50 protein-coding genes and 1 pseudogene (1 of these 51 only partly in view) are annotated in these 53,690 nt (G+C 71.7%); 27 read left to right on the top strand and 24 right to left on the bottom strand.

All coding sequences use genetic code 11. The features are described from left to right. Positions 1 to 393: 393 nt before the first annotated feature. From IEY93_RS14695 to IEY93_RS14685, 3 genes are read left to right on the top strand one after another with little or no spacing between them, the layout of a single operon-like run. A complete protein-coding gene (locus tag IEY93_RS14695; protein WP_189163598.1) occupies positions 394 to 786 on the top strand; it encodes a GntR family transcriptional regulator in 393 nt (130 codons plus the stop codon). After that, entirely contained in the window at positions 783 to 1,628 is an 846-nt protein-coding gene (locus IEY93_RS14690; protein WP_189163597.1) for an ABC transporter ATP-binding protein, read from the top strand. Before IEY93_RS14695 ends, IEY93_RS14690 begins: the two co-directional genes overlap by 4 nt. After that, positions 1,625 to 2,587: an ABC transporter permease gene (locus IEY93_RS14685; RefSeq protein ID WP_189163596.1), complete on the top strand. Its 963-nt coding sequence runs from the start codon at positions 1,625 to 1,627 to the stop codon at positions 2,585 to 2,587. The genes IEY93_RS14690 and IEY93_RS14685 overlap by 4 nt, the downstream gene beginning before the upstream one ends. Before the next feature lie 27 nt (positions 2,588 to 2,614). On the opposite strand, the gene IEY93_RS14680 is transcribed toward IEY93_RS14685, so the two are convergent. After that, positions 2,615 to 3,271 (bottom strand): HAD-IA family hydrolase, encoded by a 657-nt coding sequence (locus IEY93_RS14680; RefSeq protein ID WP_189163595.1) that lies wholly within the window; start codon positions 3,269 to 3,271, stop codon positions 2,615 to 2,617. Further along, the gene (locus IEY93_RS14675) at positions 3,268 to 3,537 is read right to left on the bottom strand and encodes a SemiSWEET family sugar transporter (protein ID WP_189163594.1); all 270 of its coding nucleotides are present in this window, start codon (positions 3,535 to 3,537) and stop codon (positions 3,268 to 3,270) included. Before IEY93_RS14675 ends, IEY93_RS14680 begins: the two co-directional genes overlap by 4 nt. A gap of 66 nt (positions 3,538 to 3,603) precedes the next feature. Between IEY93_RS14675 and IEY93_RS14670 the strand changes: the two genes are divergently transcribed. Next, positions 3,604 to 4,809, top strand: coding sequence for an ROK family transcriptional regulator (locus IEY93_RS14670; protein WP_189163593.1), 1,206 nt, complete (start codon positions 3,604 to 3,606; stop codon positions 4,807 to 4,809). A 107-nt stretch (positions 4,810 to 4,916) separates the two neighbouring features. Further along, positions 4,917 to 5,135 (top strand): annotated as a pseudogene (locus IEY93_RS39745) (DUF4062 domain-containing protein); the annotation flags it as partial. Between the two features lie 10 nt (positions 5,136 to 5,145). Here the strand turns inward: IEY93_RS39745 and IEY93_RS38130 are convergent. Further along, the gene (locus tag IEY93_RS38130) at positions 5,146 to 5,535 is read right to left on the bottom strand and encodes a hypothetical protein (RefSeq protein ID WP_229691131.1); all 390 of its coding nucleotides are present in this window, start codon (positions 5,533 to 5,535) and stop codon (positions 5,146 to 5,148) included. 142 nt (positions 5,536 to 5,677) lie between these two features. Next, positions 5,678 to 6,286, bottom strand: a complete 609-nt coding sequence (locus tag IEY93_RS14660) for a RipA family octameric membrane protein (RefSeq protein WP_203968377.1) — start codon at positions 6,284 to 6,286, stop codon at positions 5,678 to 5,680. Positions 6,287 to 6,674: 388 nt separating this feature from the next. Here IEY93_RS14660 and nhaA point away from each other — a divergent pair, with 388 nt between their 5' ends. After that, the gene (gene nhaA / locus IEY93_RS14655; protein WP_203968376.1) at positions 6,675 to 8,570 is read left to right on the top strand and encodes a Na+/H+ antiporter NhaA; all 1,896 of its coding nucleotides are present in this window, start codon (positions 6,675 to 6,677) and stop codon (positions 8,568 to 8,570) included. Between the two features lie 42 nt (positions 8,571 to 8,612). On the opposite strand, the gene IEY93_RS14650 is transcribed toward nhaA, so the two are convergent. From IEY93_RS14650 to IEY93_RS14620, 7 genes are all read right to left on the bottom strand, one after another. Next, on the bottom strand, positions 8,613 to 10,922 hold the full coding sequence (locus IEY93_RS14650; RefSeq protein ID WP_189163590.1) for a hypothetical protein: 2,310 nt from the start codon (positions 10,920 to 10,922) through the stop codon (positions 8,613 to 8,615). Further along, the gene (locus IEY93_RS14645; protein WP_189163589.1) at positions 10,919 to 12,649 is read right to left on the bottom strand and encodes a hypothetical protein; all 1,731 of its coding nucleotides are present in this window, start codon (positions 12,647 to 12,649) and stop codon (positions 10,919 to 10,921) included. The genes IEY93_RS14650 and IEY93_RS14645 overlap by 4 nt, the downstream gene beginning before the upstream one ends. Next, complete coding sequence (locus IEY93_RS14640) at positions 12,646 to 13,974, bottom strand: hypothetical protein (RefSeq protein ID WP_189163588.1); 1,329 nt, start codon at positions 13,972 to 13,974, stop codon at positions 12,646 to 12,648. Before IEY93_RS14640 ends, IEY93_RS14645 begins: the two co-directional genes overlap by 4 nt. After that, positions 13,964 to 14,608, bottom strand: a complete 645-nt coding sequence (locus IEY93_RS14635; RefSeq protein WP_189163587.1) for an ATP-binding cassette domain-containing protein — start codon at positions 14,606 to 14,608, stop codon at positions 13,964 to 13,966. The genes IEY93_RS14640 and IEY93_RS14635 overlap by 11 nt, the downstream gene beginning before the upstream one ends. A gap of 396 nt (positions 14,609 to 15,004) precedes the next feature. Then, on the bottom strand, positions 15,005 to 15,238 hold the full coding sequence (locus IEY93_RS14630; protein ID WP_189163616.1) for a DUF397 domain-containing protein: 234 nt from the start codon (positions 15,236 to 15,238) through the stop codon (positions 15,005 to 15,007). A gap of 17 nt (positions 15,239 to 15,255) precedes the next feature. Next, on the bottom strand, positions 15,256 to 15,474 hold the full coding sequence (locus IEY93_RS14625; RefSeq protein WP_189163586.1) for a DUF397 domain-containing protein: 219 nt from the start codon (positions 15,472 to 15,474) through the stop codon (positions 15,256 to 15,258). Positions 15,475 to 15,493: 19 nt separating this feature from the next. Continuing rightward, a complete protein-coding gene (locus tag IEY93_RS14620) occupies positions 15,494 to 16,345 on the bottom strand; it encodes a helix-turn-helix domain-containing protein (RefSeq protein WP_229691130.1) in 852 nt (283 codons plus the stop codon). A 198-nt stretch (positions 16,346 to 16,543) separates the two neighbouring features. Here IEY93_RS14620 and IEY93_RS14615 point away from each other — a divergent pair, with 198 nt between their 5' ends. The 5 genes from IEY93_RS14615 to IEY93_RS14595 all read left to right on the top strand — a co-directional run bounded on the left by IEY93_RS14615 (position 16,544) and on the right by IEY93_RS14595 (position 20,565). Further along, a complete protein-coding gene (locus IEY93_RS14615) occupies positions 16,544 to 16,861 on the top strand; it encodes a hypothetical protein (RefSeq protein WP_189163585.1) in 318 nt (105 codons plus the stop codon). Between the two features lie 51 nt (positions 16,862 to 16,912). Further along, positions 16,913 to 17,443 carry an ATP-binding protein gene (locus tag IEY93_RS14610; RefSeq protein ID WP_189163584.1) on the top strand — a complete coding sequence of 177 codons (531 nt, stop codon included), beginning with the start codon at positions 16,913 to 16,915 and terminating at the stop codon, positions 17,441 to 17,443. 292 nt (positions 17,444 to 17,735) lie between these two features. Continuing rightward, positions 17,736 to 18,806, top strand: a complete 1,071-nt coding sequence (locus IEY93_RS14605) for a type III polyketide synthase (RefSeq protein WP_189163583.1) — start codon at positions 17,736 to 17,738, stop codon at positions 18,804 to 18,806. Between the two features lie 50 nt (positions 18,807 to 18,856). After that, on the top strand, positions 18,857 to 19,549 hold the full coding sequence (locus tag IEY93_RS14600; RefSeq protein WP_203968374.1) for an isoprenylcysteine carboxyl methyltransferase family protein: 693 nt from the start codon (positions 18,857 to 18,859) through the stop codon (positions 19,547 to 19,549). Then, a complete protein-coding gene (locus IEY93_RS14595) occupies positions 19,546 to 20,565 on the top strand; it encodes an NAD(P)/FAD-dependent oxidoreductase (protein ID WP_189163582.1) in 1,020 nt (339 codons plus the stop codon). The genes IEY93_RS14600 and IEY93_RS14595 overlap by 4 nt, the downstream gene beginning before the upstream one ends. A 247-nt stretch (positions 20,566 to 20,812) precedes the next feature. Here the strand turns inward: IEY93_RS14595 and IEY93_RS14590 are convergent, their stop codons facing one another. Then, a complete protein-coding gene (locus IEY93_RS14590) occupies positions 20,813 to 22,498 on the bottom strand; it encodes a DEAD/DEAH box helicase (protein ID WP_189163581.1) in 1,686 nt (561 codons plus the stop codon). A gap of 666 nt (positions 22,499 to 23,164) precedes the next feature. On the opposite strand from IEY93_RS14590, the gene IEY93_RS14585 reads away from it, so the two are divergent. After that, complete coding sequence (locus IEY93_RS14585; protein ID WP_189163580.1) at positions 23,165 to 23,716, top strand: hypothetical protein; 552 nt, start codon at positions 23,165 to 23,167, stop codon at positions 23,714 to 23,716. Continuing rightward, positions 23,713 to 26,022 (top strand): M48 family metalloprotease, encoded by a 2,310-nt coding sequence (locus IEY93_RS14580; RefSeq protein WP_189163579.1) that lies wholly within the window; start codon positions 23,713 to 23,715, stop codon positions 26,020 to 26,022. The genes IEY93_RS14585 and IEY93_RS14580 overlap by 4 nt, the downstream gene beginning before the upstream one ends. A 121-nt stretch (positions 26,023 to 26,143) precedes the next feature. On the opposite strand, the gene IEY93_RS14575 is transcribed toward IEY93_RS14580, so the two are convergent. Further along, positions 26,144 to 26,488 carry a hypothetical protein gene (locus IEY93_RS14575; protein WP_189163578.1) on the bottom strand — a complete coding sequence of 115 codons (345 nt, stop codon included), beginning with the start codon at positions 26,486 to 26,488 and terminating at the stop codon, positions 26,144 to 26,146. Between the two features lie 253 nt (positions 26,489 to 26,741). Between IEY93_RS14575 and IEY93_RS14570 the strand changes: the two genes are divergently transcribed. The 6 genes from IEY93_RS14570 to mug all read left to right on the top strand — a co-directional run bounded on the left by IEY93_RS14570 (position 26,742) and on the right by mug (position 30,859). Beyond that, positions 26,742 to 27,596 carry a helix-turn-helix domain-containing protein gene (locus tag IEY93_RS14570; RefSeq protein ID WP_189163577.1) on the top strand — a complete coding sequence of 285 codons (855 nt, stop codon included), beginning with the start codon at positions 26,742 to 26,744 and terminating at the stop codon, positions 27,594 to 27,596. Positions 27,597 to 27,601: 5 nt separating this feature from the next. Beyond that, the gene (locus IEY93_RS14565) at positions 27,602 to 27,844 is read left to right on the top strand and encodes a DUF397 domain-containing protein (protein ID WP_189163613.1); all 243 of its coding nucleotides are present in this window, start codon (positions 27,602 to 27,604) and stop codon (positions 27,842 to 27,844) included. Between the two features lie 147 nt (positions 27,845 to 27,991). Further along, positions 27,992 to 28,366 carry a hypothetical protein gene (locus tag IEY93_RS14560; protein WP_189163576.1) on the top strand — a complete coding sequence of 125 codons (375 nt, stop codon included), beginning with the start codon at positions 27,992 to 27,994 and terminating at the stop codon, positions 28,364 to 28,366. Between the two features lie 121 nt (positions 28,367 to 28,487). Then, positions 28,488 to 29,591 (top strand): hypothetical protein, encoded by a 1,104-nt coding sequence (locus tag IEY93_RS14555; RefSeq protein WP_189163575.1) that lies wholly within the window; start codon positions 28,488 to 28,490, stop codon positions 29,589 to 29,591. 219 nt (positions 29,592 to 29,810) lie between these two features. Next, on the top strand, positions 29,811 to 30,281 hold the full coding sequence (locus IEY93_RS14550) for a TspO/MBR family protein (protein ID WP_189163574.1): 471 nt from the start codon (positions 29,811 to 29,813) through the stop codon (positions 30,279 to 30,281). A gap of 11 nt (positions 30,282 to 30,292) precedes the next feature. Further along, a complete protein-coding gene (gene mug, locus IEY93_RS14545; protein ID WP_189163573.1) occupies positions 30,293 to 30,859 on the top strand; it encodes a G/U mismatch-specific DNA glycosylase in 567 nt (188 codons plus the stop codon). A gap of 256 nt (positions 30,860 to 31,115) precedes the next feature. Here mug and IEY93_RS14540 read toward each other — a convergent pair whose 3' ends face one another. Continuing rightward, a complete protein-coding gene (locus IEY93_RS14540) occupies positions 31,116 to 32,105 on the bottom strand; it encodes an aldo/keto reductase (RefSeq protein ID WP_189163572.1) in 990 nt (329 codons plus the stop codon). Between the two features lie 256 nt (positions 32,106 to 32,361). Continuing rightward, complete coding sequence (locus IEY93_RS14535) at positions 32,362 to 33,636, bottom strand: M14 family metallopeptidase (protein WP_189163571.1); 1,275 nt, start codon at positions 33,634 to 33,636, stop codon at positions 32,362 to 32,364. 251 nt (positions 33,637 to 33,887) lie between these two features. Between IEY93_RS14535 and mihF the strand changes: the two genes are divergently transcribed. Both mihF and IEY93_RS14525 read left to right on the top strand, forming a co-directional pair. Further along, positions 33,888 to 34,196 carry an integration host factor, actinobacterial type gene (gene mihF, locus IEY93_RS14530; protein WP_189163570.1) on the top strand — a complete coding sequence of 103 codons (309 nt, stop codon included), beginning with the start codon at positions 33,888 to 33,890 and terminating at the stop codon, positions 34,194 to 34,196. Positions 34,197 to 34,364: 168 nt separating this feature from the next. Next, a complete protein-coding gene (locus IEY93_RS14525; protein ID WP_189163569.1) occupies positions 34,365 to 34,661 on the top strand; it encodes a hypothetical protein in 297 nt (98 codons plus the stop codon). An 87-nt stretch (positions 34,662 to 34,748) separates the two neighbouring features. Here the strand turns inward: IEY93_RS14525 and IEY93_RS14520 are convergent, their stop codons facing one another. Both IEY93_RS14520 and IEY93_RS14515 read right to left on the bottom strand, forming a co-directional pair. Beyond that, a complete protein-coding gene (locus IEY93_RS14520) occupies positions 34,749 to 35,588 on the bottom strand; it encodes a hypothetical protein (protein WP_189163568.1) in 840 nt (279 codons plus the stop codon). Positions 35,589 to 35,806: 218 nt separating this feature from the next. Beyond that, complete coding sequence (locus tag IEY93_RS14515) at positions 35,807 to 37,669, bottom strand: AMP-dependent synthetase/ligase (RefSeq protein ID WP_189163567.1); 1,863 nt, start codon at positions 37,667 to 37,669, stop codon at positions 35,807 to 35,809. A gap of 258 nt (positions 37,670 to 37,927) precedes the next feature. Between IEY93_RS14515 and IEY93_RS14510 the strand changes: the two genes are divergently transcribed. Continuing rightward, positions 37,928 to 39,412 carry a peptide MFS transporter gene (locus IEY93_RS14510; protein ID WP_189163566.1) on the top strand — a complete coding sequence of 495 codons (1,485 nt, stop codon included), beginning with the start codon at positions 37,928 to 37,930 and terminating at the stop codon, positions 39,410 to 39,412. Between the two features lie 18 nt (positions 39,413 to 39,430). On the opposite strand, the gene yczR is transcribed toward IEY93_RS14510, so the two are convergent. Next, on the bottom strand, positions 39,431 to 40,888 hold the full coding sequence (gene yczR, locus IEY93_RS14505; RefSeq protein WP_189163565.1) for a MocR-like transcription factor YczR: 1,458 nt from the start codon (positions 40,886 to 40,888) through the stop codon (positions 39,431 to 39,433). Between the two features lie 61 nt (positions 40,889 to 40,949). Here yczR and yczE point away from each other — a divergent pair, with 61 nt between their 5' ends. Continuing rightward, complete coding sequence (gene yczE, locus IEY93_RS14500) at positions 40,950 to 41,555, top strand: membrane protein YczE (protein WP_189163564.1); 606 nt, start codon at positions 40,950 to 40,952, stop codon at positions 41,553 to 41,555. Positions 41,556 to 41,646: 91 nt separating this feature from the next. Beyond that, positions 41,647 to 43,488, top strand: a complete 1,842-nt coding sequence (locus IEY93_RS14495) for a glycoside hydrolase family 15 protein (protein WP_189163563.1) — start codon at positions 41,647 to 41,649, stop codon at positions 43,486 to 43,488. Between the two features lie 18 nt (positions 43,489 to 43,506). Here IEY93_RS14495 and IEY93_RS14490 read toward each other — a convergent pair whose 3' ends face one another. Next, positions 43,507 to 44,412, bottom strand: a complete 906-nt coding sequence (locus IEY93_RS14490) for a hypothetical protein (RefSeq protein ID WP_229691128.1) — start codon at positions 44,410 to 44,412, stop codon at positions 43,507 to 43,509. A 38-nt stretch (positions 44,413 to 44,450) separates the two neighbouring features. Then, a complete protein-coding gene (locus IEY93_RS14485) occupies positions 44,451 to 45,377 on the bottom strand; it encodes a S66 peptidase family protein (protein ID WP_189163562.1) in 927 nt (308 codons plus the stop codon). 169 nt (positions 45,378 to 45,546) lie between these two features. On the opposite strand from IEY93_RS14485, the gene IEY93_RS14480 reads away from it, so the two are divergent. Further along, complete coding sequence (locus IEY93_RS14480; RefSeq protein ID WP_189163561.1) at positions 45,547 to 46,431, top strand: sulfotransferase family protein; 885 nt, start codon at positions 45,547 to 45,549, stop codon at positions 46,429 to 46,431. Positions 46,432 to 46,477: 46 nt separating this feature from the next. Here the strand turns inward: IEY93_RS14480 and IEY93_RS14475 are convergent, their stop codons facing one another. From IEY93_RS14475 to IEY93_RS14460, 4 genes are all read right to left on the bottom strand, one after another. After that, the gene (locus IEY93_RS14475) at positions 46,478 to 48,352 is read right to left on the bottom strand and encodes an ABC transporter ATP-binding protein (protein ID WP_189163560.1); all 1,875 of its coding nucleotides are present in this window, start codon (positions 48,350 to 48,352) and stop codon (positions 46,478 to 46,480) included. A 161-nt stretch (positions 48,353 to 48,513) separates the two neighbouring features. Next, complete coding sequence (locus IEY93_RS14470; RefSeq protein ID WP_229691127.1) at positions 48,514 to 49,326, bottom strand: enoyl-CoA hydratase/isomerase family protein; 813 nt, start codon at positions 49,324 to 49,326, stop codon at positions 48,514 to 48,516. Positions 49,327 to 49,573: 247 nt separating this feature from the next. After that, on the bottom strand, positions 49,574 to 49,789 hold the full coding sequence (locus IEY93_RS14465; protein WP_093173121.1) for a helix-turn-helix domain-containing protein: 216 nt from the start codon (positions 49,787 to 49,789) through the stop codon (positions 49,574 to 49,576). 114 nt (positions 49,790 to 49,903) lie between these two features. Continuing rightward, the gene (locus IEY93_RS14460) at positions 49,904 to 51,502 is read right to left on the bottom strand and encodes an ABC-F family ATP-binding cassette domain-containing protein (protein WP_189163558.1); all 1,599 of its coding nucleotides are present in this window, start codon (positions 51,500 to 51,502) and stop codon (positions 49,904 to 49,906) included. A 389-nt stretch (positions 51,503 to 51,891) separates the two neighbouring features. Between IEY93_RS14460 and IEY93_RS14455 the strand changes: the two genes are divergently transcribed. Together IEY93_RS14455 and IEY93_RS14450 are read left to right on the top strand one after the other, a co-directional pair. Beyond that, positions 51,892 to 52,614 (top strand): acVLRF1 family peptidyl-tRNA hydrolase, encoded by a 723-nt coding sequence (locus tag IEY93_RS14455; RefSeq protein WP_189163557.1) that lies wholly within the window; start codon positions 51,892 to 51,894, stop codon positions 52,612 to 52,614. A gap of 239 nt (positions 52,615 to 52,853) precedes the next feature. Then, positions 52,854 to 53,690, top strand: partial view of an EAL domain-containing protein gene (locus tag IEY93_RS14450; protein WP_229691126.1) — the 5' portion only. Its footprint extends 624 nt past the window's final position; 837 of the gene's 1,461 nt are visible here — the first part of the coding sequence; its start codon is at positions 52,854 to 52,856; its stop codon lies beyond the right edge, outside the window.

Raw genomic sequence — 53,690 nt, 5'->3', positions numbered from 1 at the left:
AAAGCGGTTCCGGTCATTTTCTCGGTCCTTTTCTTCAGGGCTTCTTGTTTCGTCCTTGCACTCACAACTTTCCGGCAAGACAAGCCCTCGGAACAGAGAAAACGACGGCAGCAAGCTGCACACCCGTGACCGCTTCCTGCCACGGCGGGCGGACAACCGGCACGGACCGCCGCCGGCCCGCATCACCGCAGGTCAGCGACCTGCTGGCAGATGGAAGCGGGACCGTTCTCATCAGACCGCCCGCGTGCGGCCCCCATGTCGCGGAGGACCGCCGCACGGCATCCTGCGCGAGACCGCCGAGCCTGTCCCCCGGCTCGCGTGCGGCCACGGGTTGACAGCGGACGGCCGGACCCAACACCCTTTCACTAGTCGAATAGTGAAAGGAGGGTTCTGTTGATCGAGTTCGACCTGGACCGCCGCTCTGGCGTCTCGACGTACCTGCAGCTCGTACACCAGGTCAAACAGGCGCTCCGGCTCGGCACGCTACGGCCCGGTGACCAGTTGCCGACCGCGCGCGAGGTGGTCGAGAGCCTGGCCATCAACCCCAACACCGTGCTCAAGGCGTACCGGGAACTGGAGCGCGACGGGCTGGTCGAGGGACGGCCGGGGATGGGCACGTTCGTCCGGCACGGCATCGCGGGTGCGACACTCGCCGAGCACACGCGGCTGCGGCGCGGTCTGGAGACGTGGGTACGCGACGCGTTCGCGGCCGGACTCGACCAGGAGGACCTGCGGGCGCTGTTCACCGTGGTCCTGGCCGACGCCGCGAAGAAGGGCGTGGCATGACTCCCGCGCTGGAGGTGACCGGGCTGGCGGTCCGCTATCGCCGCACATGGGTGCTGCGCGACTGCTCGCTGTCGGTGCCCACGGGACGCGTGGCGGCGCTCGTCGGGCCCAACGGCGCGGGCAAGACCACGCTCATGCACGCGACCGTCGGCCTGCTACGGCCCGCGCGGGGACGTGTCCGCGTGGCCGGCGAGGTGGCGTTCGTGGCCCAGGACAAGCCCCTGTACGACGACTTCTCCGTCGCCGAGACGCTCACCTTCGGCCGCCGGATGAACCGGCGCTGGGACGGCGCCGCGGCCGCCGACCGGCTCGCGGAACTCGGCATCCCGCTCAAGCGGAAGGTGGGCGGTCTGTCGGGCGGGCAGCGGGCGCAGGTGGCGGTCACGCTGGCGCTGGCCCGCCGGCCCGACCTGCTCGTGCTGGACGAGCCGCTCGCCAACCTCGATCCCCTCGCTCGCCACGACGTGATGCGTTCGATCATGGCGGAGGTGGCAGGAGGAGAGCTGACCGTGCTGCTGTCCTCGCACGTCGTCTCCGACCTGGAGGAGACCTGCGACTGGCTGGTCGTGCTGAACGAGGGCCGGCCGCAGGTCAGTGGCGACATCGAGGAGTTGCTCGACGGGCATCTCGTGCTCACCGGGCCCGGCGAGGCGTCGGCGGCGACGGCGCAGGTGGTGAGCGCGAGCCGTACCGGCAGGCAGGTCGGCATGCTGGTCAGGGGCGCACCCCCGCTCGATCCGCGGTGGCGGGCGCGGCGCCCCGGGCTGGAGGAGCTCGTCATGGCCTACCTGCGCAGCCCCGAGTCGGCGGCGCTGCCGAGACCGGTGGAGGCGAGCGCGTGATCTGGGTGACGTGGCGCCGGCACCGGGCGCAGATCGTCGTGACGGCGGGGCTTCTGGCGCTGCTGGGGGCGCTGCTGCTGGGGTCGGCCGTGGAGGCGGGCCGGTACGTCGCCGAGCACGCCGCGCCCGGCTGTCCGGGGCCTGGCGTGACGTGCGGAGACCTGGCGGTGGCGCTCGAGCGGCGCTACGACGCCGTGTACTCGGTGTTCGGCTGGATGCCCCTGGTGGCGCCCGCGTTGATCGGGGCGTTCTGGGGCGCGCCGCTGCTCGGCCGCGAGTACGAGCGCGGTACCCACCGCCTGGCCTGGACCCAGTCGGTGTCCGTGCGGCGGTGGCTGCTGGTCGAACTGTCGGTCCTCGGCGGAGCGGTCGTGGCCGGCGGGCTGCTGCTGTCGCTCATGGTGAGCCTGTGGCGGCCGGTGTTCAGGGCCGGGGTCGACTCCACGTTCGGCAACATCGGCGTGTTCAACATGGTCGGGGTGGCCCCGGCGGTGTGGTGGCTGTACGCGTTCGCGCTGGGCACCGCGGCCGGCGCCCTGTTCCGGCGTACGCTACCGGCGATGGCGCTGGTCGTGGCCGGGGTGACGGTGACGATGTTCACGATGTTCCAGCTGAGCGACCACTATGCCGAGCCGGCGCGTGCCGAGTTGTCCGGCACCGTGGTGCTGGACGATCCCGACGCCCGTCTGGTGGGCGGCGCCTGGGTGGAACCGTCCGGGAGGGAGGTCGCCGAGCCGTCGGGCAGTGGCTGCCCGCGCCAGGTGGACGCGGGACGGAGCGAGAAGAACGCCAGGACGTGGGAGGAATGCCTGTTCGGCAAGGGGTACCGGTACGCGGTCTACTACCATCCGCCGTCCAGGTTCTGGCGCTTCCAGTGGACCGAGGCGGGGATCCTGACGCTCGCGTCGGTGGTGCTCGGCGGCCTGGCCGCGCGCCGCGTCCTGCGCCGCCCCGGCTGACAGCACGGCTCGTCAGCCGGGGCGGGCTCAGGCGGCGGCGTGGAGCAGCGCGGCCAGGTCGGCCAGATCGCTGATCGGAAGCTCGCCGGGCAGGCCCCGCAGCGTGGCGACGCGCATGCCGGCGGCCACCCCCGCCGCGAAGCCGGGCGGGGAGTCCTCGACCACCAGGCAGCCGTCGGGCGGCACCCCGAGCGCCGCGGCGGCCTTGAGATAGCCCTCCGGGTCGGGCTTGCCGCGGGCGACGTCGTCATGGGTGACCAGCAGCGGCGGGTCGATGCCGGCGGCGGCGAGCCGCGACACCGCCAGCCGCCGGCCGGAGCCGGTGACGACGGCCCACGGCAGCCGGCGCCCGGCCAGCACGCCGAAGAGGTCAGCGGCGCCCGCGGCAGGCGCCACACCGTCGAGGTCGGCGCATTCCAGGTCGAGCAGTGCCTGGGCCGCGCGCGCCTGCTCCGGCTCGGTCAGGTGCGGCAGCAGGCGGCGGACGCCGTACGGGCCCGGGTGGCCGCGCAGGTCGTCCGTGAGCGCCTCGGCGGGGATGCCGTGCATCGCCGCCCAGGCGCCCCAGGCCCGATCAACCGCGGCGTCGGAGTCGACCAGCGTGCCGTCCATGTCGAGCAGTACGGCGCGGACATCGCGCAGCGCGGCCACGCGATCGTCCTGCCGGGCGCCGAGGCGGGTCATCGCGCCTCGCCCGGCGCGTGGTGGTGCACGACCTTGAGCACCATGAGCGTCGTCAGCGCCGCGAGCGTCAGGGCGTTGGCGGCGAGCACGGCGACGTCGGCCACCGCGACGCCGTAGGTGAGCCACAGGCCGACGCCGACGCTGAGCATCACCAGGTAGGTCCAGGAGAGATCGCCGGTGGAGCGGGTGCGCCAGGAGCGGCGCAGTTGCGGCAGCCACGACGCGGTGGTCAGGACCCCCGCGACCAGGCCGAGAACGGTTATCACGGCTTCCCTCCGATTTTGTTCGCGTAACGAGCATAATCGGCGCGGAGATCCGGCACAATGCCCCCTATGGAGGTCGGAGAGGTCGGACGGGCACGTGCCATCCAGGTGCAGGGGATGCTCGCGGTGCTGCGGCACGTCCACGCGCACCCGGCGACCACCCGGGCCCGGCTCGCCCGCGACCTCGGCCTCAGCCGCGGCTCGGCCGCCGAGATCATCGCGCGGTTGCACGCGCTGCGCCTGGTCGCCGAGAGCGGCGCCGAGCCCACCGGGGCGCGCGGCCGGCCCACCCGGGTGGTGCACCGCCACGACCGCGGGCCGGTCGTCGCGGTCGCCGAGCTCTCCCATGAGTCCTGGGGGGTGGCGATCGCCCATCTGGGCGGCGAGCTGTGCCCGGTGCGCCGTGAGCGCCACGATCGGCCGGGCGCGCCCGAGGACGTCCTGGCCCGGATGGGCGCGGCCCTGCGCGAGGTCCAGGCCGCCTACGGGACCCGGCTGCGGGCCGTCGGGATCGCCCTGCCGGGCACGGTCAGCGACGGGCGGCTGGTGGCCGCGGCCACGCTGGGCTGGCGGGACGTCGACATCGCCCGAGGACTCGGCATCCCGTTCTCCATGCCGGTCATCACCGGCAACGACGCCACGATGGCCGGCGTCGCCGAGGCGCGCCGGGGCAGCGCGGCCGACGCCGGCGTGGCCCTCTTCCTGACCGTCGAGGTCGGCATCGGAGGGGTGCTGCTGGAGCGCGGGCGCGCCGCGACCGGCGCCACCGGGGCCGGCGGAGAGTTCGGGCACATGCCGTTCGGCGACCCGGCCCTGCCCTGCCCCTGCGGGGCGCACGGCTGCTGGGATCTGGAGGTCGACGGGCGGGCCCTCGCCCGCTACCTGGAGGAGCCGCCCCCCGCCGCGCCGCGCACCGCGGCCGGCGCCGTCCTGCACAGGGCCCGTACCGGGGACGCCGCCGCCCGCGCGGCCCTCGACCGGGTGGCCGGCAACCTCGGGCGCGGCGTCGCCGGCCTGGTCAACGCGCTGGATCCGCAGGTGGTGACGCTCTCCGGGCTGGCGGTGGTGATCGCGGACCTCGCCGGGCCGGCCGTGCGCGCCGCCTACCTGGCGGGTCTGATGGGCTTCCGCCGCCGCACCCCTCCCCCGCTGGTGCCCGCCCGGTTCCCCGATGACGGCAGCATGCGCGGCGCGGCCGAGCTCGCCTTCGACGCCGTCCTGTCCGAGGCGGGCCTGGACGAGTGGCGCCGCGACGCCCGCGACGCCGCCGGCTGAGCGCGTCCCACCGGCCCGCACCCGGTGGCCGAGTGTGGCGAGACGGTGACGGGTGCGGGGTAATCGGGGTTAGATGCCGGTATGACGGGCGGATCCGCGGGTGCGGCATGACGCGGGTCTACGTGTCATCGACGTACCCCGACCTACGCGAGTGCCGCGGGCAGGTGCTCGGGGCACTGCGCAGACTCGGCATCGAGGACGTCGCGATGGAGCACTACGTCACCGACTCCGAGCCCGCGGTGGACCGGTGCCTGCGCGACGTCGCCGAGTGCGACGTCTACATCGGCATCCTCGCCTGGCGGTACGGCCCGCCGCCGCCGGGCCACGACCGGTCGGTCACCGAACTGGAGTACCGCGAGGCGGTGCGGCTGGGCAAGCACCGGCTGCAGGCCGGAAGTAGCCGCCCCCGGCGAAGATCGGGGCTCCGTCGATGCCGGTATAGGTCTCGAGGTACTCCCGGAACACCCGCAGCAGCAGGCGGGGGATCTCGACGCTGTCCCCCAGTGTCCGCAGGGCGTCCAGCACGTCGTCGGCGGTCTCGTCCGGAGTGTCGACGCGTAACGCCGACAGCTCGGTGGACGGGAAGGTGAAGCACAGCAGTTGCTCGGCGTCCGAGAGTGAGTTGGACCCGTCGCGCCCGCCCCACACCCACTGCCCGTCACGGAAGGAGACCCGCGCGGCGGCCTCCCACACGTCGAGGAGCTGCTGGCGCGGCTGCAGTTTCATGCGGTGACCATTCTCCCCTCGAGTCTCCTCGAAAGAACGCCGTGATGGCAGTGTTCCCCATTGGTGGCCCGACGCCAACCTGTTCGCGCCGCCACGCGCGGACGGGCGGCCCGCGCCGGCGACGGGAGGGCGGGGCCGGCGATCAGCGCGGCAACGTTCCGGTGAGCAGCAGCGCGTGAAGCAGGGCGAACATCCAGGGCAGCAGCCGCTCGGCGGTGCCCAGCTCGGCGTACCTGCCGCGCCGTCCGGCGGTGGGGCGGGGCGCGAGCAGAGCCCACTCGTCGGTGTACGGCCGGACCGGCAGCCGCCGCTCGATCTCGTTGATCACCTGGAACTTCGCTCCGTTGAGCAGGCGGTAGCTGCGCAGTTGCAGCCACCAGGCGGCAGAGAGCAGTATTCCGGCGACCGCCACGGCCACCGAGACCACCCAGGGGGACCTGGCCAGGTCCGGGACGGTGAGCCCGACGACGGCGACGAAGGTGGTCTGCGCGGTCAGGAAGAAGGCGTTGGCCGTGCCGCGGCGGGCCGAGACCCGGTCGGCCATCTCGACGGCCGTCTTGTACAGCTCCAGCACGGCGGGGTCGAGCCCGGCCGGCACCGAGGCGATCGGCCCCGGCGGCTCTGGCACAGGAGCGACCGGAGCTGAGGCGACCGGCTCGGACGAGGCGGGCAGGGGCCGCACCTGCGCGGACTCGGCGGATGCGAGCTCGGCGGGCGGCGAGGACGGCTCGGGCTCGGCGGGCGGGAGCACGAAGGCGACCCTACACCGGCCCGGAGCCCGGGAGAAGGCGGCGCCGGCCCCGGCAGCCCGGCCGTGCCGAGCGGAGCAGCGCGGCGCTTCAGCCTGGCCGGGCGGAGTGGCGCAGGGCGGCCCTGTACCCGGCCGGGCAGTGCGGGAGGGCGACGGCACTGACCGGGAGGGAAGCCTGTCTCACCCTGCGGCGACGGGACGGGGCGACGGCTCTGACCGGGGGCACGGGCTGGACCGGCGAGGGCTCTGTTCTCGTCCTGCGATGACGGGGTATCGCCCTCGCGAGCCCAGCCGGCAGGAGGCGACGGAAGAGGAGTTTTGTCGTTTTCGTCATCAGGTTGTCATCGCTCGCGGGAATGTCTCGGGAGCGCTGGGTGTCGCATTTGACGTGACCGTACCCAGACAGGCGCCGTTCCTCGGCGAGACCACATGGGCGCGGCGGTTCGAGACCCCGCTGCGCCAGTTCCTGCGCACGGAGACCGGCAGCGCCGCGTTCCTGCTGGCCGCGACGCTGGCCGCCCTCGTATGGGCGAACGCGCACCTGCCGTCCTACCAGGCGCTGTGGGGGACGGAGCTGTCCGTCCGGCTCGGCGGCACCGGCGTCTCCCAGGATCTGCGGCACTGGGTGAACACCGGGCTGATGACGCTGTTCTTCTTCGTCGTGGGTCTTGAGGCGCGGCGCGAGTTCGACATGGGCGAGCTGCGCGACCGGCGGCGGCTGGTGCTGCCCGTCGTGGCGGGCGTGGGCGGCATGCTCGTGCCGATCGCGGTGTACCTGCTGGTCAACGGGGGCGGGCCGGCGGCGCACGGCTGGGGTGCGGCGATGTCGACGGACACGGCGTTCGCCATGGGCATGCTCGCCCTGGTGGCCTCCCGCTTCCCGGCCCGCGCCCGCACCTACCTGCTGACCGTCACCGTCGTCGACGACCTGGTGGCGCTGCTGGTCATCGCGGTCTTCTACAGCGAGCAGGTGCGGGTGGCGCCGCTGCTGACCGCGATCGCGATCTTCGCGGCCATGCTGGTGGTGAAGTACGTCTTCGGAGTGCGCAACGGCATGCTGGTCGCGGCCTTCGGCGTGGCGGCCTGGGCGGCTCTGCTGGCGTCCGGGGTCGAGCCGGTGGTCATCGGCCTGGCCATGGGCCTGCTGACCTACGCCTCGCCGGCCACCCGCGACGACCTGGAGCGGGCGAGCGACCTGTTCCGGCTGTTCCGCGAGCAGCCGACCGCCGCGCTGGCCCGGTCGGCCAGCGTGGGGGTGGCCAAGGCCATCTCGCCCAACCACCGGCTGCAGCAGCTCTACCACCCGTGGACGAGCTACCTGATCGTCCCGCTGTTCGCGCTGGCCAACGCGGGCATCGTGATCGACGGGGAGTTCGTGGCCCGGGCGCTGACCTCGCCGGTCACCCTCGGCATCGTCGCCGCCTACGTGCTCGGCAAGCCGGTCGGCATCGTCGGCGCGACGTGGCTGGTCACCCGGCTGAGCCGGGGACGGGTGCGCCCGCCGGTCGGCTGGGCGGCGGTGACCGGCGGCGGGACGATCGCCGGCATCGGCTTCACCGTGTCGCTGCTGATCGCCACCCTCGCCTTCGAGGGCCCCCGGCTGGAGGAGGCCAAGTTCGGCATCCTGACCGCCGCCCTGGGCGCGTCGGTGGTGACCTGGATCATCTCCCGAGTGACGGTCCGGCTGCCGTCCGGGACCCGGGCGCGGGCGCTGCTCGGCACCGCGGAGAGCATCATCGACCTCGCCTCCCCCGTCGACCCCGAGCGCGACCATGTACGCGGCCCGATGGGCGCGCCGGTGACCGTCGTCGAGTACGGCGACTTCGAGTGCCCGTTCTGCGGGCTGGCCGAGCCCGTCGTGCGCGAGCTGCTCGCCGGGGAAGGCGACGTCCGGTACGTCTGGCGCCACCTGCCGCTGCACGACGTGCACCCCTCGGCACAGCTCGCCGCCGAGGCCAGTGAGGCCGCCGCGGTGCAGGACGCCTTCTGGGAGATGCACGACGTGCTGCTGGAGCACCAGGGCGAACTGCTGCCGCCGCACCTGCTGGACTACGCCGAGCAGATCGGGCTGGACGTGGAGCGGTTCCGCCGTGACCTGGAGGAGCACGCCGGCGCCGCGCGCATCGCCGAGGACGTCGACTCCGCCGACCTGAGCGGGGTGTCCGGCACCCCGACGTTCTTCGTCAACGGCCGGCGCCACCACGGCGCGTACGACATCGTCACGCTGAAGGCCGCCGTCCGCGCGGCGCGCGCCCGCGAGTCTCTGCTCGCCCAGACCGGCTGACGCGAGGCGGCCGTGGCGCCCGTCGCCCGCGGGCATGGGCGGTCAGCTCTCCTCCGCCGGGGCGGGTTTCATCAGGCGGCGGCGGATCTCGGCGATCTGGAGGGGCTCGGCGATGCCGTCCCAGGGGGCGAGCGCGGCCAGGCCCTTGTCGCGGTGGGCGCGGGCGTTGCGCGGCTCGGCCTCCGCCAGGCGCAGCCGGGCCAGCGCGGTGCTCACCCCGGTCGGGGGAAGCTTGGCCAGCGCCGAACGCAGCAGCCGCGCGGCCTCTCCGCGGCGCTCGGCGGTGAGCGCCGCCGCCTGCTGCACCTGACAGCGGGCCTCGCCGACGCCGTCACCGGCCGCCCGGTGCAGCCGGACGGCCTCCTCCCAGCCCTCCCCGGCCTCACGAGCCCTGCCCAGGTACCAGTGGACGACAGCCAGCAGCTCACGGGCGTGCGCCTCGGCGGAGAGGTCCGCGGCCTCGCGGGCGACGGCGAGCGCCCGCACCAGCATGCCCTGGGCGTCCACGTAGAGGCGGTCGGCCTCGGGGCCGCGGTGCTCGGCGGCGCACACCTGCCCCCGCCGCATGCGCAGCACGGCCATGTCGATCCACCGGATGGCCTGGCCGGTGGCGTCGCCGCCCGCCAGCGCCTGCCCGTACCGGACCAGGGACGCCTCGACGGCGGCGAACTCGTCCCCGGCGGTCAGCAGCGTGGCGGCGCGGGCCAGGTGGATCTGCGCGGGCCAGCTCTCGATGCCGCCCGCGCCCTGCAGCCGGGTCGCGCCGTCCAGGTGCTCCTGGGCCAGCCGCGGCTCGCCGAGCGCGAGCGCGACCAGGCACAGCCGCAGCTCGGCGGTCGCCTGCGCCCCGGTGTCGCCGACCGCCCGCGCGGCGGCGGCCAGCGCGGTGGCCGCCTCGCGCCGCTCCTTGTGGCGCTGTTCCAGCAGGAACCAGACCTCCAGGGCGTCGGCGATGCGCCACAGCGGGCCCGCAGAAGCGCCCGAACCGGGCCATCGGGCGCGCAGGATCTGCAGCAGCGCCTTGTCCTCCAGGCCGAACCAGGCCCGGGCGTCCTCCCCGGGCAACCGCTCGGCGTGGTAGTCGGCCAGTTCGGCGAACCGGTGCGCCAGCCGCCGCCAGGCGGCCTCCCAGTCCCCCGGGGGCGGCACGATCGCGCGGGCGGCCTCGACCACGCGGACCCGCGCCTCGCGGACCCGCTCCACCAGCCCGTGCCGGCTGAGCTCCTCCATGCACCGCTCGACGTCGCGTTCATGGGCGCCGAGCAGGGCTGCGGCGCCGTCGCGGCCGAGTTCGGCGAGCGGCGTGCGGGCGAGCAGCGCCAGCAGACGGCGGGGCTGGGGGCGCACCCGGCGCAGTTGCCCCGCGAGCAGCGTCTGCAGCCCCTGGTCGCGCGGCCCCTCCTCCAGGCTTTTGAGCAGCGCGGCGATGGGCACGCGCGGGTTGCCGGCCAGCCATCGGGCGATGCCGGTGATGATCGCGGGCCGGCGCAGGAACAGCTCCGCCAGCCGGGCGGTCGCGGCCGGGTCGGTCTCCAGGAGGCCCGCGGTGACGTGGGCGCGCAGCAGCCGTTCGCCGGCCGCGGGGGTGAGCGGCCCGATCTGGACGACGGACACCTCCCCCGGCAGGGTCTCGTCCGGGCCGGTGTCCAGGTCGCCGGCGACCATCACGAACGCGCCGGGCACGTGGCGGGGCAGCCAGGACACCTGCTCCCACCGCTCGACGTTGTCGAGCAGCAGCACCGTTCCGGTGCCCTCCAGCGCGGCGAGCACCTCCTGGGCCGCCACCTCGGAGTCTCCCGCGGCGGCGATCGGGCGGCCGAGCGTGCGCAGCACCCGCTCCACGACGCTGCGGGCGTCCTCCGGCGCGTCACGGTCCTGCCCGCGCAGGTCGGCGTAGTGCTGCCCGGCGATGTCCGGGGCGAGTTCCCAGCCGGCGGCGACGGCGACGGCGGAGGTGCCGACTCCCGCCGGGCCCCGCACCGCGACCAGGCCGCGCTCGCGGGCCCGGGCGGCGACCGCGGCCACCTCGGCGTCCCGGCCGACGAACGGCTCGGCCCGCGGCGGCAGGTGCCGGGGGACGGCCGGAGATCGCGGGGGCCGCTCCCGGCGGTGACGCTGCCACGCCCACCCTCCGGCCACCAGGAGCGGCGCGGTCACGAAGAGCAGCCAGGTGGGCACCCGTGACAGGACGGCGTTGGCCGCCATCTCCTTCAAGATCGCGCCACCGCAGGCGGAACCCAGGACGATGACGGCCGTCACCGTCTCGCTGAGGCTCCTCGGCACCAGGGCCGACAGCCGGTCCCGCTTGCGGTGACGCGGACGCGGGCGCGGCCCACCGGCGGGCGGGGTCACCGGCGCACTCCCCGGGTCAGACCGCGGGCCAGCACCCTGCCGGTGGCCAGCGCGAGCACTACGGGCACCACGGTGAGCACGACCTCCTGGGCGGCGAACGCCCCGGCGGAGGTGGAGAAGTGGCGGGTCTGCTGCAGGACGACGAGCGGCGCCTGGTCGGCCGCCGGCCAGTTCAGCAGCAGGCCGGCCACCAGGTCGTTCCAGGCCAGCACGAAGGCCAGCACGGCCACCGCGAGCACCGCCGGACCGCTCTCGACGGTCATGCGGGCGATCGCGGAGCGGCCCTCCGCGAGCGGACGCAGCACCACCGGGCGGGGCACGGCGATGAAGGCGCCGCGCAGCAGCAGCACGCCCAAGGGGAGCACCAGCGCGGCCTGGATCACGGCCAGCACGACGGTGACGCCGACGAGGGCGCCGAGCATCTCGGCGAGCGGCATGGCCGCCACCTGGGGAGGCAGGACCGCGAGCAGGACGGCCACGGCGGCGGCGATCCGCTGCGCCCGGGCGGGGAGCCGCCCGGGGGTCAGGGCGTAGGCGGCGGGGACGGCGAACAGGACGACCAGCGCCGCCACCAGCACGGCGCGCTCGGCCGTGGCGCCGAGCGCGCCCGCGAAGACGCCGCCTTCGAACGCCTCCCTGAACGACCCCAGGCCGTACCCGCCGGTCCACCACCCGGAGGTCGCCACGGCCTCCGGGGAGCGTAAGGAGGTCAGCAGCAGCACGGCGAACGGTAAGGCCCAGATCAGGGCGATGGCGACGGCGGCGGCGCCGGTCAGGGCCGCCGGGCCGCGCCGCCTAGTCGGTGGAGCGGCGAGCCGGGCTGGAGGGCCGGCGTCGGTCCAGTTGCGGCGCACCCGCCACAGCAGGGCCGTCACCGCGGCGACGGCCATCGCCATGACGGTCAGCAGGACCCCGAGCGCCGCGGCGGGGCCGTCCCCGAGATCGCCGCGGTGGCGCCACCAGAACAGGCCGACCACGTCGACCCGGGCCTGGACCGAGCCGGGCGCGCCGACCAGCACCAGCTCGAAGACGCGGACGGCGGCGGTGAGCACGACGAGCATCACCAGGCCCGCCGTCGGGAACAGGGCTGGGGCCACGACCGCGCGGAACCGGCGCAGCCGCCCGGCGCCGAAGACGCGCGCCACCCGCAGCAGCCCGGTGGGCAGGTTGGCCAGGCCCACCTGGAAGGCGAGGCAGGCCAGGCCGGTCCACTGCCAGACGAAGGCCAGGCCGAGCACCAGCCAGATCCATCCCGGGCCGAGGAACGGCGCGCCGCCGGGTAGCAGCGCCGACACCGTGCCGCGGGCGGGATCGGCGTCGAAGATCAGCCGGAACGCCGTCCCGGCGGTGAGCGGGGAGGTGACGGCCGGCAGGGCCAGCGCGGCGAGCAGCAGCGCCCGCGTGCGCGGGCCGGCGTCCTGGGCGAGGCGGGCCAGGCCGAGCCCGAGCCCGCAGACGCCGAGGGCCAGCAGCAGCCATCCGAGGCTGTGCAGCAGGGCGAACCGGACGTCCTGGTCGGTCAGCACGGAGAGGTAGGCGGACGGGCCGCCGGTCAGGCTGGTCACCGCGGTCACCGCCAGCGGCGCCAGCAGGACGGCCGACACCAGCGCCGCCGCGGGCAGCAGGTACACCCAGCCGCCGTGCCGGCCCGTCCCCTGCCATCGGGCGGGTGCCCGCACGTCGTGGTGCGGGGTGAGGTCGAACAAGAACGCGTCGCCGCCGGTCATGGGCCCGCACTCCCTCCGGCCAGCGCCGCCAGGGCGTCCATCGCACCGTTCACGGCCGCGGTGACGACCTCCTCGGGGGCACCGTCGCCCGCGGCGGCGTCGCCGTCGTCCCAGTCGACGGTGACGGCGGTGAACAGGTCGGTGAGCACCCGCCACAGCCCCCGCCCGTCACCACCCGCGAGCGGGCCGGTCAGCCGGTCGGACAGGTCGAATTCGAAGTCCTCGTACAGGTCGGCGGCCACGCCGGAAAGGACCCGCGGGTAGCGCACGCGCGGGTCCAGCGACAGGAAGCCGCCCTTGGCCGCCCAGCGTTCCAGGCGGGTGACGGTGTCGTCCGGCGACGGCGGGGCGCTCTCACCGTCCCCGACGAGCCTGCGCACGGCGCGCACGCCCGCGGGGGTCAGCGCCACCGCGACGTCGCCACCCGCGATGACCGGCGGGGCGGGCTGGTGCCGCGGGCCGGGGAACCGGAACCGCTCGACCCGGCACGCCGTCCGCTGATCGGACCCGCAGCCGGCCGCCCGTGCGGGGGCGTGGCCGGCGATGACCGGCCAGGCGAAGTCGGGCGCGGCGACCATGTCCGCGCGGCCGTGGACGAAGACGTCCAGGACCGCGTCGGGGAACTGCGTGACCAGCGCCCGCCGCCCGCCTCCGGGCATGAGGCCTCTGATCGACCACAGGTTCGCGAGGCGGGTGAGCGCGTCCCGGACCTTGACGTGCGACCAGGCCACCAGGTTGGTCCGGTCGCGCAGGCTCTGGTAGACGCCCCGGTCGAGGCCGGCCAGCACGTTCTCGAACCAGTCGGTGAGCATCCAGCCGTCGGCGGCGCCGATGGCCAGCGGCGGCCGTCCGGCCCGGGCCCGGGCCTTGCACCAGCCCACCCAGTCTTCCCAGTGGGCGGGCCGGGCCGACGTCGGCAGGGCTTCGGGGCGGTACCAGACCAGCGACTTGTGGGCGACCTTGAACCAGGCGCCGCGCTTGGCGCCGTCGGGCCCGGCCGGCAGGAGCTCCTGCCAGGCGTCCGGGCCGGACGCGGGCACCGGGCGCAACTGGGAGACGGCCGCCGTGTCGGTGACCAGCGCGCCCCGCGGCACGATCGCCATGTCCGGGATGGCCGCCGGGACGACCGGGCCGCCGAGCAGGGCGTCGATGTTGTCCCCCGCCGAGAAGACCACGGCGCCGGGCAGGCCCAGGACCTCCCGGAAGCGGCTCAGCTCCCACCCGCTCCACACCACCGCGATGCGCACCGGCGGCGCGCCGCCGCATCCGACGGCCACCGTCGCGGCGGCACCGGCCAGCAGAGTGAGCGCACCCCTACGGTCCATCGGCGGCCACGACCTCCCAGGAAAGCGCGGGGCCGCGCAGCGCCGCGACCCGGTCTCCGTCGTCGCTCACCACCACGACCGGCAGGTCGGGATAGGCGTTCAGCGTCTCGCTGACCGCGGCGTGGCAGGGCGGGTGGCCGGTACGGTCCTCCACGACCACCGCCCTGGCCGCCTGCCACCGGCACATGGCCCGGGCCAGTGCCACACGCAGCCGCTCGTCCGGCGACAGCTCGTGCGCGCCGATGGCGAGCATGCCCTGGAGGTTCAGCCGGCCGGCCACGTAGGCGACATAGCCCCGGCGGTAGGCGCCGCGGCGATCCTCGCGCATGCCGAACGCGATGTTCTGCTCGACGGTCAGATGCGGGAACAGCCCGCCGCCTGCGGGCACCAGGGCGATGCCGCGGTCCTCCCCGCCCAGCGAGGTGATCTCCTGCCCGGAGATGCGGATGGTGCCCTTGCGCGGCCATGACTCCCCCACCAGCAGATCGGTGAAGGCGTCCGCCTCCCCGGAGTCCGGCGCCAGCACGACGGCCACCCGCCCCGGCGCGGCGGCGAGCCGGCGCGGGCTCAGCGCCCGCCGGCCACCGCCGTGCTCCCACAGCAGGTCGTCGAGTTCCAGTCGCAGTCCGGTCAAGGATTCCCCGGTTCTTCGGTAAAGGGCTCCCCTCGTTTGTACAGCCCATCACCGGCGAGCGGGCAACCCGTTGCGTTTCCACTCGATCACGAACGGCGAACAGCACCGTTCCGCAACCCGCGTAACCCGCTTTCGGCACGCCCCGAAACCCAAGCCCTCCGCTCCGGATGTGCCGGGTAGAGCCGATCGCCTGAACACGCGGCTCGGCCTCCACCGTTCGGCTGCTCCTCGCCCTCACGTCGCAGTGCCCTTACGTTCCGGCGCGGCGACGTGGCCCGGCGGTTCTCGCGCATGGCGAATGGGATGTTCCGCTCAACGATCAGGTGCGGGAACGAACCGCCACACACAGGCCAGGGCGACGCCACAGAGATCGAAGAGCCCAGCCGGGATCCGGTTCTACTGGAAGTCGAACTCCTCGGCGCGGACGCCGGCGAGGAAGGCGTCCCACTCGGCCCGGGTGTAGACGATCACCGGGCCGTCGGGGTGGCGGCTATGCCGCACCGCGATCCGCCCACTCCCGTCAAGCAGTGGACCCGCCTCGACGCAGTTGGAGCCGCCGTTGGGACTGAAGCTGCTTATATGCCACGCCGCAGCTTGCTCACGCTGAGGATCGGTCGAACGACTCCCCACCACACCACCCACCGAACTCACTGGAAATCGAACTCGTCTGCGCGAACGCCGGCCAGGAAGGCATCCCACTCGGTCCTGGTGTAGACGATCATCGGACCGTCGGGGTGACGGCTGTGCCGTACGGCGATCCGCCCACTGCCGTCGAGCAAGGGACCCGCCTCGACGCAGTTCGGTCCTCCATCAGGGCTGAAACTACTTACGTGCCACGCTGCTAAGGGCTTCTGTGGAGAGCTCATCACTTTTCCTCGTCCAGACCTATGGCAGGTTGTCAGCGATCTCGCGAATGAACTTGCGCGCCTCCAGCGGTTCCAAAGTGGCCTCCCGGATATGTTCAAGTTTAAGCATGAATCGCCCGACTTCAGCTGACTCCACGTAGATGCCTCCCGCGGGCGTGTCCATGTAGGCGACCTCAGGGTACGGCTCAGGCATTTCGAAGATCCTGAAGGCCCCTTCCGGACTTGCGTGCGCACCAGAGGAGAAGGGCAGCACACGGATCTCTATGTGGGACTGTTCGGCCAGCACCAGCAGATGCTCCAGCTGCGCCTGGAGCACGGTGTGACCTCCTGGGGATCGGCGCAGGAGGCTCTCGTCCAAGATCGCCTCGATGAACGGCGGCTCAGGAGCCGTCAGAATCTGCTGACGCGTGAGTCGGAAACGGATTCCAGAGGTGATCTGGTTCGGAGATGAGTCGACGATGGCCGTCTGCACCGCTTCCATGTACGCGCGAGTCTGCAGCAGGCCCGGGATCACCAGCGCATCGAAGGAACTGATACGACGGGCGCGCGACTCCACCCACGCGTAGTCGACCATGACTTTGGACAGGTCCTCCGTATAGCCGTCCCACCACCCGCTCTGCCACACCTCCCCTGCGAGCTTCAGCAATCCATCGCGACGGCGGGCTTCCGTGACCCCGTACAGGTCCAACATCGCGAGCACGTCCGGGGTTCTCGCGGGATAGATCCCGGCCTCGATTCGGCTCACCGTCCCGACGTCACGCTGGATGAAGCCGCCGACCTCCTTGAGGGTGAGACCACTTATCTCACGCAGCTCGCGCAGGTGTCGGCCGAGCCACTGGGCCCTCAGTGTCATCGCTCGCTTGGCGTTCAAAGCCTTACCCCCTTGCCACATTGCAGACATATGCCCTTTTTGTGCAGATACAAATTTGTCTTTCTATGCGATCCAGCCTCCAAAGTTGTGTGGGACATGACATCTTTCAGCTACGGATCGTACACAGAGAGTCAACATGAACGTGTCGATCCTCCAGAAAGTGATCAAGGACCCGAGTGCTGCCAGGAGGTGAATGCCATGGGCGCCGGACCAGCGGTTCGTAGTCATGAAGATCCAGCGAACGACCCGGTGAGGACCGTGCGGGTACTCAATCGTCGGTTCGGCGGGTGGAGCGTCTGGTACGGCAGTGCGACCGGGCGGTGGTGGGCGCTCGCGCCACGCTGGGGCCATGGCCTGGTCGGTCTGATCGAGGCGGGAAGCGCCGAGGAACTCGTGCTCCGGATGAACCAGATCGAGATGGCCCACCTGTTCGCCTCCGGTCGACGACCCGACGGCTCCGATGAGGCACCTGATCACCCAGGCCCATCATCCCTGGACGAGGCCGCACAGCGCTGAACATGTCCGCACGTCCTGGAACGTTCTCATGACCGAAAGGGAAGCATCCCGATGATCGCAATGCGTCCTCGCGCTCTGGCCTCCGCTCTGGGTGGCGTCACCGCGTTCCTCCGCCTCACCTCGCGCTCCGGGCGCCGGGACACGGCGAATGCCCGAGCACGGCCCTTCAGCGACCCGGCGGCGTTCACGGGGCTTCCGGTGATCTCGCACCGGTTCGCGCCCTCGGCCGCGCAGGTGAGGCCCGCGCGGGCCTTCGTCGCCGGGCTGCTCGGCGAGGAGCATCCCTGCCGGGACGATGCCATGCTGCTGACCAGCGAGCTCGCGGCCAACGTGGTACGGCACGCCATCGAGCGTGACTTCCTGGTGTCGGTGGCCTTCCCCGCCACCGGTGTGCTGGTCGCGGTCGAGGACGGCGGCTCATCCAAGATCCCGCACGTACGCAGGCCGGGCGACGACGAGACCGACGGGCGGGGACTCGCGATCGTCGATGACCTCTCGGCGCGCTGGGGCTTCGAACGACGGCCGTCCGGCACTCTGGTCTGGTTCGAACTGGCCCAGTCCGCACCTGACCGGCCGCGGTGAGTGCCCGGCCAACTGGCGGAAGCCGTACCGGAACTAAAAAGGCCGGTGGGGCGGCCTGAGGTGCTCAGGCCGCCCCACCGGTTGCTGAGGGCTCCATCAGCGCCATTCGTTCGAACGCACCAGGACCAAGCCGCGGAAGGCCGCGACAGGCGGTCACCGCGAGATGAGCATCGAGGGACGGCTTCGGGCACGGCGGCGTGACGGGAAGGAGCCGGTGGCGATCTATGAGGCATGCCAGGGAGCACGGTGGGCAAGAGTCTGGGTGTCCTCCACTTCTCTGAAGCGGGAACCTATGACGCGAATTGTGGCTGTCCGCGGTGCCCTTCCTCCCAACCGCCATCCCCAAGCAGAGATCACCGACACCTTCGCCCGCATCTGCCTGCCCCCGGGCACCGATCGCCGCCTGCTGGACCGGCTGCACACCTCCGCCCGGGTCGACCACCGCCACCTGGTCCTGCCGCTCGACGAGTACGACAAGCTGGACGGCTTCGGAGCGGCCAACGACGTCTTCGTGGAAGCGGCGGTCGACCTCGGCGCCGAAGCGGTGAGCGCCGCCCTCGACGCGGCCGGTCTCACTCCCGCCGACATCGACATGATCATGTTCACCTCGGTGACCGGCATCGCCGCCCCCTCGGTGGACGCCCGGCTGGCCGCCCGTCTCGGCCTGCGCCCGGACGTCAAGCGGCTGCCGGTGTTCGGCCTCGGCTGCGTCGCCGGGGCGGCGGGCGTCGCCCGCCTGCACGACTACCTGCGCGGCTGGCCTGGCCACGTGGCCGTCCTGCTCTCGGTCGAGCTGTGCTCGCTCACCCTGCAACGCGGCGACTCCTCCATCGTGAACCTGGTGGCGAGCGGCCTGTTCGGCGACGGCGCCGCCGCCGTGGTCGCCTGCGGCGCGGACCGCGCCGCACCTGAAGGACACGGGCGGGGCGGGCCGGTCGTGGTCGCCACCCGCAGCCACCTTTACCCGGACTCCGAGAACGTGATGGGGTGGGAGGTCTCCGACAGCGGGTTCCGGATCGTGCTGTCCGCCGCCGTCCCGGACGTCGTGCGCACCTATCTGGCGGGTGACGTGGAGGGGTTCCTCGCCGACCACGGGCTCACCACCCGGGACGTGACCGCGTGGGTGTGCCACCCGGGCGGGCCCAAGGTGCTGGACGCGGTCGCCGAGACCCTCGGCCTGCCCGATGGGGCCCTCGACCTGACCTGGCGGTCGCTGCGGGACGTCGGCAACCTGTCCTCCTCCTCAGTGCTGCACGTACTGCGCGACACCCTGGCACTGCGCCCGCCCTCGCCGGGCACGCCCGGCCTGATGATCGCGATGGGCCCGGGCTTCTGCTCCGAGCTCGTCCTGCTGCGCTGGTAGCGGCCGCGGTGGCTCTCATCCCGGCGGCGATGGCCGTATCGTCTCTGGACATGTCCCAGGGAACCCTGTTCTGGTACCTGCTGCTGGTCCTGCTCGTGGGCGCCGAACGCCTGGCCGAGCTGGTCGTGGCCCGGCGCAACGCCCGCTGGAGCCTGGCCCGGGGCGGGCGGGTCTTCGGGCGCGGCCACTATCCCTGGATGGTGGCCCTGCACACCGGTCTGCTCGCCGGTTGCCTGCTGGAGGCCGGCCTGGCGCAGCGGCCGTTCGTCCCGGCTCTCGGCTGGCCGATGCTCGTGCTGGTCGCCGCCTCCCAGGGGTTGCGGTGGTGGTGCATCACCGCGCTCGGGCCACGCTGGAACACCGAGGTCATCGTCGTACCGGGCCTGCCGCTGGTCACCCGCGGGCCCTACCGGTTGCGGTGGCTGCGCCACCCCAACTATGTGGCGGTCGCCGTCGAGGGCGCGGCGCTGCCGCTGGTCCACGACGCGTGGGTGACGGCCCTCGCCTTCACCGTGCTGAACGCCGCCCTGATGGTGGTCCGCATCCGCTGCGAGGAGACCGCCATGGCCTGGGCCACATCCTTGCCCGGCACCAGCGCCGGTGCGGCGCCGGGAGACGGCGGAGCCGCCGCCACGGCCGGTGCGCCGGTCACCCTGCCCGGACCGGGGCCGGACGCGGCCGGCGAGCCGCCGAAGTCCCGCGACCGGAGGCAGAGCTCAGGCGGCCCCGGCGGGGCGGGGTGATCGACGTCCTGGTGGCCGGGGGCGGACCGGCGGGGCTGGCGACGGCCATCCACGCGGCCCTGGCCGGGATGGAGGTAGTGGTGGTCGAGCCGCGGCCCGCGCCGGTGGACAAGGCGTGCGGCGAGGGCCTCATGCCGTCCGGGGTCGCCGCACTGCGCGCCCTCGGCGTACGCGAGGTCAGCGGGCACCCGCTGCGCGGCATCCGCTACCTGGACGGACGGCACAGCGCGGACGCGCCGTTCCGGCGCGGACCGGGACTCGGCGTGCGCCGCACCCACCTGCACGCCGCGCTGGCCGAACGGGCGGCCGAGGTGGGGGTGAAGATCGTCCGCGGACGGGTGGACGAGGTGCGCCGGCACCCGGACCGGGTGGAGGCGGCGGGGATGCGCGCCCGCTGGCTGGTCGCCGCCGACGGCCTGCACTCGCCGTTGCGCCGCGCGCTCGGCCTGGAGGCGCCGCCCGGGCCGGCACCGCGCCGGTACGGTCTGCGGCGGCACTTCCGGATCGCCCCCTGGACCGACTTCGTGGAGGTCCACTGGGCGGCCGGAGGCGAGGCGTACGTGACGCCGGTGGGCGGCGACCTGGTGGGGGTGGCGGTGCTGAGCAGTGAGCGGCGCGGCTACGACGAGCACCTGGCGCGGTTCCCGGACCTGCTCGCCCACCTGGACGGGCCGGCCGTGACGCCGGTACGCGGCGCCGGTCCGCTGCGGCAGCGGGCCAGCGCCCGCGTCGCCGGACGGGTGCTGCTGGCCGGAGACGCCGCCGGGTACATGGACGCGCTCACCGGCGAGGGCGTCTCGCTGAGCCTGCTGTCCGCCCGCGCCCTGGTCGGCTGCCTGCGCGCCGGGCGGCCCGAGGCGTACGAGGCGGCATGGCGGCGGCTGTCGCTGCGCCACCGGGTGCTGACCGGCGCGTTGCTGGCCGCCCGCCGGCATCCGCTGCCCGCCCGCCTGATCGTCCCCGCGGCCCATCGGCTGCCCGCCGTCTTCACCGCAGCGGTGAACGCCCTCGCCTGACAGGCCCCCGGCACGCCACTGATGTCCCGCACCGCCCGTCATGCGGGTGCGGCGTGACACGGAGCCGGGCGGCCTCTCGCCGGAGCCCGCGCGAGCACGGCCGGCGACGGCTCCCACCGGCCGGGACGCGTCCTTCCCGCCGGCTCCGCACCCGCGGCAGGCCCCGGTCCCCCACCTCCTGACCGTGGCACTCGCGCATGTCGGATCCGGTCGCGCGGAGGGCCGGCGGCAGGAGGCGGAGGCGGGGTCAGCGGGAGTTGAAGCGCTCGCGGCGGACGGTGACGCGCTTGCCCTTGATGGTGGTCTGGCGCAGCGAGGAGATCACGTCCTCCACCGCGTGGTTGGGCACCTCCACCAGGGAGAAGCGGTCGGCGATCTCGATGGCACCGATGTCGCGTCCGGAGAGGCTGGACTCGTTGGCGATGGCTCCGACCAGGTCCTGCGGGCGCACCCCGCCGGTGCGGCCGGCGCCGATGAAGACGCGGGTCATGCCCTCGGAGGGGCCCCGACCCCGCCGCTCCTCGCGCGCGGGCCCCTGCTCGCGCCGCCCGCCGCGTCCCTCGCGCTCGGGCCGCAGCGGCACGTCCGGGATCTCCTCCTCGTCGGCGGCGGCCCCGCTGGCCTCGTGCGCCAGCTTGACCGCGGCCATGGCGATCTCCATCAGGTCGAACTCGTCGGCGAGCGTCTCGACCACGACCCGGAACTGCTCCAGGTCGTCCTCCAGCATGCTCTCCTCAAGGGCCGAGCGGGTGAGCTCCAGCCTGCGGGCGCGCAGATCGGCGACCGTCGGGACCTTCTCCACGGTGATGCGCGTCTTGGTGACCCGTTCGATGGTCTTGAGCATCCGGTGCTCACGCGGCTCGGCCAGCGTGATGGCCACGCCCTCGCGCCCGGCGCGCCCCACCCGGCCGATGCGGTGGACGTAGGTCTCGGGGGCGGAGGGGACGTTGTAGTTGACCACGTGGGTGAGCTGCTCGATGTCCAGCCCGCGGGCGGCGACGTCGGTGGCCACCAGCAGATCGGCGGTGCCCGACCGCAGGCGTCCCATCACCCGGTCGCGCTGCTCCTGCCCCATGCCGCCGTGCAGTGCCTCGGCACGGTAGCCCCGGCCGTTCATGGTCTCGGTGAGCTGGTCGACCTCTTCACGGGTGCGGCAGAACACGATCGCCGCCTCCGGTGCCTCGACGTCCAGCACGCGGCCGAGCGCCGTCGGCTTGTGCGCCCGCGGCACGACGTAGGCGACCTGGCGGACGCGCGGTGCCTCGCCGGGGGCTGCGGTCTCGCGTTCGATCTGGATGCGCACCGGGTCGGTGAGGTGCTGACGGGCGATGGAGTTGATGCGCGGCGGCATGGTGGCCGAGAACAGGACGGTCTGCCGCTCCTGCGGCGTCTCCTGCAGGATCGCCTCGATGTCGTCGGCGAAGCCCATGTCGAGCATCTCGTCGGCCTCGTCGAGCACGACGATGCGCAGCCCCTCCAGACGCAGGGTCTTGCGGCCGATGTGGTCCAGCGCGCGGCCGGGGGTGGCGACCACGACGTCCACGCCGCGCTGCAACTCGCGCAGCTGCCGCCCGATGGGCTGGCCTCCGTAGATCGGCAGCACCCGGGTGCCGAGCTCGCGGCCGTAACGGTGCACCGCCTCGGAGACCTGGACGGCCAGCTCACGCGTGGGCACGAGCACCAGGGCGAAGGGGTCGCCGTTGCCGCCGCCCTCGGGCATGCGCTGGAGGATCGGCAGCGCGAAGGCCGCGGTCTTGCCGGTGCCGGTGGCGGCCTGGCCGAGCAGGTCGCGTCCCTCGATCAGCGGGCCGATCGCCTCACGCTGGATCGGCGTGGGCTCCTCGTAGCCCAGCGTTGACAGGGCCTTCAGAAGCTCGGGACGCAGCCCAAGGTCAGCGAAGGTCATGACGTCTTCGGTGGCGTCGGGGGTCATGATCGGGCTCCTCGTTCCGGGGGACGCGTACGGCACAGGTGGTCCCACCATGTTTCAACGCTCTGGCATACTTCCCGACCGCCGGGGGACCACACCGACGGAAGATCCGCTCCGGCACAGCGTGCCGCCGGACGCACGAGGACGCCGCTCTGAGTCTGGAGCAGCCTTTTCCCCGCTTACGGGACACCCGATTTTACGCCAGCCCACTCGATGCCAGGTCCGTGACGGCCTCCTCAGGGGGCGCGGCCGCTTCCCGGGCATGATCGGCGGGTGGGCGTCACCTGACAGAACCAGCGCTGTGATACCCATCTCGCGTGTCGGACAAGGAGCGGTCGGGCGTGCCGGAGCCCTCATGGCGCACGTTCGCCGAAGCCCATGGTCACGTCCAGGCGGATTTCGATAGCAATTCTGCGCATTTCATGATCACCAGTTCCGGCACGTCGATCCCTGCCGGTTCGGGCACTTATCCCATCCGGGCAGCGTTACCACCGTAACGCACACATGCGGTGTCCCGATCCACCGACATAGAGGGCGAATCTCCGCATAGGCCGGATACCGCTGGAGAAAGGGAGCGACATGTTCGGGCTCCGCAGACGGCCCAAAAAATCGGCCTCAGCCGACTTATCACCCCCTGGCGCTCAGGAAACACCGTATTGGCAGGCTCAGGTGGACAGCGCCCGCGAGGTGGTCGCGGCGTACCACCCTCGCGAACTGGAGCTGTTCGACCAGGTCGTCGCGGAGTACCGGATCGACCCTCGTCGCGTTCTCGGCCGTACGCCATTGCGCGCCCCGGTCGGCGCCGGCGCCGAACTCACCGTCATGGCCACCTACGTGATGTGGGTCATGACCTTCTTGTTCGGAGCGGTGACCACCCGCGTCGTTGACCGCGCCGCCGACGCGGTGGTCGACGCGGCGATCGGCAAACTCGGCCCTGCCATTCGCGAGAAACTCGCCGCGCTGCTCCGTCACCGCATCGACCGGCACTCTGCCGGGGAAAGCGTCTCCGCCGCCCCGGAGTCCGTACCGGCGCATGGGGAAAAGACCGCGCCTTCCCTGAGTTCGGCACAGGAACACGAGCTCGCCGAAATATTGGTCGACCATTTGACGTCATCTGGACTGGCCGAGGCCGACGCATGCCAATTGGCGGAGGACGTGATCGACTGGCTCCGCCCTCCGGGGCATGAGAGCGACGAGAGCGACCAGGCCCCGAAGGCGTGACCACCCCCTCCGATCGCGACGAGAGCCCCGGCTCGCATCGTGATCGAGGCATCGATCCCCCGCTTCCTCCTGCCCCCGACCCGCTCGCACTGCCGTCACCGGCCCGTGGCCGCTACCTGATGCTGGTGATCGTCATGCTGCTGGCCGGCGCCTACGCCGGCCAGCAGGTGCACCATCAGATGTGGGCGGAGACGTGGATGACCACCATGGATCGGTGCCTGCGGGGGGACATCGAGGGAGCCGCCCCTGGAAGGGGGTCTCCGGATCCTGCGGACATCGTCCGGCACGGCGAAACGGTGAAGCGCAACTACCAGCGGATCCTGGACTGCACGGGTCCGGTGGAACGGCGAAGGGCTCTGTCGGCTCTGGGTGGGGCAGTGGCGGTCCTGGTCCTGGGCGCGATCCTGATGGTGCTGCTGCCCTACCGGCTGCTGCTCCGCGCCGGGCCCTTGCGCGCCGCACCCCCGTCGTGGACCGCCCGCGTGCGCGCGGCGGCCACGGACATGGGCCTGCGGCGCGCTCCGCGCGTGGTGTTCGGGTCGCTGCGGCTGCGCGAGCCGTTCACCGCCGGCCCGCCCGGCCGAGCCAAGATCGTCCTGCCTCCCGGGATCGTGGCCCTGCCACCCGCCCAGGCCGACGCCGTCATCCGTCACGAACTCGCCCATGTCCGCGCCGGCGACGTCAGCCTGGTGTGGCTGACCCGAGGGGTCTGGTTGGCCCTGCCCCCGGTCCTGCTGGTCCCCCTGACCGTCGTCTACGGGCCGATCCTCCGTGGTTTCGCCGGGAGGCTCCTCACCGGCGACGACACCGTATCCGCGAAGCTCGGATCGATCGGGGACCTGACCCTCCGCATGCTGCCTCAGTCGCTCATCAGTGACTACATCACCCGGGCGGCCCTGCTGCTCGCCGTCGCGGCGATGGTCTCGCTTGCGGTACTGCGCTCCCGCGAGCACGAGGCCGACCTGCGGGCCGTCCAAGGCCGATCGTCCGGACCACTCGCGAGCCTGCTGCGCCGCCGGCCGGAGGACCACCACTCCTGGTGGCGGCGTCTGACGGCGATACATCCCACGCCCGCCCGCCGCCTGGCCGCCCTGGAGCACCCCGCCTTCGTCCTGGGCAGCCCCGCCATCGACGCCTTCGTGGTGAGCCTGCTGGCGACGATGGTCTTCCGCGACCTGAGAGCCATGCTCCCCAACGGCTTCGGCGAGAATCTGCACCTGGGCGGCACGATGCGCGTGGCGGGAACGGCAGCCGGCCTGGTGCTGGCGCTGGGGTGGGGTACGGCCCTGTGGCGCGCCGCCGCGCCGATCGAGGGCCGCGCCCCCTCCAGCTGGCGGGCGACCCTGGCGATGTGCGGCGGCGCGTTCCTCGGTCAGGTGGTGTCGGTCTGGAACACGGCCACGACCCTCACCACCATCCGGGCGTCGAACACCCTGATGTTCGCGATTCTGCCCATGGCCGTGGCCGCCGCGGGCGTCTGCAGTACCGCCCTCGCCAGGAGATGGATCCTGAACCGGCGGCCGGCACCCCTCAGCCGCCCCGGCTACGGGGCCGCCCTGGTGGTCAACATCGTGGTGTTCGTCGGCGGATTCTGGATCGGTGGCGACACCGCGGTGCTGCTCGCTCAGCGAGAACATCTCGGTGGCTGGTTGAAGGCGTATCTGGTCAGCGGCGCGTTCTCGGACTCGGAGGGTGTTCCCGCCGCCGGGCTGGCGATCACGACCGTGCTGGTGTGGTGGTGGATCATCCGGGAACGCGGGATCCCCCGCCCTCCAGCGCGTGAGCACATGTCGCAGGTTCGCCCACCTTGGTCGTACGCCACCTTCCTCATCGTCCTGAGCGGCTCGGCGGCGGTGAGCGCCGCCATCATCCGCTGGTTCGTCACCTCTCCCGCAGAGAAGGGCGTCCTCTTCTACGCCGGACAATTCGACTATCTCGCACCGGTCTGTGCGGGTCTGACATGCCTCCTCGTCCTGCTGGTACTGGAGGGCAGGGCCGGTCTGGCAGCGGGCATCACCGCCGCCACGACCGCGACCGTCCTGGCCGCCACGGTGGGATGGCTGCACTATCTGGCGAAGTCGTCCGATCCCATCGGCGCCATCCGGTCGCTCACCGTCCCAGCTCTGGGCATGATCATTTTGATCGTCTTCACCGTTGCCACCGCGACGGCCTTTCTCCCGGCCCTCACCTGGTCCCATCGTCCGGCCGCCCGCCGGGCCGCGATCATCGCCGCCCCGCTCCTGACCGCCACCCTCGGCCTCGCCGTCCTGAACTCCGGCGACCTGCTCCTGATACCACCTTTGTGAGCAGCCACAACGGCTCGAGCGTCTTCATCCGTCCGTCCGCCGCCGTGTGACGAGGCCATGGGTGGGCACCGCCCCGGCATCAACTGGACGGGGTCGGACGGGCAGTACTCCCCAGAAGGGATCAGGCGCCACCGAGCCAGACATACTCGCATCCGAGACCGAACGCAGCTCGCTGGACGCTCCCCCACCTGCCGAACCCGTGACCGTCCATCCCGACGGTCGCCGCGCCCCCATGCGGCAACGACACACCAAGAGCGATCACTCGCATGGCGGGCTTGTCGTCACCCTCATCTCGAATCAGCGCGAACAGGCGCGGGACACCTCCCAACAGCGCTCGAACGATCTCGGACCGGGGCTCGGAACACTCGTTCAGAGGAGGAAGCTCCTCATTGTCACGTTCCATACCGCGAGCCGAGATCGCGGCGAAATGGCCGGACGTATCACCGAAACCAGCAATGTGGTCCATACACTCACCCTCTCCTTTGCCGCTTGCCGGAGCACCATGCCGACGCAAGGGCCGAGCCCCGACCGGTCCGTCTTGACCCGCACGGAACCCGAGGCAGCCCCGATCGCCGCATAGATGTCGAGATCCCGCACGATTCGTGATCACATAACTACCCTCTGTATAGTTCCATGCATCAGAGTCGGTGCACAAGTTGTGTCTCCAACTTGTTGTGCCACCTGCGTCACCAGCACCGAGCCGGGAAGGGATGAGATGGATGGCTGCTCCGAAATGGGTAACTTTGCGAGCACAGTGGCTGGGGCAACATCTCCGCGAGTTGCGCGAGGCGAATGATCTGCTGCTCAGGGACGCCGCCGAGTACCTGCAGCGTGATCCGGGCACGGTCAGCCGGTTCGAATCGGGCGGCTATCCGATCAGGCGGCCCGACCTACTGGCGCTCCTCGACCTGTACGGCGTGGCCAACGGCCGGAGGCGCGAGGAACTCGTCAAACTGAGCCAAGACGTGTGGCAGAAGGGCTGGTGGGATGGCTACGCCGACGAGGTCGGCGGACACTTCATCGACTACGTCTGGCTGGAGTCCAGAGCGCAGGAAATCCGCGCGTTCGACAACACCTTGCTGCCCGGCCTCCTACAAACGGTGGAGTACGCTCGCGCCTGCATCACGGCGGCGGAACTCGACGCCGGGGCCGAACAGATAGACCGGTGGGTTCAACTCCGCATGCACCGCCAGACCGTCCTCCACGCCAATGACCCACCACGCCTCGGCTTCATCATCGACGAGGCGGCACTGCACCGACAGGTCGGTGGCCGGGAGTGCATGGCCGCACAGCTACACCGTCTCGCCGAGCATGCCGGGCAGCCGAACATCGAACTTCGCGTACTTCCGTTCAGTGCCGGGGCACATGCCAGCCCCAGTGGTGCCTTCCGAGTTTTCGGTATGACGGCACCATTCCCCGAGGTGGGGTACGCGGAGACCCCAAAGGGTGCCATCTACTTGGAATCGCCAGATAGCCAGCGTCTGGTACGGACGTACGATGAACTGCGAAACCGGGCACTCAGCCCCGACGAGTCGGCCAGGCTGATCACCGCATTGGCAGAGGAGTTGCTGTGAACGCAATGGAAGATCACGGCGAACCACACCCCGCGGACATGGCATCGATCTCATGGCACATCAGCACGAAGAGCGACAACGGCGGCGGAAGCTGCGTGGAGGCCGGGCCACTGGTCGACGGAAGCGGACGCGTCGCCGTGCGCCACAGCCATCACCCGGACGGCGAGGTCATCATCTACACCCGAGCCGAATGGCAAGCCTTCATCGCCGGCGTCAAGAACGGCGAGTTCGATTTCCATCACCTCTGAGCGGCTACGTCCTGCTAACGGATCATCGATGATTCGATCGAGCCATGACGATCCTCCGGTCACCGACCGAATGCCGCTCACCGCGCGGGCGTCGTAGGTTGCCCGCTTTGCCCAGACAATCCGCGTCGCAGGCGTTACGTTCAGTGCATGGGGCTGTTTGAAGCAGGCGCCTGGGGTGTGGCCGGCGGACTCGCCGCAGGACTGCTGACACTGATGGTGGCGGTGAGCGAGTCGAACTTCCGTTGGCCCTGGGACCGTGAACAGGCATGGGGTCAACTCTTCGTGATCGGCTGCGGCCTGATCCTCGGTGCGCTCGTCGCCGGCGCCGCTCACAGAGACATGAGCGGTGCCTGGCCGGCTTTCATCATGGGGCTCGGCGCACCATCGATCGTGCGGGGATTACTTTCCCGTGTCGAGGTGGTCGAACGGAAGGACGACAAATCCACTGGGGTTGCGCAGTCGGCGGAAACACCGGCCGAGATCACTCCAGGAGGTGACGGTAGTGGTGAGGTTGCGATCTAACGGACTACTCGCGAAACTCGCCCGAACGCAAGGTCCCGGGCGACCGTGGCTACGCGTGACCGCCTCGCCCTGGTTGGCGCGACTCCTGGTGGCAGCAGGGGCTCGGCAGGCATCCGACAGTATGACCGTCGATTTTTCCGGCAGTGGCTCCACACAAATCAGACAGGATGTCAGTTCATTAGACGTGTCCGAGCCAGCGACCCCAGACCTGAACGCCACCGCACTGGACACCAAGCCGACAACAGGACGCGAGCAGGGGCCGGACGAGGTTGCGCCCCGACGTCCACTCGACTTTGCCGCTGACCTGCGGCAGATCGCGAACACACAGAACATCCATCACTGGAACAGGTACCGGCCACCACCGGTACCTCTGATTCTTCTCGAGGAACCTGTGGCCTCGGCGAGCCAGGCGCCGATCGTGCCGGGCCGGGCCCTGCTGTACTCAGACGTGACCGGTGAGGTTCACCACCTGCCGAGGCCGCCGATGTCCTACCCCTGGAGGCGCTACCGGTTCCGGTACGAGGTGGACCTGTCCGACCACTACGTGACCTTCCGTGTGGAGGTGCCGAGCAGGTCCGAGGCCTCCAGATTCCGGCTGGTGATCGACGTCGGATGGCGGGTCACCGACCCGGTCAGGATCGTGAAGTCGCGCATCCGCGACGGCAACGAGATCGTCCTTTCCAGGGTGACCGAGGCCGTGCGGCCGATCTGCCGCGGCTACGAGATCGAGGAGGACAGCGCGCTGGAACGCCATCTCACCGAGTCGCTCGGGCTCGGCCGGGTGCACGACTACCCCGAAGGCATCTCGATGTTCCGCTTCTCCGCCCAAGTCGCCCAAAAGCGGCCGGTCAGCGAGCAGACGGCCGCTGCCCGGATGGCCGTCTTCGGCTTGCGTTCCCAACTCCGCACGGAGGAGGACCTCATCCTGATGCTCCTCCAGCGCGCTCCCGACCGGGTCGGCGATGTCATCGCCGACATCCGTCGGCGTAAGGAGATGACCATGCAGTCCCGCATCGAGTTGTTCAACAAGATGGTGGACAACGACCTGATCCAGGAAGCCGAGATGGAGAGTATCCGGCAGCTCATCCTCCGGCCGGTCGAGTCAGTCGGGATCATAGAGTCGGTCAGGAACATAGAGTCGGTCGGAAACTTCAGCATCACCACCCACACAGGCACGCCGGACGATGACAACCCTGTAAGCGAGGAGGATGGCAAGCCGTCCTAGGCGTGGCCGGGACACCAGCCGGAACGGCAGTTCATATTGCCGGACGGCAGGACCGAACCGATGCGCCGTACTGCCAGGGCGTACCCGATTGCACCGAATCCGTCTCCACCCGCGTCGATGACAGTCTCAACCGTGATCAGCCTGCGGGAGGATGTATGCAATCAGGCGATTTGTGTTCTTCGGTGTGGCGGGGCGGTGGGGGGGCACGGAGGTGGGGTGATGCGGACTCTTGTGAAGACCTCGTTGGCGGTGGGGGCGGCGGCCGTGGCGGGTGGGGTGGCGACCGATCCGGACTCCGCCTGGTACCGGCGGTTGCGCAAGCCTGCCTGGCAGCCGCCGCCGCCCGCCTACGCCGCGGTGTGGACGCCGCTGTACGCGCTGATCGCCTACGCCTCCGCCCGGGCGCTGGCCCGCTCGGGCGAGGAGGACCGGCGGGCGCTCGCCCGCGCGCTGGGGGTCAATCTGGCGCTGAACGCGGCCTGGACGCCGATCTTCTTCCGGCTGCGCTCCCCCAGGGCCGCGCTGGCCGAGCTCGCGGTGCTGAACCTCTCCAACGCCGTCCTCACCCGCCGCGCTCTGCGCGCCGACCGGCCCGCCGGTCTGCTGCTGCTCCCCTACGCCGGCTGGACGCTGTTCGCCACGGCGCTCAACGCCGCGATCGTCCGCCGCAACCCGGGGCCGCGGCGCTGACGGCGCGTACCATGACCGGGATGAAGGCGGATCTGGAGACGGCGCGGGGACGCACGCTCGACGACGTGCTCGGGCCGCGGACGGTCGTGCTGTTCTGCGGTATCAACCCCGGCCTGTACTCCGCCGCGACCGGCCACCACTTCGCCCGTCCGGGCAACCGATTCTGGCCGGCACTCCATCTGTCGGGTTTCACGCCCCGGCTGCTGCATCCGAGCGAGCAGCGCCTGCTGCCCTCGTACGGGCTGGGCATCACGAACCTGGTGCCGCGCCCGACGGCGCGGGCCGCGGAGCTGTCGCAGGACGAGCTGCGCCTGGCGCCGGCGCGGCTCGCCCGCCTGGCCGCCACCGGGACGGGGGTCGAGGTGGTGGCGGTCGTCGGTGTGTCGGCCTACCGGGTGGCCTTCGACCGTCCGAAGGCGCGCATCGGCCCGGCTGAGGAGACGGTGGGCGCCGCGCGCCTGTGGGTGCTGCCCAACCCGAGCGGGCTGAACGCGCACTACACCCTGCCCGCGCTCACGGCCGAGTTCCGCCGCCTGCGTGACACGGTCGTCCTGCCGCCGGCCCCGCCCGCGTCCTGACCTCCGGGCTCCACGCGCTGACACCACCGGCTCCGTCCGGGTTCCAACCTGTTGGCCCCCTTGTCCTGACCTCCGGCTCCGTCCGCGACCTGACCGCCAGGGCCCGCGCACCGACACCTCCGGCTCCGTCCGCGTCCTGACCGCCGGCCGTGAGGGGCCTGACCGCGCCCAGCGGGGCCGGGCGTGAGCCCACGCCGACTCCTGCCGGACCGGCTGCCGGCCTCGTCGCCCGGCGAGCGACACGGAGCAAAGGAGATCAGCGGTGGACGGCGCGCATGGCGTCGGCGGGGTAGCGGTCGCCGGAGGCCACTCCGGGGGGCGCGACCGCGTCGATGGCGGCCAGGTCGTCCGGGGTGAGGGTGATCTCGGCGGCCGCGGCGTTGGCCTCCAGGTAGGCGCGGCGCTTGGTGCCCGGGATCGCGACGACGTCCTCGCCGCGCGCCAGCACCCAGGCCAGCGCGAGCTGGGAGGAGGTGACGCCCTTGGCGTCGGCCAGCACCCGGACGCGGTCGGCCACGGCGAGGTTCCTGGCGAAGTTGTCCCCCTGGAAGCGCGGGTGCTCGTTCCTGCGGTCGCCCTCGGCCAGTTCATCGGCGCTGCGGATCGTGCCGGTGAGGAAGCCGCGGCCGAGCGGGCTGTAGGCGACGAATCCGATGCCGAGCTCGCGGGTGGTGGCCAGCACGCCGTTGCTCTCGACATCCCGGGTGAACAGCGAGTACTCGGTCTGCAGCGCGGTCAGCGGGTGGACGGCGTGGGCACGCCGGATGGTCTCGGGGGCGGCTTCGGAGATGCCGAGGTGGCGGACCTTGCCCTCGGCGACCAGCTTCGACAGCGCGCCGAAGGTCTCCTCGACCGGGACGCCGGGGTCCACGCGGTGCTGGTAGTACAGGTCGACGTGGTCGACGCCGAGGCGGCGCAGGGAGTCCTCCAGCGCCCGGCGCAGGTAGTCGGGGCGTCCGTTGATCCTGCCGGTCACGCGCCCGTCCACCACCTCGTTGCCGAACTTGGTGGCGAGCACGACCTCGTCGCGGCGGCCGGCGATGGCGCGGCCGACCAGGCTCTCGTTGCCTCCCGCCCCGTACATGTCGGCGGTGTCGAGGAAGGTGATGCCGAGGTCGAGCGCGCGGTGGATGGTGGCGGTCGCCTCCTTCTGGTCCGCGGGGCCGTAGACCGTGCTCATCCCCATGCAGCCGAGACCCTCGGCGGAGACGCTGAGCCCTTGGCCGCCCAACCGGCGCTGTCGCATTGGTGAACTCCCTTTTTCGCCATATCCACGATCCGTCCCCGTGCGGAGGGTGACGGCCGCTTGATCCCTCTCTGGAGATCTTCGCGCCTCGCCGCGCCCGGCGCCATCACCGCTGCACCGGCCGGGTGAAAAGCCGCCTCAAAGCGCCACCAAGGCGAGGCTTGACGGCAGTACGGGCACCGGGCCGGCCGCGCGCGCAGCGGGGCGGCCGGCCCGGTGGTCACGAAGGGGTCGCGGTGCTACCGGCGATCACGGGTCAGCAGTACTGTGCCTGCTTGCCGATGATCCGGTAGACGCAGTCGGAGTACTCCAGGAAGCGCAGCACGGCCTCCTTGTTGCGGGTCGTCTGGGTCACGATCTGCTCGTCCGGCGGGTAGAAGCCGGGCGAGCCGCCCCGGGGGTACATCTCGAAGGTGTAGCTGAAGATCTTGTAGTTGGCCCACAGCCAGTCGTTGATGGTCCCGTCGGTGATGTACAGGTCGCTGGACTGCTGGGCGGTGTACCCGTTGGTGCCCGCCATGTTGCGGCCGAGCGTGGCGAAGGCGCTCTGGTCATCGGCGGTCAGGCCCGTGTCGGTGTCGCTGTAGGTGTAGCCGTAGGGCCACAGGATCAGCTCGCTGTAGGTGTGGAAGTCGATGTTGCTCTTGATCTGCTGCACGCCGCCGACCACCCGGCCGCGCACCCAGTTGGCCAGCGCCCGCACCTCGGGGGCCGACTCGGCCGACGCGCCGCGGTAGGTCTCGCTGGACGCCGACCCGGAGGAGCCTCCGCAGCATCCCCACCGGTAGGCCCAGTTGCGGTTGAGGTCGGTGCCCACGGAGGGGGACCCCGAGTTGGGCTGGCGGTTCTTGCGCCAGGAGCGGTAGGAGCCGGTGGCGATGTCGTACTCGCCGCCGTCGGGGTTGAGGTCGGGCAGGATCCAGATCTCCCGCGAGTTCACCAGGCCGGCGACCCGGCTGTCGGAGGCGTAGCTTCCGGTGAACAGGTTGAGCAGGTAGAGCGCCATCTCGACGGTGAGGTGCTCGCGGGCGTGCTGGTGGGCGGTGAACAGCACCTCCGGCTCGCTCTCGTCGGTCGCGACATTGTCACTGATCTTGATGGCGACCAGGTCGCGGCCTCCGTAGGAGGTGCCGTAGCTGTACTTCCTGGCGATGGACGGGTACGCGGCCACCACCCGGTTGATCTCGGCGGTCATCTCGGCGTAGTTGTGGTAGCCGGAGTCGGCCGAGGGGAAGTCCTGCGGCGTGGGCAGGACGGGCGACAGGGGGCGGGGGATGCGGGTGACCTGGTAGCCGAGGGCCTTGACGGCGGAGACCTCCGCCTCCGAGGCGGTGATCACGACCGAGGTGTTCAGCACCTCGTCGATGGCGGCGCCGGTGGCCGCGATCTCGGTCCGCTGGACGGCCGTGGCGGGTCCGTCGACCCGGTACTGGTAGGCGGGGGACGGCTCGGCCGAGGCCCCGGCCCCGGTGATCCCGCTGGTGCACAGCAGGGCCAGGATCGCCAACCCTGCGAGCAGACGACGTCTCACCTGATTCCTCCTTGAAGGGCGTGCTTTGGGGGGGTTGTCACACGCCTGCACTGAGAGTCAGGTCAACCGTCGAAACTTTGAAGACCCAATTTTGTGGGTGCTCCGAGACGCCGAGGAGGACGCAGGCGGCCGGAAAGCGGCGAAAACCTGCGCAAGCCATGATTAGCGCCGTCCACGGGGGTAGCACCACGCCGACCGAACCTCGGCCGGAACGGCCACACGGATCGATCCCCCAAGGAGAAAGAATCCTCATGACCCTTCCCGTTCTCACCCCCGAACAGCGGCAGGCCGCTCTCGTCAAGGCGACCGAGGCCCGGCAGGCGCGGGCGGCGCTGCTCGCGAAGCTCAAGAGCGGCGACATCAGCCTGGCCGAATTGTTCGATCGCGACGACGAAACGGCCAAGAAGATCAAGGTGTCCCAGGCGCTGCGCGCGCTCTCGGGCATCGGCCCGACCAAGGCGGCGGCGCTCATGGAGCGGGCCGGCGTCGACGACCGCAGGCGCATCGGCGGCCTCGGCACGCAGCAGCGCCGCAAGCTGGTCGAGGCGGTCTCGGCCTGATCGGCCCGGCGGTGCGGGGAGCCGCGGCGCTCCCCCACCCGCCGGCCCCGGCCGAGCCCTGCCGCCACCTCTTCGTACCGGCCGATCTTTGTCGCCCCCCGGGCGTTCTCCAGGAAGGCGTGAGCGCATAGTCTCCCAATAACGACATGGCCGCGGGGAGGCGACCTCTTGAGCAAGCTCACGGACGACGAACGCAGGGATCTGCAGGACATATTGGCCAGCCCCGAGCTGAACGACCCGCGCGTCCACGCCGACCGGGAGGTGGGCCAGCAGCTCGCCGACTTCTTCCGCAAGGACATGCCGGACGTGGACGAGGTCGTGATCGGCCGCATCTTCCTGCGTACGGCGGTCACCATCACCCAGCTCGGCGACGCGGGCATGCCGCTGGAGCAGATCGCCAACATCCTCACGCTGAGCGCCCTGGACCTCACCGCTCTGGAGCTCGCGCGGGAGACCGGTCTGTGAGGCGGCGGGAGTCGCGGTGAACGAGGAACGCCCGGCGCCCGGGGAGTCCGGGCGCCGGGCGTCATCGCACGGCAGATTCGCCGAGGACTAGCGGACGACCTTCACATAGTCGGTCGCCGACGACCCGTACAGGCCGCGCGAGCCCTCGAAGACGACCTTCCATGTACCGGACCAGTAGGCCGGGATCTTCGTGTAGAAGCTCCCGTCCGGGTTGGTCTCGATCGTGTCGACGTACTCCCACTTGCCACCGTGGGCCCGGTGGAAGTACACGTTGATCTTCTGCCAGCCGAGCCAGCGCCAGTTGTGCCAGCGGTGGTCGTCGCGGCAACGGTCGCCGCCCACGACGTAGGCGTCACCGTCCCACCACCAGCCGTCGTAGCACCGGGCCGTCTGCAGCTTGCCCGAGAGCGAGAGCTTGCGGCCCTTCTTGACCGGCTCGGGGCTCGCGTCGAACCCGGTGATCCGCGTGGCACGCGGTCCCTGGTGCGGGCGAGCCTGCACGACCTTGACGAAGAAGGACGAGGTCGCCTTGGCGACGGCGCCGTTCTCACCGGTCGCCACGACGCGGACGAGCCACTTCCCGGCCGGATCGTTCCGGTCCAGGACGATGGTCTTGTCCCACCTCTTCCAGCCCGTGCCGCTACCGGACGCCTTCGCGGCCCCAGGGCAGGGGTTGCAGTCGGGCTGACCGCCCTGCCCTGTGGGGTCGAAGTCGAACTCCACGCTCTCGGCGCCCACGGTCGTGACCGTGGCCGTCACCGAGACGCGATCGCGTCCCTTGATGACCACCGGATCGGGGGTCACCTGGAAGGACTCGATGCTCACCGTGGAACCGGGCGTCTCATCCGCCATCGCCGGTGCCGCCACGCTGAGCGCGGAAGCGCCCATGGCGGCCGCCACCAGAGCGGTGGCGATGCGTTTCATCATGCGGAACTTCCTCTCCCCGTAGAGAAAGGCATCCCAGAGAGGGTGTGCCTACGTCGTAGACTCCACGAGGCCGACAAAAGTTGCACGATGCAAGCTATACGAAACAATATTGTTATATAGAGCTATGTTCCTCTATGTCCGCTTTCGAGATGCATGTCAGAATATTTAGCGGCGTCGCGCCGGATATCGGCCGATTTCCGGCGCGACGCTGGCCGGGCTCAGCTCTGGTACATCTCCTCGATGATGTCGGCGTACCTGGCGTGGACGACGCGGCGCTTGAGCTTGAGGCTCGGAGTGAGTTCGGCGCTCTCGGCGGTCCACTCGACCGGCAGCAGCCGCCACCGCTTCACCTGCTGCACGCGCGCGAGCCGGTCGTTGGCCGCCGCGACGGCCGCCTCCACCTCCTTGAGCACGTCGGGGTGCCCGGCCAGGTCGGCGAGCGAGGAGAACGTGATGCCGCGTGCCGTGGCCCACGCCGGGGCGACCTCGCCGTCCAGGGTGAGGATCGCCACGCAGTACGGCCTGCGGTCGCCGTAGGTGAGCGCCTGCCCGATGAGCGGGTGTTCCTTCAGCAGCCCCTCGGTGTTGGCCGGTGAGATGTTCTCGCCGCCGGCCGTGATGATCAGCTCCTTCTTCCGGTCGACGATGCGCACGTAGCCGTCCTCGTCGATGGAGCCGACGTCGCCGGTGTGCAGCCAGCCGTCGCCGTCGATCAGGTCGGCGGTGGCCTCCGGCCGGCCCAGGTAGCCGGCGGTGTTGGCCGGGCTGCGGGTGAGGATCTCGCCGTCCTCGGCGATGCGCACCTCCACCCCGGGCAGCCGCCGGCCGACCGTGCCGAGCTTGTAGTCCTCGGTGCTGTTGCCGGTGAACGCGCCGCTGGTCTCGGTCATCCCATAGACGTCGACCACGCGCATGCCGAGCCCGGCGAAGAAGCGCTGCACCTCCGGCGGCATCGGGGCCGCCGCGGAGGCCAGCCACAACGCGTTCTCGAAACCGATCATCGCGCGGATGATCGACAGCAGCGCGGCGTCGGCCTGCTCGTAAGCGGCGGCCACCTCCGCGCTCGGCGTGCCGCCGCTCTGGCAGGCCTCGACGTGGGCCAGGCCCGCGGCCATGGCCGCGCGGACCTTCTCCTGCTGCTCTTCGGGCTGGGTGGCGAGCAGCGCCTGCAGCCTGGCCATCATCTTCTCCCAGACGCGTGGCACGCCGAAGAAGAACAGCGGCTTGACCTGGCCGAGCACGGTGCCGAGTTCGGCCAGGTCAGGGCAGAAGTGGACGTGGTAGACCTTGAACAGCGGGATGTACATGCTGAGCACGCGCTCGGCGATGTGGGCGTAGGTCAGGTAGGAGATCTGCGAGCCGTGGTCGGGCAGGCCGGTCAGCCGCACGCTGGTCGTGACCTCGAAGCAGATGTTGGCGTGGGTCAGCGGCACGCCCTTGGGGTTGCCGGTGGTGCCCGAGGTGTACAGGACGGTCAGCACGTCGTCCGCGCCGACCGCCGCGGCGCGGGCCTCGGCGGCGCCGGGGTCGGCGGCCAGTTCCCGCTCGCCGAGCGCGAGGAACTCATCCCAGCTCATGAGCAGGTCGCCGAGCCCCGCGTACCGCTCGTCCCCGGCAAGGGGCGAAAGGACGATGACCTTGCGCAGGCCGGGCAGCTCGCCGAGGATCGGCAGCCAGCGCGCGAGCTCGGCGGCACCCCCGAGCACCGCGATCTTGGCTCCGACGTCCCGGGCGGCGAAGGCGATCTGCTCGGAGGCGAAGGTCGCGTAGATCGAGCACGCGAGCCCGCCGGCGTGGACGGCACCGAGGTCGGCGAGCACGTGCTCGGTGCGGTTGACCATCATCAGCGCGACCGCCTCACCGCGGCCGAGGCCGAGCGCGGCGAAGCCGGAGGCGATGGCGAGCACCCGCCGGCGGGCCTGCGCGTAGGTCAGCGTGGTCCAGCCGTCGCCGGACCGGTCCGAGTAGGCGGGTGCGTCCGGAAAACGGTCCGCCGTCCGTCTGAGCTGTTCACAAATCGTGTGACCGGCGATCTCCTGCTCGATCTCCGCGCGTTCGGCAAGGGCCCGGGGGTCGCCCATTGTGCCTCCAAAGTGCTCACTTACCCGAAGTGGCTTGCATCGCACCACAGGTACTCAACAGCAGACAACCCCTCGGAGTGAGGTGAAAGACACGCGTCCGCTTCGGGCCTGCGGCAAAGGGTCTCGCCATTACGCTCGGAATGCGGCCATCCCCCGGCCACCAGAGCAATAAATCGGACATTAAGCAATAAATCCGGCACACGTCGCGTTGACTTCACGAAGCACGCATCCGACGGGGACACGGTGACGGGGGGACGCATGGCGCAACAGGTCGGCACGCAGACAGAAGAACGCAGGGTCTTCGGGCACCCGCGCGGCATCGTCACCCTCTTCCTCACCGAGATGTGGGAGCGCTTCAGCTTCTACGGGCTGCGGGCCATCCTCTTCTTCTTCCTCGCCGCCACCCTCGCCGACGGCGGCCTCGGGCTGCCCAAGCCGACCGCGACGGCCGTGGTCGGGGTGTACGGCGCGCTGATCTACCTGCTGGCCCTGCCGGGCGGCTGGCTCGCCGACCGGGTGCTCGGCGCCCGGCGCGCCGTGCTGACCGGCGGCGTCGTCATCATGCTCGGCCACATCAGCATGGCGATCCCGGCCGGCGGGCAGGTGTTCGTATGGCTCGGACTCGGGCTCATCGTGGCCGGCACCGGCCTGCTCAAGCCGAACATCTCCACCATGGTCGGCGGCCTGTACGCCGAGGGGGACAACGCCCGCCGCGACGCGGGCTTCTCGATCTTCTACCTCGGGATCAACCTCGGCGCGTTCGCCGCCCCGTACGTGGTGAGCAACCTGGCGGCGGACGGCCGCTGGCACCTCGGCTTCGGCGCCGCCGCGGTCGGCATGGCCATCGGCCTGGCGCAGTACGTCGCCGGGGGACGCCACCTGCGGGGCGCGGGCGAGACACCCGGGCACCGCCTCACCCCCGCCGAGCGGCGGCGCTTCGGGCGGGTGGCGGCGGGCGGGCTGGGCGGCGCGGCGGTGGCGCTGGCCCTGTGGGCCTGGAGCGGCACCTTCACGATCGACCGGTTCACGGTGGTCCTCACCGTCGCGACGATCCTGGTGCCGATCGGCTACTTCGCCTACATCCTGCTCGGGAGCCACAACCTGACCCCGGTCGAGCGGACGAAGATGAAGGCCTACATCTGGCTGTTCGTCGCCGCCGCGATCTTCTGGATGATCTACGACCTGGCCCCCACCGTGCTCAACGACTTCGCGGCCGAGCGCACCGACCTGCGGATGTTCGGGCACTCCATCACCGCCGCGACCACCCAGTCGTTCAACCCGCTGCTCATCATGGTCTTCGTGCCGGTCTTCGCCGCCCTGTGGGTGCGGCTCGGCTCCCGGGTGGGGGCGTCGCAGAAGTTCGCCTTCGGCCTGTTCATGATCGGCGTGAGCTTCGTGGCGATGGCCTTCGCCGCCCAGCTCGCCGAAGCCGGCCGCATCTCGGTCTGGTGGCTGTTCCTGGTGTACCTCATCCAGGTCTTCGGCGAGCTTTCCCTCAGCCCGGTCGGGCTGTCGGTGACCGTGGAGCTGGCCCCGCTGGCGTTCCGCAGCCAGATGCTCGGCGTCTGGTTCCTGTCGTTCGCGGTCGGGGACGCCGTCGGCGGCCAGACGGCGCGCCTGCTGGCGTACATGTCCCAGCCGGCCTACTTCGCGACGCTCGCCGCCATCGCGCTGGCCGCCGCGGCCGTCCTGCTGGCCTTCGCCCGCCGGCTGCGGGTGCTGATGGGCGAGATCACGGCCTGAGCCCGCCGGGCCGCCCGGTCACAGGGCGGGGGTGAGCGGCGGCGTGGCGGGCGGCGGGAAGGCGGGCACCGAGCCGGGGTCGGCCACGGCCCGCGCGGCGGCGGAAAGGCGCGGCACCGCCTCGGCCAGGGCCTGCGGCGGCATGGTGTAGGGCAGGCGAAGATAGCGCTCCAGCGTGCCGTCCACGCCGAACCACGGGCCGGGCGCGAGCCGGACCCCGAGCCCGGCCGCCGCATCGGCGAGCGGGGTGGCCACCGGCGCGTCCAGCCGCACCCACAGCGATCCGCCGCCGCGCGGCTCGGTGAACCGCCACCCGGGCAGTTCGGCGCGCAGCGCCGCGACCAGGACGTCGCGCGAGGCGCCGAGACCGCGGGCGCGCTCGGCCCTGGCCTCCTCGATGCCCTCGAACAGGTGGGTGACCACCAGTTGCTCGAAGATCGGCGTGGCGATGTCGATGCCGGCGCGCAGCACGGCCAGGCGCCGCACCAGCGCGCTGGTGGCGCGGATCCAGCCGATGCGCAGCCCGCCCCACCACAGCTTGGCGGACGACCCGATGCTGATCACCCGGCCGTCGGTGTCGAACGCGGCAAGCGGGCGGACCTGCGACGGCTCGTCGATGGCCAGCTCGGCCCAGCACTCGTCGGTCACCAGGGTCGTGCCGTACCGGCGGGCGGCCTCGACCAGCGCGGCCCGGTCCCCCTCGCCCATCAGCAGGCCCATCGGGTTGTGGAAGTCGGGAACGACATAGGCCAGGCGGGTGGCCGACTGGCGCATCGCCGAGGCCATCAGGCCGACGTCCCAGGTGTCACCGGGGAAGCCGACCGGCACCAGATGGGCGCCGGCCAGCCGGATGGCGTCCAGCACGTGGTGGTAGGTCGGCGACTCGACCAGCACCCGGTCGCCCGGCCCGGCCAGCAGCGTCATGACCAGGTGGATGCCATGCTGGGCCCCGGAGGTGACGAGGATCTGGTCCGGGCGGGTGGCCAGCCCTCGCGCGCTGTAGCGGGCGGCGATCGCCTCGCGCAGCGCCGGCAGGCCCACCGGGTCGTATCCGGCGCCGAGGCCGTGGCGCGGGTAGTCCGCAGCGGCGGCGGCCACCGCGCCGGGCAGCGAGGAGATCGCCGGCGGGGCGGCGCAGTGGAACGGGATCAGCCCGTCGTCGGCGGCGCCGGCCACCCAGGGGTTGTCGACGCCGAGAGCGCCCGGCCCTGGCAGGGCCGTCCAGCTCCCCGAGCCCTGGCGGCTGTCGAGGTACCCCTGCTCGCGCAGCCGGTCGTAGGCGGCGGTCACCGTGGTGCGGCTCACGCCGAGCGCCGCGGCCAGATGCCGCTCGGCCGGCATGCGCACCCGGGTGGCCAGCCGGCCGTCCAGGATGAGCGCCCGCACGCGACCGGCCAGTGCCTTGTAGTACGGGCGCGTGTCCGGCGGCAGGTCGACCGATCGGGCCAGCCATGGCCCACTGACATAACGCTCCATAAGGCCACTTTCTCTGATTGGCCCTTTATCTGCAAGCAATGGCCTGGTGAATTGGTGGGCCATGAGTGAGATCTCCGTGCCCTCGCTGGGCCCGTTCCCGGCCCGTCTGCTGCGCCTGTACGCCGGCCTGTTCCTCTACGGGGCGGGCATCGCGCTCCAGGTGGAGTCCGGGCTGGGCAACGACCCCTGGGACGTCTTCCACCAGGGCCTGTCGGTGCGCTTCGGCTGGTCGATCGGCACCTGGATCATCGTGGTCGGCGCCGCGGTCATGGTCTTCTGGATCCCGCTGAAGCAGCGCCCGGGCATCGGCACGCTGAGCAACGTGCTGTTCCTCGGGCTGTTCGCCGACCTGACGATCTGGCTGCTGCCCACGCCCGGACACCTGCTCGTACGCTGGGCCTATCTGCTGTCGGCCGTCGTGCTGATCGCCGCCGCCACCGGCCTGTACATCGGCGCCGGTCTCGGCCCCGGCCCCCGGGACGGGCTGATGACCGGGCTGCACCGGCTCGGGCTGTCCATCCGCGTGGCGCGCACCCTGGTCGAGCTGATCGTACTGGCCACCGGATGGCTGCTCGGCGGCACCGCCGGGGTGGGCACGATCGTCTTCGCGCTGCTGATCGGCCCGCTCACCCAGTACTTCATGCCGCGCCTGCGCCCCCGCGGCTGACCCGCGTCCGTGGGATCACCGGCTCGGGGACCGCGGATCGCGGGCCGTCGCGAAGTGCGTCGGCGCCGCTCCGGCGTACTAGCGTGACGGCATGCGGATCGAGGACTACGCGCTCATCGGTGACATGCAGTCGGCCGCCCTGGTCGGGCGGAACGGTTCCGTCGACTGGCTGTGCCTGCCCCGTTTCGACTCCCCCGCCTGTTTCGCCTCCCTGCTGGGCGACGAGCGCAACGGCCACTGGTGGATCGGCCCGTCCGGGCCGGGGCCGCGGCTGAGCAGCCGGCGCCGCTACCGGGAGAACACGCTGATCCTGGAGACCGAGTGGGACACCGAGAGCGGCACGGTCCGGGTGACCGACTTCATGCCTCCCCGGCAGGCGAACCCCGACCTGGTGCGCATCGTCGAGTGCGTGGCCGGCACCGTCGAGATGGGCACCCACATCCGCATCCGGTTCGACTACGGCCGCATCGTGCCCTGGGTGCGCCGCACCGACGGCCTGCTGCAGGCCATCGGCGGCCCCGACTCCGTCTGGCTGCACTCCCCGGTGCCGCTGCAGGGCGGTGACTACGCCCACAAGGCGACCTTCCGCGTGTCGGCCGGCGACCGGCTGGCGTTCGTGTTCACCTGGCATCCCTCCCACTCCCCCGCGCCGCACCAGATCGACCCGGAGGCCGAGCTCGCCGAGACCGAGGCCATCTGGACCGAGTGGGTGGCACAGAGCTCCACCCACACCGAGGACCGCTGGCGGGACGCCGTGACCCGCTCGCTGATCACGCTCAAGGCGCTGACCTACGCCCCCACCGGCGGCATCGTGGCCGCGCCCACCACCTCCCTGCCCGAGGACCTCGGCGGCGTCCGCAACTGGGACTACCGCTACTGCTGGCTGCGCGACGCCAGCATGACCCTGGACGCGCTGCTCGGCGCCGGGTACGTCGAGGAGGCCCGCGACTGGCGCGAGTGGCTGCTGCGCGCCATCGCCGGCCGCCCGCAGGACCTGCAGATCATGTACGGCGTGGCCGGCGAGCGCCGGCTGCCGGAGATGGAGCTGCCCTGGCTGGAGGGCTACGAGGAGTCGCGCCCGGTGCGCCTGGGCAACGCCGCCGTCGACCAGCTCCAGCTCGACGTGTACGGCGAGGTGATGAACTGCCTCTACCTGGCCCGCGCCTCGGGGCTGCTGGCCATCTCGCGCACCTGGGCGATCCAGCGGTCGCTGATGGACTTTCTGGAGTCGCACTGGGACGAGCCGGACGAGGGATTGTGGGAGGTCCGCGGGCCGCGCCGGCACTTCGTCCACTCCAAGGTGATGGCCTGGGTCGCCACCGACCGGGTGATCCGCCAGGTGGAGCGGTTCGGCCAGCACGGGCCGCTCGACCGCTGGCGGGCGCTGCGCGAGCGCATCCACGCCGAGATCCTGGAGAAGGGCTACGACCCCGAGCGCAACACCTTCACCCAGTCCTACGGGTCCGCCGAGCTGGACGCCTCGCTGCTGCTGATCCCGCAGACCGGGTTCCTGCCGCCGCACGACCCGCGGGTCACCGGCACGATCGACGCGATCGAGCGCGAGCTGATGGCCGACGGCTTCGTGCTGCGCTATCCGATCGCCCAGGAGAACTCCGTGGACGGCCTGACCGGCGGTGAGGGGGCGTTCCTGGCGTGCAGCTTCTGGCTGGCCGAGGCCCGGGCGATGGTGGGCAGGCGCAAGGAGGCCGTCGAGCTGTTCGAGAAACTGCTGTCGCTGCGCAACGACGTGGGGCTGCTGGCCGAAGAGTACGACCCGCGCTACGAGCGGCTGGTGGGCAACTTCCCGCAGGCGTTCAGCCACGTCCCGCTGATCCACACCGCGCACACCCTGACCCGGCCCGGCTGCACCCCCCGGTACACCGAGATCCTCGGCGGCGAGCGCGAGCAGGAGCAGGACGGCGAGCGGGCCTGAGCAGGGCGCCCGGCCGCTCTAGCGGCCGCGGGCCAGGGCGGCGAGCAACTGGGCGAAGTCGGGGGGCGGAGCGACGACCAGCCGGCGCTGGCCGTTCTGCACGACCAGGTCGGCCTGGATGCGGGTGAGCCGGCCGTCGTGCCACCAGTACACGTGCGGGCTGAGCCCGTCGTCGGCCGCGCCGTGCTCACGGCGGGCCAGCAGCCACAGCCGCTCGATCGCCCGCATCACCGACAGGCCGTCGATGGGGTGGACCACCATCTCACCGGGCCGGGGAAGCGCGACGATCAGCCCGTCCGGGGAGACCACCAGGTAGCGCCCGATCGCGCGCAGGTGGACGGCCGCGCCGGCCGGCGAGCCGGTCAGCGCGTAGGCGGTGATGCCGTCCAGGTCCAGGCGCTCGGCGGTCAGCCGTTCGTCGGCGAGCACGTTGCCCGTGGCCTCCTCCAGCGCCTGGGCCGGGGAGACCGGCCAGCAGAACGCCTCCTCGGGCCGCACCGGACGGCCCGACACGGTGAGGACCTCGATGAGGTCGGGGCCGAGATGCCGGCCGATCAGCCGGGAGGGATCATCGGCCATCCCGTCGGCGGGCACCACGGCCGTGCGCAGCAGCCCCTTGATCTGGTCGTGGTCGCACACGTCGGGCAGGTCGTGCGGCCGGGCCACCGTGCGTGCCAGGTGCCCGGAGACCAGCATCGGCCAGTCCTCGCGGGAGCGCCGCCCGGCCTCGCGGCGCAGGCCTGAAAGCCGCACGGTGACCTGCCGGGGGCCGGACAGCGCGAGCGTGGCGCCGTCGTCCCGGAACGCGGGAACGTAGCCCAGGCTCTCGGCCACCAGTTCGAGCAGGGAGTCGAGGTCGGCGTCCTCGGTGGATCGCCGCGCCGCGGCGGCCCGCCGGTCCCGGTACCGCCTGAACACGCCCACGCGTGGCTCCCAACTGCCGGTGATCCCCTGACCTGGGCCTACAGTGCCGTGGCCGGGTCGCGGAACAGGCAAGTCAAAGAGCACGATTCGGTATCAATGACCGCATCCGCCCCCATCCAGGCGGTGTACTGCGGCGTACCGTGACCGATCGGCACTCCGGCGATCATGGGAACGCCGAGCGGGGCGAGCCGGTCGACCAGCACCGGCATCACCTCTCCGCAGTCGACCCACGAACCGAGCACGATGCCGAGGGCGCCGGTCAGGCAGCCGGTCTGCAGGAGCTGGGTCAGCATGCGGTCGACGCGGTAGGGCTCCTCGCCGACGTCCTCCAGCAGCACGATGTGCCCCTGGGCGCGCATGGCGTACGGGGTGCCGCACAGTGCCGCCAGCAGCGCCAGATTGCCGCCGGTGAGCGGCCCTTCGGCGTGCCCGGGGGCGATGACCACCTCGCCGGTCACCGGGTCGGGCATCTCGCTCTCGAACAGCGACGCGCGCAGGTGGGCGAGGCTGCCCTCCTCCGGCCCGCCCGGGTCGCCCAGGATCGCGCTGGCGGGCATCGGGCCGAAGCAGCTCGCCACGCCGAGCCTGGTGGCGAAGGCCTGGTGCAGCGCGGTGATGTCGCTCGACCCGAGCAGGATCTTGGGCCGGGCGGCGGCCATGGCCGGCCAGTCGAGCAGGTCGAGCAGCCGGGTCGCCCCGTACCCGCCGCGGGCGCAGATCACCGCCCGCACGTCCGGGTCGCACCAGGCCTCCTGCAGGTCGGCCGCCCGGCCGGCGTCCGACCCGGCCAGGTAGCCCCGCCGGTTGAGCACCCGGGGCATGACCACCACGTCCAGGCCGAGCTCGGTGAGCACCTGGCGGCCCCGCGCCAGGCGCACCGGGTCGACCGGCCCGGACGGCGCGACGACGGCCACCCGGTCGCCGCGGTGGAGCCGGCCCGGGACCCACAGCCGCCTGTCCTTCATCGCCCGCCTCCTGCCCGTGGGATTTCCTGGTACTTGGCCCCCGAAAACCGTGAATGTCCGGAAAACGTCGCTGTTGTGAGTACGCTTACCCCGGCGACGCCCTGTACCACCGACGGGCGGGCGTAGCCGGTTCGTTCACCTCGCAAAGGGTGTCAGACTGTCCTCACTTATGCGACCCCCGACCCACATCCTCGTGGTCAACGGCATCAAGGTCCGCAGGCCGGTGTTCGTCCTGGGCGCCCCGCACTCCGGCACGGACCTGCTGGGGCGTGCGCTGAAACGCTCCCCGGGCTTCCACGTCACCATGGGCCGGGCCTCGGTGGCCCACGTCGTCTACGCCTTCGCCCGCCGTCCGTCGATCATGCGCAGGAAGGGCGGCGGCGCGGTGCGGGTGCTGCGCGACGCGCTGGCCGAGGCGTGGCAGATCGTGCCGGGGGCGTGCGCCGAGTGCCCGGCGGCCTGCCGCGAGGCCGGGGCGGTCACCGGCGGCGGGCCGTGCGTCGCCCCCGGCGGCGTCGTCCGGTTCGGCGATGCCGGCCCCGACCTGCTGTACAGCGCGCCGGTGCTGCTGCAGGCGTTCCCCGACGCCCGGTTCGTCCAGCTGATCCGCGACGGCCGGGACGTCGCGGCCGACATGCTCGCCGACCGCGCCGCCATGGGCCTGTTCCGCACCAGCATGCTGAGCGACGAGACCGAGTTCCCCAACCCGTTCCTCGGGGTCAACTCCGTCGAGCACCGCGACAGGTGGGCGGCGATGCGATCGGCGGGCAAGTGCGCCCTGCGCTGGCGCAGCGCCGTACGGCTGAGCGCCGCGCTCCGCCAGGAGATGCCCGCGGACCAGCTCCTCACGCTGCGCTACGAGGAGATGGCCGCCGCTCCGGACCGCACGATCGCCACGGTCTCGGAGTTCCTGGAGAGCCGGGTCTCCAAGGTCGCGCTGTACAGCGCGTCGGCCCCCAAGGTGGGCGCGTGGCGGTCGCGGCTGCGGCCCGAGGAGGCCGAGCTGGTAGAGAAGATCGCCAAGGACGAGCTGACCCGGCTCGGCTACCTGTGACCGGCCCGCCCCGAACGCAGGGCTCGCGAACGGGGCGGCGCGGCGGTCAGCGCTGGTGCTCGAACTGCGTGCGGTAGAGCTCGGCGTAGGCGCCGCCCGCGGCGAGCAGGTCCTCGTGCCGGCCGCGCTCGACCACCTGGCCGTCCTGGACGACCAGGATCTCGTCGGCCTCGCGGATGGTGGACAGCCGGTGCGCGATGACCAGTGAGGTGCGGCCGGACAGCGCGGTCTTCAGCGCCTCCTGCACGGCGGCCTCCGACTCGGAGTCCAGGTGGGCGGTGGCCTCGTCCAGCACGACCACCCGCGGCGCCTTGAGCAGCAGCCGGGCCAGCGCGATGCGCTGCTTCTCCCCGCCGGACAGCCGGTAGCCGCGGTCGCCGACGACGGTGTCCAGCCCGTCGGGCAGCGCCTGGACCAGCTCGGAGATCTGCGCCGCGCGCAGGGCCTCCCAGATCTCCTCGTCGGCCGCGCCGGGCCGGGCGTAGCGCAGGTTGGCCGCGATGGTGTCGTGGAACAGGTGGGCGTCCTGCATGACGACGCCGACCGTGTCGCGCAGCGAGGCCAGGGTGGCGTCGCGCACGTCCAGGTCGTTGACGCGCACCGCGCCGCCGGTCACGTCGTACAGCCGGGACACCAGCGAGGTGATCGTCGTCTTGCCCGCCCCCGAGGGCCCCACCAGCGCGATCAGCTGGCCCGGCCGCGCGGTGAAGGTGACCCCCTTGAGGACCTCCTGGCTCGGGCCGGTGTCGGGCCGGGCGACCGACTCCAGGGAGGCCAGGGAGACCTCCTCGGCCGCCGGGTAGCGGAACTGGACGTCGTCGAACTCGATGGTGACCGGCCCCTCGGGCAGCGGCCGGGCACCGGCGCGCTCGGCGACCATGGGCCGCAGGTCCAGCACCTCGAAGACCCGGTCGAAGCTCACCAGGGCGGTCATCACGTCGACGTGGACGTTGGAGAGGCTGGTCAGCGGCCCGTACAGGCGCATGAGCATCGCCGCCAGTGCGACCAGCGTGCCGAGCGGGAAGGCGCCGTCCACCACCAGCACGCCGCCCGCGCCGTACACCAGTGCGGTGGCGAGCGCGGCGACCAGGCCGAGGGCGACGCGGAACACCGTGCCGTACATGCCGACCGTGATGCCGACGTCGCGCACCCGGCCCGCCCGCTCGCCGAAGTACGCCGCCTCGTCGTCCGGGCGGCCGTACAGCTTGGCGACCATGGCCCCGGCGACGTTGAACCGCTCGGTCATCACCGAGCTCATCTCGGCGTCGAGCTGCATCTGCTCCCGGGTGAGCCCGGACATGCGCCGCCCGACGTAGCGGGCCGGGAAGATGAAGATCGGCAGCAGCACCAGGGCGACCAGGGTGACCTGCCACGACAGGATCAGCATGGCGCCGAGCACCATGATCAGGCTGACCACGTTGGACACCACGGACGACAGGGTGCTGGTGATGGCGCGCTGCGCGCCGATGACGTCGCTGTTGAGCCGGGAGACCAGCGCGCCGGTCTGGGCGCGCATGAAGAACGCCACCGGCATGCGCTGGACGTGGTCGAAGACCTCGGTGCGCAGGTCGAAGATCAGCCCTTCGCCGATGCGGGAGGAGAACCACCGCTGGGCCAGGCCGAGCCCGGCGTCCACCACGGCCAGGGCCGCGATGACCAGCGACAGCATCACCACGACATCGGGACGGCGCGGGATGATGCCGGCGTCGATGATCGCCTTGAGCAGCAGCGGGTTGGCGATCACGATGACCGCGTCCAGCACGACCAGCGCCAGGAAGGCCGAGATCTGCCAGCGGTAGGGCCGGGCGTACCTCGCGATGCGCGGCACGGTGCCCGGGGTCAGCCGCTCCTTGGTCACGGAGCTGTCCCGGCGCAGGGACCGCATCACCTGGGGGCCGTATCCCCCGCCCAGCATGGTCATCGTGGTGGCTCGCCGATCCTCTCCCCGAGCGTGGCCCGGGATGTTCCCCCGGGGCTCTGTCTCCCGCTGAGCAAGGGAAGCGGCCTGGTGATTCCCCGGTCAGCTCACGGCGAACGATCATCCGCCTCCGGCGGCCGGACGCCTCGTCCCCGCCCGGCGGTCTACCCCCCGTCCACGGCGCCGCGAAACAGCGCCCTGACCCGGACGGCCTGCGCGGCCCGCTCGGCCGCCGCCTGCTCCTCGATCGTATGGTGCGCGGCCTGCTGCAGCAGCCGCTTGGTCGCCGCCGCGGCGGCCCGGTCGGTCGCCAGCAGCGCCGTTGCGAGCTCCCGCGTCGCGGCCCGCAGCTCCCCGGCCGGGACGACCCGCTCGGCCAGGCCGATGCGCGCCGCCTCACCGGCGTCCACCACACGCGCGGTCAGGCAGATCTCCACGGCCCTGGACAGGCCCACCAGGTCGACGAGCGGCTTGGTGCCGGTCAGGTCGGGCACCAGCCCGAGTGCCGGCTCCTTCATGCACAGCTTGGCATCCTCGGCGAGAATCCGCAGGTCACAGGCGAGGGCAAGCTGGAAGCCCGCTCCGATCGCATGCCCCTGCACCGCGGCCACCGACACGATGCCGGGGTCGCGCAGCCACAGGAAACCCTGCTGGAACTCCTTGACGTGCCGCTCGAAGGTCTCATCGTCGAGCACGGCCTCCGCCGCGAACGACCCCTGCCCGGGGACACCCTCGGGTGTGAACATCCGCAGGTCGATGCCGGCTGAGAAGGACGGCCCCTCGCCTCGGACCACGACGACACGCACCTGTTCCGGCAGCGTTCTGCCGATCTCGGCCAGAGCGGACCAGGTGGCGAACGTTTGTGCGTTCCGCCTCTCCGGCCGGTCCAGTGTGATCGTCGCGATCTCGCCGTCCACCTCGAAGCGCAGACCGATCTCCGCGAATCGTTCACTCTCAGGGGCTCCTGCGCCTGGCACGCCGCGCACTCCGCCGGCGCGCGAAGACGCCCGCTGTGTGCCCGGCCCGGCCTCGTCGCTCACCGAGACCTCCGCCGCGTTCCCCCCTGTCTCCGCCACCGCCATCGCACGCTCCGCCCATGGGTCACAGTCCCGTCTCGCCCGAACCCGATGCAGGTTCCAGAACGAGATTCTACCGGCGCGGGCGGGACGGGCTTCGGCTGAACGGGACGAGCGGCTGCGGTCGCGCGTGCCCCCGAGACGTCCGCTAGCGCTTGGACTTGCCCCGGGTGGCTCCGCCGCGCCCGCGCAGAGTCACGCCGGACTCGCTGAGGATGCGGTGGATGAACCCATATGACCGGCCGGTCGAAGCGGCGAGCGCACGGATGCTCTCACCCGCGGCATACCGCTTCTTGAGATCGGCGGCCAGTTTTTCACGGTCGGCCCCGGTCACCCGGGTGCCCTTCTTGAGCGTCTCGGCCACGAGTACCTCCTGTAGTGCCAGACTTCCGCAGCGTTACTCACGCCATGATCAGTCATTTCAGCCGGATCGGCTACCTACTCCATGGGAAAAGATCCGTACCCGCTCAAATTAAGATCAGGCAAGTGCCACAAGATCGGAAAATTCATCGCTCCAAGCGTCTTCGACTCCGTCTGGTAGCAAGATCACCCTATCTGGCTGCAGCGCCTCAACAGCGCCCTCATCGTGAGTAACAAGGACAATTGCCCCCGAATAGGACCTTAGCGCGGAAAGCACCTGGTCGCGGCTCAAGGGATCGAGGTTGTTCGTGGGCTCGTCCAGCAGCAGGACGTTGGCGCTCGAGAGCACCAGCGTGGCCAGGGCCAGCCGGGTCTTCTCCCCGCCGGACAGCACGCCCGCCGGCTTGTCGGCGTCGTCCCCGGAGAACAGGAACGAGCCGAGCACCTTGCGCAGCGCCACGTCGGGCACGTCGGGACCGGCCGAGCGCATGTTCTCCAGCACGCTGCGCGCGGGATCCAGCGTCTCGTGCTCCTGCGCGTAGTAGCCGAGCTTGAGGCCGTGACCGGGCCGGACCTCCCCGGAGTCGGGCTTCTCCAGGCCGCCCAGCATGCGCAGCAGCGTGGTCTTGCCCGCTCCGTTGAGGCCGAGCACGACGACCCGGCTGCCGCGGTCGACCGCGGCGTCGACGTCGGTGAAGACCTCCAGCGAGCCGTAGGACTTCGACAGGCCGGTGGCCGTCAGCGGAGTGCGCCCGCACGGCGCGGGATCGGGGAAGCGCAGCTTGGCCACCTTGTCCGAGCGGCGCTCCTCCTCCACGCCCGCCAGCAGACGCCGGGCCCGGCGCTCCATGTCCTGCGCGGCCTTGGCCTTGGTGGCCTTGGCGCGCATGCGGTCGGCCTGCGAGAGCAACTGGGACGCCTGGCGCTCGGCGTTGGCGCGCTCGCGCTTCCTGCGCCGCTCATCGCTCTCGCGCTGGGCCAGATAGGTGGTCCAGCCGACGTTGTAGGTGTCGATGACGCAGCGGTTGGCGTCGAGGTGCAGGACACGGTTGACCGTCGCTTCAAGAAGCCCGACATCGTGGCTGATAATGATCAAACCGCCCTGGTGAGATCGTAAAAAATCACGAAGCCACCCGATTGAGTCCGCATCGAGGTGGTTTGTCGGCTCGTCGAGCAGGAGAGTCTCCGCTCCGGAGAACAGGATGCGGGCCAGTTCCACCCGCCTGCGCTGGCCGCCGGACAGCGTCTGCAGGGGTTGCGCGAGCACGCGGTCGGGCAGGCCCAGGCTGGAGGCGATCGAGGCGGCCTCCGACTCGGCGGAGTACCCCCCGAGGACGTGCAGGCGGTCCTCCAGGCGGCCGTACGCGCGCACCGCCCGGTCGCGCACCCGCAAGTCGTCGGAGGCCATGCCGACCTCCGCCTCGCGCAGCTCGCGCAGCACCTCGTCCAGGCCGCGGGCCGAGAGGATGCGGTCGCGGGCGAGCACCGAGAGATCTCCGGTGCGGGGGTCCTGCGGGAGGTAGCCGACGCTGCCGGTGGTGGTCACGGTGCCGGTGGCCGGCAGGCCCTCACCCGCGAGCACCTTGGTCAGCGTGGTCTTGCCCGCCCCGTTGCGGCCCACCAGGCCGATCTTGTCGCCGGGATTGACCCGGAAGCTCGCCCCCTCGATGAGCAGGCGGGAACCGGCGCGCAGTTCGATGTCGGAGGCGATGATCATGATGAGGGAACACTCCCAGAGCGGGGAACAAGGTCGAAGGACGTGCTGTCGGTGGATACCGGAATGCGGCAGGGCGGCCACGTGGCTCGGCCCTCTTCGTGAGTGCGCCGATCAGTCGGGAGTGCGCATGAGTCCTAGTGTACGGGTAGCCCCCGCCCGCGGTTGATGCCGTTTCCCGGCTCACGAGCGGCTTCACCCTCGCCAGGGCCCTCCATCCCGGACGGCGGCGGCATCCGCGGCGCCTCCTGAGTCCGCCCAGCGGACCGAAAGGTCTCCCCTCCCCCGCCTTGCTCGCGAAGAAGCGATGGGGACGAGCAGACGGGGAGGGTGAGAATGCCCGCACGCAGCGCTCGCCTGGGCGGGCGGCGGGTCCGGTACTGTCGCTCGTCATGGCGCAACGACCGGCGGCGGGCGGGGGACGATGGGTCTCCGTGGCGCCCGAGCGACTCGCGGGCTGGCTGAGCGGGTTCACCGAACGGCACGGCGCGCCGGAGGCGGTCCTGCTCGGCGAGATCGTACGGCTGCGCGGCCTCGACGGCGCCGTGGCCGAACTCCACGTTCCCTTCCCTCCCTTGCCCTGCGACACCGGCTCCCTCTCCTCCTCGGGCACCGCGCTTTCCGCCGAGGCCGCCGCCCACAGCGAGACCGCCGACGGGCTCCTCCGGGCACTCGTAGCGCACGCGGCCGTCGATCGCGTGGTCGGAGTCCTGCTGGTACGGCTCGGCGGTCATGCCGCCGGGGTGTTCGAGGGGCGCCGGTTGGTCGCCTCGAAGGTCGGCTCACGGCTGGTCCACGGCCGCAGCGCGGCCGGGGGCTGGTCGCAGCACCGTTTCGCCCGCCGCAGGGAGAAGCAGGCGAGCGAGGCGTCACAGGCCGCGGCCGAAGTGGCCGTCCGGGTGCTCGTGCCGCGGGCGGACACGCTGGACGCGGTGGTGCTCGGGGGAGACCGGCGCGCCGTCGACGCCCTGCGCGCCGACCGCCGGCTCGCCGCGATCTTCGCGCGGGAGACCGCGCCCTTCCTCGACGTACCGGACCCACGGCTCGCCGTCCTGCAGGACACCCCGAAGAGCTTCCGCGCCGTCCGCGTCCGGCTTCTGGACCCCGCTTCCTGATCCGCCGCACCGCACCCGTACCCCCGCCGGACCCCGGCGGTCTCGCGCCGCGCCCGCCGGTTCCGTCCCCGATCGGGGAGGCCCGTGGGGGACGGCCGACCCGGAGAGATCCGCTACTGGGGGTGACTGGAATCCCGACTGTCGGTAAAGAAATCCTTCCTTCCAACAGCGGGAGAACTATCCGTGAATTTCGCCCTTCAGGTGGCTTCTTACCGATAAAACCGCAGCACAATCCATGGGTGACGGTCCTCAGAACCTCTTCCCCGGCCGCCTCGACCCTGGCGACCGCCACCCATGACGACGCACCGACGGGAGCCTCCATGGCCCCTCCCGCTACACCGGGACATCCCGGCGTGCCCTTCCCCGGCCACCACGGCCCCGAGACGTTCCCCTCGGGACACCCCGTGCCGGGGTCCGGACAGCCCGGCGTGGCGTACCCGCGCTTCCCCTCCCCTGACGCGGCGGGACATCCGTCCTTCTCCGCGCCGGCCGCGGCGGAGCATCCGGGCTCGGTCACCTCCGGCCCCACGGAGCGAGGCGGTCCGGGCTTCACCTTCTCCGAGGGTTCGGGGTCGTCAGGGCCGGGGACGCCGGGGGCCGCACGCGCGGCGACCTTCTTCCCGATCGTCGACCTGGACACCGGAGGAGTGATCGCCGTCGAGGCGACCGCCGAGGTGCCCTCCATCAGGATCTCCGGCGACGTCTCGGGGCCCGTCGCCGGCATCTACGCGGCCGCCCGCGAGGAGGCGCTGCTGCCGCTGCTGCTCGCCGTCCCCTCGGACGCGGTCGTCCAGGGCTCCGGAGCCCTCGCCCCCCTGCACGAGGCCATGCGCGCGACCAGCCGCCGCCCCCGCGAGGTGATCCTGGTGATCACCGGCGACGTCGCGGCGACGGACCGGCGGGCTCTGTTGACCGGCCTCGACGGTCTGCGGACCATCGGCTACCTGGTCGCCATCGGCGGCCTCGGCACCTCGCACGTCCCGCTGGACCTGATCGCCGACGCCGCGCCGTACGCGCTGGTGCTCTCGCCCGAGCTGATGGAACGGGTGCCCCGCGACGCGCGGCGCAACGCCGTC

The sequence above is a fragment of the Sphaerisporangium melleum genome (assembly GCF_014646695.1).
GTDB classification, from domain to species: Bacteria; Actinomycetota; Actinomycetes; order Streptosporangiales; family Streptosporangiaceae; genus Sphaerisporangium; species Sphaerisporangium melleum.
This window is presented reverse-complemented; position numbering and strand designations above follow the sequence as displayed.

Bases quoted from the DNA above. Each gene is read 5' to 3' on its own strand.
- IEY93_RS14690 (WP_189163597.1), top strand. From the start codon at position 783: ATGACTCCCGCGCTGGAGGTGACCGGGCTGGCGGTCCGCTATCGCCGC.
- IEY93_RS14680 (WP_189163595.1), bottom strand. From the start codon at position 3,271: ATGACCCGCCTCGGCGCCCGGCAGGACGATCGCGTGGCCGCGCTGCGC.
- IEY93_RS14670 (WP_189163593.1), top strand. From the start codon at position 3,604: ATGGAGGTCGGAGAGGTCGGACGGGCACGTGCCATCCAGGTGCAGGGG.
- IEY93_RS38130 (WP_229691131.1), bottom strand. From the start codon at position 5,535: ATGAAACTGCAGCCGCGCCAGCAGCTCCTCGACGTGTGGGAGGCCGCC.
- IEY93_RS14645 (WP_189163589.1), bottom strand. From the start codon at position 12,649: ATGACCGGCGGCGACGCGTTCTTGTTCGACCTCACCCCGCACCACGAC.
- IEY93_RS14640 (WP_189163588.1), bottom strand. From the start codon at position 13,974: ATGGACCGTAGGGGTGCGCTCACTCTGCTGGCCGGTGCCGCCGCGACG.
- IEY93_RS14625 (WP_189163586.1), bottom strand. From the start codon at position 15,474: ATGAGCTCTCCACAGAAGCCCTTAGCAGCGTGGCACGTAAGTAGTTTC.
- IEY93_RS14615 (WP_189163585.1), top strand. From the start codon at position 16,544: ATGGGCGCCGGACCAGCGGTTCGTAGTCATGAAGATCCAGCGAACGAC.
- IEY93_RS14610 (WP_189163584.1), top strand. From the start codon at position 16,913: ATGATCGCAATGCGTCCTCGCGCTCTGGCCTCCGCTCTGGGTGGCGTC.
- IEY93_RS14605 (WP_189163583.1), top strand. From the start codon at position 17,736: ATGACGCGAATTGTGGCTGTCCGCGGTGCCCTTCCTCCCAACCGCCAT.
- IEY93_RS14600 (WP_203968374.1), top strand. From the start codon at position 18,857: ATGTCCCAGGGAACCCTGTTCTGGTACCTGCTGCTGGTCCTGCTCGTG.
- IEY93_RS14590 (WP_189163581.1), bottom strand. From the start codon at position 22,498: ATGACCCCCGACGCCACCGAAGACGTCATGACCTTCGCTGACCTTGGG.
- IEY93_RS14575 (WP_189163578.1), bottom strand. From the start codon at position 26,488: ATGGACCACATTGCTGGTTTCGGTGATACGTCCGGCCATTTCGCCGCG.
- IEY93_RS14570 (WP_189163577.1), top strand. From the start codon at position 26,742: ATGGCTGCTCCGAAATGGGTAACTTTGCGAGCACAGTGGCTGGGGCAA.
- IEY93_RS14565 (WP_189163613.1), top strand. From the start codon at position 27,602: ATGGAAGATCACGGCGAACCACACCCCGCGGACATGGCATCGATCTCA.
- IEY93_RS14560 (WP_189163576.1), top strand. From the start codon at position 27,992: ATGGGGCTGTTTGAAGCAGGCGCCTGGGGTGTGGCCGGCGGACTCGCC.
- IEY93_RS14555 (WP_189163575.1), top strand. From the start codon at position 28,488: ATGACCGTCGATTTTTCCGGCAGTGGCTCCACACAAATCAGACAGGAT.
- IEY93_RS14550 (WP_189163574.1), top strand. From the start codon at position 29,811: ATGCGGACTCTTGTGAAGACCTCGTTGGCGGTGGGGGCGGCGGCCGTG.
- mug (WP_189163573.1), top strand. From the start codon at position 30,293: ATGACCGGGATGAAGGCGGATCTGGAGACGGCGCGGGGACGCACGCTC.
- IEY93_RS14540 (WP_189163572.1), bottom strand. From the start codon at position 32,105: ATGCGACAGCGCCGGTTGGGCGGCCAAGGGCTCAGCGTCTCCGCCGAG.
- mihF (WP_189163570.1), top strand. From the start codon at position 33,888: ATGACCCTTCCCGTTCTCACCCCCGAACAGCGGCAGGCCGCTCTCGTC.
- IEY93_RS14520 (WP_189163568.1), bottom strand. From the start codon at position 35,588: ATGATGAAACGCATCGCCACCGCTCTGGTGGCGGCCGCCATGGGCGCT.
- IEY93_RS14515 (WP_189163567.1), bottom strand. From the start codon at position 37,669: ATGGGCGACCCCCGGGCCCTTGCCGAACGCGCGGAGATCGAGCAGGAG.
- IEY93_RS14510 (WP_189163566.1), top strand. From the start codon at position 37,928: ATGGCGCAACAGGTCGGCACGCAGACAGAAGAACGCAGGGTCTTCGGG.
- yczR (WP_189163565.1), bottom strand. From the start codon at position 40,888: ATGGAGCGTTATGTCAGTGGGCCATGGCTGGCCCGATCGGTCGACCTG.
- yczE (WP_189163564.1), top strand. From the start codon at position 40,950: ATGAGTGAGATCTCCGTGCCCTCGCTGGGCCCGTTCCCGGCCCGTCTG.
- IEY93_RS14495 (WP_189163563.1), top strand. From the start codon at position 41,647: ATGCGGATCGAGGACTACGCGCTCATCGGTGACATGCAGTCGGCCGCC.
- IEY93_RS14485 (WP_189163562.1), bottom strand. From the start codon at position 45,377: ATGAAGGACAGGCGGCTGTGGGTCCCGGGCCGGCTCCACCGCGGCGAC.
- IEY93_RS14480 (WP_189163561.1), top strand. From the start codon at position 45,547: ATGCGACCCCCGACCCACATCCTCGTGGTCAACGGCATCAAGGTCCGC.
- IEY93_RS14475 (WP_189163560.1), bottom strand. From the start codon at position 48,352: ATGACCATGCTGGGCGGGGGATACGGCCCCCAGGTGATGCGGTCCCTG.
- IEY93_RS14460 (WP_189163558.1), bottom strand. From the start codon at position 51,502: ATGATCATCGCCTCCGACATCGAACTGCGCGCCGGTTCCCGCCTGCTC.
- IEY93_RS14455 (WP_189163557.1), top strand. From the start codon at position 51,892: ATGGCGCAACGACCGGCGGCGGGCGGGGGACGATGGGTCTCCGTGGCG.